Origin of the sequence: Brooklawnia sp. (genome assembly GCF_032229645.1) — a bacterium.
Lineage (GTDB): Bacteria > Actinomycetota > Actinomycetes > Propionibacteriales > Propionibacteriaceae > Brooklawnia.
On sequence record NZ_JAVTWX010000046.1, the window covers coordinates 9293 to 66963 of the forward strand.

A 57671-nucleotide genomic window follows, 5' to 3' on the forward strand; every position below is an offset into this window, starting at 1 on the left:
ACAGTCCGGGCTGTTGAAGCGGACGCTGCACGCGGTCTGGCCGGCCGGCGCCCAGCTGCTCGGGTCCGCCGCCGATCTGCTGGCGATGATTAGGATCGGTTAGGGTCTGACAAAGAATTAACGCGTCGAGTGGGAGCCAACGATGCCCGCGCCTGCTGGATCGCCTTGCGGATGCGCTTGGGCGAGACCGTCACCGCGGTGCCCAGCGCCTGCGCCCAGGTCTGAACCCGCAACTCCTCGACGAGGAAGCCGATGTCGTCGACCATGTCGGGCAGTCGTCCGGGCGGCAGCTCGTCGCAGAGATCGTCGTAGTCGGCCAGTAGTTCATCGATCGGCTCGGCGAGCCGGGCGTCCCTGGCGGGATCGGCTGCGGCGCTGGTCAGGCGCGCGATCATCGCCTGGCAGTAGACAGGCAGCCGGTCGTACCACGGGTCGCGGACGAAACCGATGAAGCCATCGAAGACCAGGTTGTCGAGTTGCTCGATGATCTGGTCGCCGATCTTCGAGACCGCCGCCTGCTGACGGATCCGGCGGGCGAGTTCGCAGACCTCGGCTGCGACCTGCACCACGTGACGCATCTGATCGGCCTGCTCCTGGCGCACCTGCAGCGCCAATGCCTGATAGCTACGCTCGTCGCGCACCGTGGCGCTGTCGAGATGCCGGGCGGCGCACTGATCGACGGCCTTCAGCCGGGCGTCGGCGAGCAACGCGGGCACGTTGGGGTACGGGCTGGCCGGCAGTGCCAGCTTCTCCGGGTTCGTCAGATGCGAGACCGTCCAGCGCGTGGGATCCGGATTGGTCAAGGCCAGCAACCGGCGGATGCCGCGCCGGTGGCTGGACGCCTGCTGTTCGGGGGTCTCGGTGATGATCACGCCGACCGCCGTGCCGAGGTCCTTCAAGGCGGGATAACCGATCGCGGTGATGCCTGAGCGTTTGATGCTCACCTTGGGCTGCAGCGTACCGAACGTCCACGAGGTCGACTCCGCGACCTTGGGAGCAGCCCGGGTAAGCGTCTGGGAGACCTGGGCCGACAACTCCTGGCGCAGCTCGCCGAGATCGCGGCTGAAGCGGTCGGGTTTGCCAGCAGTCGCGATCACGAAGCCGACCCGCAGATGGCCGGGCACCTGGTCGGGATGCCAGTCGCCCGGATCGACGACGACACCGGTGAGCGCGCGCAGGGCGCGCCCCAGCTCGTCGCAGAATCGGCGGGCGTGATCGGGCTGATGGGCCTCCAGCCAGGCGAGCGCCTCGCGGGCCCGGTCGGGCGCGGGCACCAAGCTCGTCCGCACCTGCTTGGGCAGATGCCGGATGAGCTCGGTGGCGAGTTCGGTACGCAAGCCCGGTACCTGCCAGCTGAACGGTTCGGGACGAAGCTGGTTGAGCTGGGCCAGCCGGACGCTGACGCTCGCGCCATCTCGTCCATCGCCCGGCTCGAAGACGTAGCTGACCGGCAGCTCAAGGCCTTCGAGCCGCCAATGATCGGGGAAGTCGGTGCGCGCCGTGTCGCGGTCATCGGCGTCGGTGAGCAGGTCGAGATCGAACTCCAAGAACCGCTTGTTTGCGTATCCGCGCCACCAGGCGTCGAAACTGGACCCTGAGGTGACCTCGGAGGGCAGCCTGGCGTCGTAGAAGTCGAAGATCGCCTGGTCATCAACGACCATGCCGCGCCGCCGGGTGCGGTCGGCGACCTCCTCGGCCTCGCGCAGCACGGCCCTGTTGTGATGCAGGAAGTCATGCCTGGCGTGAGTGTCACCCGGATTCCATTGCTCCTCGACCAGCCCGGAGCGGATGAAGATCTGCCTGGCGGTGAACGCGTCGACGCGGGCGTAGTCGACCGGCCGGTCGGCGATGATCGGCACACCGAGCAGCATCACCTTCTCGTAGGCGACGATGCTGGCCGAGTTGGACGACCAGTGCGGCTCCGAATAGCTGCGCTTCAGCAGGTGGCCTGCGACCTGCTCGAGCCATTCGGGTTCGATGGCGGCCACCGTGCGCGCCCACAGCCTGCTGGTTTCGACCAGTTCGACGGCCATCACCAGCTGCGGCGGCTTCTTGGCCAGCGCCGAACCCGGCTGAATCGCAAACCGCGAATTGCGGGTGCCCATGAACTCGACGATCGGACGCCCCCGACGGGCCTTCGGGTCGCGCTTCGGGGGCGGCAGCTGCAGGCCGATGTGGCTGACCAGCCCGGACAGCACGCTGGTGAGGATCGCTTCCGGCTCGGCGGGGTTGTCGTTGCGTCCCATGCCGAGGTCTTTGCTGGCGGTCTTCAGCTGGGTGTGCAGGTCCTGCCATTCGCGAACCCGCAGATAGTTGCGATCCTCGTCGCGGCCGCGACGGCGGAACTGGTTGCCCGACAGCTCGCGGCGCTCGGCCTTGAGGTACTGCCAGAGCCGGACGATCGCGATGATGTCTCCGCCGGGATCGGCGGGGGCCGCCTGCGGGCTGGTTGCAGCCTCGCTTCGTAGGCCCTTGGCGCGGGCGGTCTTCGAGGTGTGTGGGGTGAACCGCGCCGGCTGGGTTCCGGCTGCTGGTTGGAGCTGGCGTTGGCGTCCGCCGCGAGCCGGGTCCTGCCCGATCGGGGCTCCCGCTGCCTGGTCCTGCCAGGCCGCCAATGCGTCGTCGGCGAAGAAGCGCGCATGCAGCCGGTCGGCTTCGTCCCGCTTCTCATTCGGACGTTCCCTGGGGTCCTGGATGGCCAGGAAGGCGACGATCACCAGCACCTCGCGAAGGCAGCCGCGCTCCCCCGCCTCGATCAGCATCCTGCCAAGCCTGGGGTCGATGGGCAGTTGAGCGAGCTGGTGGCCGATGCCGGTCAGCCGCACCGGTTTCGCGGTCTCCAGGGCACCAAGTTCAGTGAGCAGCCGCAGTCCATCGCTGATCTGGGCGGCGTCCGGTGCCTCGACGAACGGGAATCTCGAGATGTCGCCCAGATTGGCCTTGGCCATCTGCAAGATGACCGACGCCAGGTTGGTGCGCAGGATCTCGGGTTCGGTGAACGGCGGACGGGTCAGATAGTCGTCCTCGCTGAACAGCCGGATGGCGATGCCCGGCGCGACGCGGCCGCAGCGGCCGGCCCGTTGGTTGGCCGAGGCCTGCGAGATCGGTTCGATGGGCAGCCGCTGCACCTTGGTGCGCGCCGAATACCGCGAGATGCGGGCGGTGCCGGCGTCCACCACGTAGCGGATGCCGGGCACAGTCAGCGACGTCTCGGCGATATTGGTGGCCAGCACGATCCGCCGTCCGCGGTGCGCGGTGAAGATGCGATGCTGCTCGGACGCCGACAAGCGGGCATGCAGCGCGACCAGTTCGGTGCCCGGCCAGTCCTCGGCCGCCAACGCCGTCAGGCCGTCGCGGATCTCGCGTTCGCCCGAACAGAAGACCAGGATGTCGCCGGGGCCTTCCGCGCGCAGCTCATCACACGCCTGGACGATGCCATCGGCCTGGTCGATACCATCGTCTGCCGGATCATCCGGGTCTGACAACGGACGATACCGGACCTCGACGGGATAGCTGCGTCCGGATACCTCGACCACCGGAGCGTTGCCGAAGTGCTCGGCGAACCGAGCGGTGTCGATGGTGGCCGAGGTGATGATGACTCGCAGCTCGGGCCGCGCCGGCAGCAACTGCCTGAGGTAGCCGAGCAGGAAGTCGATATTCAGGCTGCGTTCGTGGGCCTCGTCGATGATGATCGTGTCGTAGCGGCGGAGCTGACGATCGTGCCCGATCTCGGCGAGCAGGATGCCGTCGGTCATCAGCTTGATGCGGGTCGCTCGTCCGGTCTGCCGGGTGAATCTGACCTGGTAACCGACCAGTTCGCCGAGCTGTACGTCCATCTCGGAGGCGATCCGCTCGGCGACGCTGCGGGCAGCAATCCGGCGGGGCTGGGTATGGCCGATCCGCTTGCGGCCGGCCAGCAGACAGATCTTGGGCAGCTGGGTGGTCTTGCCCGAGCCGGTCTCCCCGGCCACCACGACGACCTGATGATCGCGGATCAGCTGCGCGATCTGCTCGGCGTGCGCGCTGATCGGCAGGTCGGATGGGAATTCGAGGCGCGGCGGCTCGGGCACGGTGGTGGTCATCTCGCGGGCAAGTCTATGCGGAGGGCCTCAACGCGCTTGAGTGGTCGCCAGATCGCGATTTCGTTCGCAAACTGGCCGGTTTGGGCCAACTGGGGAGCAACCAAGCGCGTTGGGCGCCTGGCACGCAGCAGCCCCGGCCTTCGAGCAAGAAGACCGGGCACGCAGCAATCGGCGTCGCTTCAACTACCGGGGTGGACGCGTCTGTTACTTCAGGCCGAGGGCCTGCTGCTTGGCGGCATGGCCGTCGGCGAAGGCCGCACGGCGGCGGGCTTCCTTGGCGCGCTGCTGGTCGTCCGCCTCGATGAGGGCGTCCTGCTCGGCGAACTTGCCGAGTTCCCAGCCCCGAACCTCGGGGATGTCCTCCAGATATTCCACGATGTACTCCTCGTGGCGGGCCAGTTGAGCCTCGCACCACTGGTAGAGCTCGTGGCTGCCCTCGGGCTTCACCTTGGCGTTGTTGATGCAATCCATCACCAGGTGATAGCGGTCGACCCCGTTGCGCACCACCATGTCGAACGGCGTGGTGGTGGTGCCGAGCTCACGGAAGCCACGGGCGCGGAAACGGTCGGCGTCCGGGCGGCCGTGCACCAGCTGGTGAATCGCCCCTGCATAGCCGTGGAACGCGAAGACCACATCGATGTCACCGGTGAACGTCTCGGAGAACTCCTTGGCGCTCATGCCGTGCGGGTGATCTTTCTGGCGGTAGAGCGTCATCAGGTCGACCACGTTCACGAACCGTACCTTGAGTTTGGGGAGCCGGGCTTTGAGGATCTCCGCGGCGGCAACAGCCTCCAGGGTCACCACATCGCCTGCCGAGGCAAGCACGATGTCAGGTTGGGAATGCCCGAGTCCTTCGGTGCCGGCCCACTCCCAGATGCCGTAGCCACGAGTGCAATGCTCGACCGCCTCGTCGATAGACAACCACTGCGGCTGCGGCTGCTTGTCCTGGACGATCAGGTTCACATAGTTGCGCGACTTGAAGCAGTGGTCGGCCACCTCGACAAGGCAGTTGGCATCCGGCGGCAAGTAGATCCGCGCGACATCACCGCGCAGGTTGAGCACCACCTGCAGCAGTTCGGGCGATTGATGCGAGAAACCGTTGTGATCGTTTCGCCAGCAGGTCGAACTCAGCAAGATGTTGGTGCTGGGTACCTTGGCCCGCCACTCCAGATGGTTGGCCTCCTGCAGCCACTTGGCCTGCTGCATCGTCATGGACGCCGACACCATGCCGAATGCCTCATACGACGCGAACATGCCGTGCCGTCCGGTCAGGGTGTAGCCGTCCAGCCAGCCGTGGCAGTTGTGCTCCGAGAGAACCTCCATCACGCGGCCCTGGTTGCCGATCTTCACGTCGAAGACGTTCGTCTCTTCGGCGAATCCACGGTCGGAAACCTCGAAGACGGCACCGAGCCGGTTCGAGTTCGTTTCATCGGGGCAGAACAGCCGGAAGTTCGTCGGGTTCTTCGTGTAGATATCGCGCATGAACTTGCCGAGCTTGCCGGTCGACTCCAGGCGCTCGGTGGCGCGCGTTTGAGGCGTGACATCGACCGCGTAGTCGTGGAAGTCCGGCAGGTCGAGATCGACGGTCAACCGGCCGCCGTTGGCATGCGGATTTGCGCTCATCCGATGATCGCCGTCGGGATTGTTCGACCTCACCAGATCGGTGAGCGAACCATCCGGGTTGAACAGCTCATCGAGCTTGTAGGAGCGCAGCCACGTCTCGAGCAGCCGCAGGTGCGCCGGGTTCTCGCGAACACCCGACAGCGGCACCTGATGGGCCCGCCAGGTGCCCTCGACCACAATGCCATCGACCTCGTGCGGGCCCGTCCATCCCTTGGGCGAACGCAGGATGATCATCGGCCAGACCGGACGCTGACCTTCCCAATGGCCGCTGCGGGCGTCGTCCTGAATCTGCTTGATGCGCTCGTAGCAGTAGTTCAGTGCCTCGGCGAAACGCACGTGCATCCACGGCAGGTCGTCGCCTTCGACCCAGACCGGCTCATAGCCGTGTCCGGTGAACAGCGCGGTGACCTCGTCCGGATCTTTGCGGGCAAGCACCGTGGGGCCGGCGATCTTGGCGCCATTGAGATGCAGGATCGGCAGCACAGCGCCGTCGTGCACCGGGTTGAGGAAGCTGATGCCCTTCCAACCACCCTCGAGCGGGCCGGTCTCTGCTTCGCCGTCGCCGACGACCGCAGCCACCAGCAGATCCGGGTTGTCGAATGCCGCGCCGAAGGCATGTGAGAGGGCGTAACCCAGCTCGCCACCCTCATGGATCGATCCGGGGGTGGTCACCGATGCGTGGCTGGGGATGCCGCCGGGGGCGCTGAACTGCCGGAACAGCGAACGCACACCATCGCTGTCCTGGGTGATCTTCGGGAAGACCTCGGTGTAGTAGCCCTCGAGATAGGCGGCGGCGACCAGGGCCGGGCCGCCGTGTCCGGGGCCGGCGATGTAGACCACGTCTTGGCCGGTGTGCCGGATCAGCCGGTTGAGGTGAGAGTAGATGAAGCTCAATCCGGCACTGGTTCCCCAATGGCCGAGTAGCCGAGGTTTGATGTCTTCGGCGCTCAGTGAGCGCTTCAACAGCGCATTCTCCTGCAAATAGATCTGGCCGACGGTCAGATAGTTAGCGGCGCGCCACCAGGCGTCCACGCGCTCAACGTCATCAAGAGTGACAGCTGGAACCAAGGTCATGAGGTCGAGGCTAACCGACGATGGGCCGGACGATCCGTGCTCTCATTTCGCTCCTGGTGGCCGCCGCAGTGCCAATGCCCAAACGGTAAAGCTGCATGACTAGCGGTTATTCATGCAGCGCAGCCCGGGATGCCGGGTCATCGAAACTTCCGGTGAATTCGGGGTGCCGTTTGTTGCGGAACGCCGAGACTCCCTCGACGAAGTCGTCGGTGGCCGAACTGGCGGCCGAGCCGAGAGCTTCGAGCGTGAGCCGCAGGCCCTGCCCGGACTGGCCGTCAATGATCTGCTTGCTCATTTGCAGGGCGATCGGGGCCCTGGTGGCGATCTGATCGGCGATTTCACGGGCCTTCGCGACGACCTCACTACGTTCGGTCACGTCGGTGACCAGGCCCCAGTCGAGGGCTGTCGGGGCGTCCACCATCAGCGAAGTGAAGATCATCCGCTTGGCCCTGGCCACCCCGACCGTGCGCTGCAGCCTGTCGGTGCCACCCCAGCCAGGAAGAGTTCCGATGCCCAGCTCCGACAGACCGACCTTCGCGTCCGCGGCCATCACCCGAATGTCGCAGGCGAGCGCGAGTTCGAGGCCGCCGCCGAACGCGTTGCCATCGATCGCAGCGATGGACGGCTGCCGCAGCCCGGCGAGCTTGTCGAATAGCGCGTGTCCGCGACGGATCCAGGTGGACCACATCCGGGTGGCCGAGAGCCGGCTGAAGGCCTCGATGTCGGCGCCCGCCGAGAACGCGCGATCCCCGGCGCTGGTCACAATGACCACGCGTACGTCTTCGGAGTCGTCGATCACAGCCAGATGCGATTCGAGCTCCTCGACCATAGGGATGGTGAACGAGTTCAACTTCTTCTCACGTGCGATGTTGATGATGGCGATCTGGCCGTCGACCGTCAGCGTGATCTCGCCGTCGGGTTGGACGACGGCGGCAGTGGCTGGCGTCTGGGTCATCAGTGGTCCTTTCCGGGCAGCGTCAGCGGTCGGCGGCGCGCGCCGAGGCCAAGGCCCATGGGTTCGTCGGTGAAGATGCGGGAGTCCATCAGTTTCAGGTCGTCGGCAACGGCGAGCGGGATACCGGCGCGGGCCAAGACATCGCGCTCCAGATCGACACCGGGAGCGATTTCGACGACCGTGACGACCCCATCGCGCAGTTCGAGCACGGCCCGCTCGGTGACATAGAGCACCTGCTGGCCCCGCTCGGCACCCACCGAGCCCGACCAGGTGATTTGAGCGACCTCGGGCAAGAACTTGGCGATGGTGCCGTCGGAGATGATCTCCAAACGCCCGTCGCCCAACTTGACCTCCTTGCGGCCTGCAGTGAACTGGCCGGAGAAGACGATCCGCTTGGCGTGCGCGGTGATGTCGGCGAAGCCGCCGACGCCCGCGGTGACGTGGGTTGCCGCGCGCATCAGGGAGACGTTGACATCGCCGCGCTGCGAGACCTCCATGAAACTGAGCAGCGCGATGTCGATGCCGCCGCCTTGCAGCAGGATGAACTGGTCGGACGACGCAACGATCGCGTCCGGGTTATATGCGGCACCGAAGGCCTTGCCGGTGACCGGGAAGCCGCCGACCGCGCCCTGCTCGATGACCCAGCTGACCTCGCCGCCCAGCCCCTCGTCCATCAGGATGCGCGGCACGTTCGCGGAGATCCCGAAGCCGAGGTTGGCCAGGTCATGGTGGTGCAGCTCCATCGCGGCCCGGCGGGCGATCACCTTGGTGATGTCGAAGCCGATGCCCTCGATCTCGTCCAGCGATTTCACCTGCGTGCCCGAGATGGCCGGATCAAAGAAGATTCCGCCGGCCTGCTGCTGGGTGGGCGCGACCACGATCGCGTCCACCAGCGCGCCCGGCACATGCACCTCGCGGGGCGGATGCTTCTGGTCGGTGGTTCGTTTGACCTGCGCGATCACGATGCCGCCGTTGTTGTGGGCCGCCATCGCGGTGTCCAGAGTGCCGAGCACCGCTGCTTCGTCCTCGAAGGTGAGGTTACCGAAGGGGTCAGCGGTTGTGGCGCGGATGATCGCCACGTCGACCGGAATGGCCGGCAGGTAGATCCATTCGCGGCCGTCGAGGCTCTCGATGCGCGCCAGATCGGGGGTGACGTCGTTCATCTTGCCGCCCTCGATCCGAGGATCGAAGTAGGTGCCCAGGCCCACGTCGGTGAAGACCCCGGGCTGCTTGGCAGCGGCGGCACGCAGCATCTCGAAGACGACGCCGGAGGGGAACATATAGGCCTGGCAACCACCGGATTCCAGGAGTTCGCGCAGCTCGGGTTTGGCCATCTTGGACGGCCCGGCAGGGTAGGAGCCACCGATGATCCGCGCCAGCAGGCCGGGCTTGGCGATGTGGTTGCTGCCGGCGATACCCGCCGACATGTCGCCGCTGTTGATGGCATGGATCGAGGTGATCCGTTTAGGAGATCCGGTCTGCTCAAATCGCTCGCCGATGGCCGCCAGGATGTCGTCGGGACAGCCGATGGCCGACGAGGACGAGACCGCGACGGTGGCACCATCGGGAATGAACGTGGCGGCTTCGGCGGCACTCAGAATCGGTGGGCGACGCATGGATGAACTCCTAGTCTCTGCTGAGTGATGCGCTCTTCAGTCATTGGTCGGCACAGCGCGGTATGTGTGGTCTGGCGCGGTGGACGAGCATCCGCACGATGCTCGGGTGACCAGCGTTGTCGGTACCAGGATCTGTTCGTGCGTCGCGTCCCGATCGGCCAGGCGCCGCAGCAGCAGCCGGGCGGCTTCGCTGCCGGCAAGCTCTCCGGACGAGGCGACCGAGGTCAGGCTCGGGGTCGAATAGCGGGCCTCGGTGACATCGTCGAAGGCGGTCACCAGCAGCTCCCCGGGCACGGCTCTGCCCGCCTCGCGGGCTGCTTCCAGGGCACCGAAGGCGACCTCGTCGGAGTAGCAGACCAGCGCGTCCGCGCCATCGGCGATGGCTTGCGCGGCAGCCTCGCGAGCGTCGTCGCGACTGGGCCGGCTGGGGTGCTGGACGGGCGCTGGTCGTCCGGCCTCGGCCAGCGCGCGGGTGAAGCCGTCGAGGCGCGGCGCATACGATGAGAAGCTCGGCAGTCCACCGACGAAGTCGATGCGGACAGCGCCATGACGCAGCAGATGGCGTGCTGCCTGGTAGCCGCCGGACGCATTGTCGGCCGCCACGAAATCGGTCTGGGTGCCGGCGACCCGGCGCACCAACTGGACGAGCGGCATCGTGCCATCGCCCAGATCGCGGGGGGACGACCCGTTCGCCGGAACCACCACCACGCCGTCGATCTTGCGCTCGGCCAGCGCCGTGAGCAGGCGCAGCTGCTGGGCGGGATCGTCGTGGGTGACCCCGGCCAGCACCAGCACACCCTCAGCTTCGAGGATGTTCTGAGCACCGGTGACGAACTGGGTCAGATAGGGGTGGTTCAGGGCGGGAGCTATCAGCCCGACCACTCCGGTGCGTGAATTGCGCAGCGCCGCTGCGGAGCGGTCGTAGACGTAGCCAAGGGTCTGCATGGATTCGCGGACGCGCTTCCTGGTGGCGTCGGCGACCAGCGGCGAGTCACGGAGCACCAATGAGGCGGTCGCTCGGGAGACTCCGGCATGTTCGGCAACATCGATCAGCCGGATGCGCGCCATCGTGCCTCCTCAACGTCGTCGTCTGTGGTGGATCGGTGTCTTAGATCGATCCAAGACGATGTTAGATCGATCTAAAAGTGGATGTCAAGAGGGTTGCCGGGGCCGAGATCCGCGGCAGCTGCCGAAAACAACAGCGGCCAGCGAATAACCGGCAGTCGTTGCCACTACCGGCAGTCGCTGTGATTCAGCGTGAGCATTCCGGCAGCCGTTGCTGGTTTCGGCAGCCGCTGTGATCCAGCGTGAGCATTCCGGCAGCCGTTGCTGGTTTCGGCAGCCGATCTCTAGAGCAGGTGCACCAACGCGGCCAACCCGGTCACCGCGGGAATGGAAGCAAACGATGTGACGAAGATCGCATCGCGCGCCAGTTGCACGGACTCTTCGCCGCGCATGGCGAAGATGAACACGTTCTGCGCGGTCGGCAGGCCCGCCATCACCGTCACGGCCAGCGTCGTCGCCGGATCCAGGTTGAAAACGAAGCGGGCCAGTACGAACGCCAGCACGGGTTGGACGAGCACCTTGAGCACGCTGATGACGGCGGTTTCCCCCAGGTTGCCATGCCCAGGCAGCGGACCGGTGCGCAGCGAGACGCCGAAGGCGATCAGCATGGCGGGCACCGCGATGCCACCCACCAGGTCGAGGGTGGAGGTCAACAACCCGGGCAGCCCGATACCGGTCAGGTTCACCAGCAGGCCTGCGATGACTCCGATGGTCATCGGGTTGCGCAGCGGCAAAGTGATATTGCGCATCGCGCTGGTCTTGTTGCCGTTCTTCCTCGCGCTCAGCGCATCGAGGATGCTCAGCCCGACCGGCTGCAGGAAGACCACCTGAATCAGCAGGATCGGCGCCACCCAGCTGGTGTCGTGCAGCACATAGGCCGCGATCGGCAGGCCCATGTTATTGGCGTTGACATAGCAGGACGCGAAACCGCCGATTACCTTGTGACCGGCGCTGCGCCGCCACAGCGTCGAGGCCAGCAGCAGATAGCTGCCGAGCGTGGCGAAGATCGCCAGCAGCGAGACCACCACATTAAGCGAGAAGATGCGCGCCAACTCCGCCTGGCGCAAGCTTCCGAACAGCAGCGCAGGCAAACCGACCCAGAACGAGACTTGGGAAAGCACGCGCTGAGCATTGGCGTCCAGCACCCTGAATTGGGCCAACAGCCAACCGATGCCTATGACAAACCAGATGGTGAAGAAGCCCGACAGCACATCTCCCACGAGGACCAACCCTACGACCTGGCTACCTGCCAATGTGGTCCACCCTCGGGCGCGGACGATACGCAGTCAGCCTGCGCTGCCGGGTAGGGTGATGATCGAAGCGACTGCAGGCGAGGCAACCGTAGGAGCGAGCGTGAATCCACTCGAGTGGGAGATGCCCAAGCTGCTGGTCTATGCGCTCTTGTTCTGCATCGTCTTTTCGCGAGCCAGCGCCACGTACGCGCTAGGGCGCGGTCTGATTGCCGGGGCGTCCCGGGTCAAGACCACCGCCAAGATGCAGGGCCAGCGCTACCAGCAGGCCTGCCGACTGCTAGCACGGTATGGCGCGCCGGTCGTGTCGGTGTGCTTCTTGACGGTCGGCTTCCAGACGATGGTGCTGCTGGCCTCGGGTGGCCTGCGGATGCCGCTGCGAAAGTTCTTGCCGGCGCTCGGCGTCGGCAGCGTCTTGTGGGCGCTGCTCTACGGCACGGTCGGGTTCGTCGGTTTTCACGCTCTCCGGGTAGTTTGGGAATTCTCTCCGGTGCTCTGCTCGGTCGCGATCTGCGTCGCGGTTGCCGCGTTGACAGGCTTCATCCTGAGTCGGCGCATCCGCAACCGCGAGACCGCCACCGTCCCCGACGATGAGTCAGTGAGCGAGCCCATAGGGTCCATAGCCAAGTGAGACCTCTGTTGAGCAGCCCCGCCGTGAGGATGGGGCTGTCGGTTTCGATCGCCACCGGGCTGTACGGGATCTCGTTCGGTGCACTGGCCGTAGCTGCCGGGCTGAACCGCTGGCAGACCCAGGCTTTGAGCGCGTTGATGTTCACCGGCGGCAGTCAATTCGCCTTCGTCGGCACACTGGCCGGCGGTGGGATGTCCGCACTGGTCGCTGCGAGCCTGCTCGGAATCCGCAATGCCGTCTACGGGGCGCAGTTGAACGCCACCTTGACGCCCCGCGGACCACTCAGGGTGCTGATGGCCCACCTCACCATCGACGAGTCCTTCGCCACCACGATGGCCGCCGACGGAGAACCGGAGCGGCGGCGCGGGTTCTGGACGGCGGGCGCCGGTGTCTGGCTGACGTGGAATCTCTTCACCTTCCTGGGTGCGTGGGCCGGGGACTCGATGGGCGATCCGAAGGCCTGGGGCCTGGACGGGGCCGCTGTCGCCGCTTTCCTCGGCCTGCTCTGGCCGAGGCTGCGCAGCAAGAACGCGGCCGGATTGGCCGTGCTCTGCGCCTTGGTGACCGTGCTGGTCGTTCCGTTCACACCCCCGGGCATTCCGCTCCTGGTGGCCGGCGTCATCGCGGTGCTGATGCATCTGATCAGCCGAGGGCAGTCCAGCAAGTCGACGGGGACCGACCACCAGTCGTCCGCGATCTCAGGGAGTATCGAATGAGCGTGTGGGGGTGGATTCTGATGGCCGCGGCCGTGGCCTTCGCGACCAAGCTGACCGGCTATCTGCTGCCGTCGACCTGGCTGGGTTCGGCCGGATTCCGTCGGGCGAGCAACGCTTTGACGATCGCTCTGCTTTCTGCCCTGGTAGCGACGAATGCGTTCGCTTCCGGACAGGCCCTCGCGCTCGATTCTCGCGCGCTCGCCCTGGTCGCGGCGGGCGTGGCTCTGTGGCGCAGGCTTCCGTTTCTCGCCGTGGTGATCATCGGTGCTGCAGCGGCTGCGCTCGGACGACTCGCCGGGCTGCCCTGAGCTGCGTGACTCGCGGAACCCCTGCTAATGATCTGCCGACGGCGAATCATCAGAAATTGACCGCGCCGGTCTCTGGATTATGACTGGCGGATGTGCAACTCTTAATTCAGAGCCGAGCAGTTGCCGGCACTCTCCGGGAGAAAGGAGATCGCATGGGGCTATTGGACGACATCAAGTCCGCCGCCGATCAACATGAGGATCAGGTGGAAGCTGTCATCGACAAGGCTGGCGATGCAGTCGACCAAGCCACCGACAACAAGTATGTCGGGCAAGTCGATCAAGCCCAGGATTTCCTCAAGGACAAGATCGGTAACTAGAACGCTCAGTGAGACGCAGTTCTCGCTCCGAGTCGTCGGTTAAGCCTTATTCAGGCAGAGGCGGTAGTCGCCGTCAAGCCAAACACATGACCAATTGAACAGCTGGGGGTCAGTCGGGAGACTGGCCCCCAGCTCTCTTTTGTCTATGCAGTGGCCGGTTTCTTCGTGAAGTAGCCGGCCTTCTTGTTTATGAAGTGGCCGGCCTTGTGATGGGCGGTTTGTCTACAGCACCTTCGCGAAGAAGTCCTTGGTGCGCTGTTCGGTCGGATCGCCGATGACCTGGGCCGGAGTACCGCGTTCGACGATCACGCCGTCGTCCATGAAGACGACCTGGTCTGCCACTTCACGCGCGAAGCCAACCTCATGAGTCACGACGATCATCGTCATGCCCGTCTCGGCAAGCTCTTTCATCACGGCCAGTACCTCGCCTACCAACTCGGGGTCCAGCGCGGAGGTTGGTTCGTCGAAGAGCATCAGCTCCGGATCCATGGCCAGCGCCCGAGCGATCGCAACCCGCTGCTGTTGGCCGCCGGACAGCTGCGACGGATAGTGATCGGAGCGGTCGGTCAGCCCCACCCGCGCCAGCTGCTCGCGAGCCAGCTTCTCGGCACCGTGGGCGGAGATCTTCTTGACCTGGCGCGGCGCCTCCATCACATTCTGCAGCGCGGTCATGTGCGGGAAGAGGTTGAACCGTTGAAAGACCATCCCGATACGGGAACGCTGCCGCGCTATCTCTGCGTCCGAAAGCCGGTGCAGCACGGTCTGACCGTTCTTGGTGATCTCGCGAAGACCCATCAGTTCGCCATCGACGAGCAGCCGGCCGGCACTGATCTGCTCCATCTCGTTGATGCAGCGCAGCAGCGTCGACTTGCCCGACCCTGAGGGCCCAAGCAGCACGCAGACCTCGCCGCGCTGAACCACCAGGTCGACGCCTTTGAGCACGTGGAGCTCACCGAAGAACTTGTGGACGCCCTGCACGTCCACCATCGGCTGGGCCGTCGAATCGCTCATGGCGTCACATCCAGATTCGTCGCGGTGTTCACAGTGCCTGCGGACAGGATCGCCTGCTGACGTTTGGAGATGCCCTTCACTTTGCGCGGCTGAGACAGTTCGCCGTCGAAGCCACGTCCGTAGTAGGTCTCCAGCCGGTGCTGACCGACCATCAGCACGGAGGTGATGAACAGGTACCACATCGCCGCCACGATCAGCAGCGGCACCGGCAGAAAGTTCTTGTTGCCGATGGCATTGGTGACGAAGGTGAGTTCGAGCATGAACGGCACCGCCAGCACCAGCGAGGTGGTCTTCAGCATCGAGATCGTTTCGTTGCCGGTCGGGGGCACGATGACGCGCATCGCCTGCGGGATGATGATCCTTCGCAGAACGGTTGACCGTTTCATGCCGAGCGCCGTAGCGGCCTCCCATTGTCCCTTGTCAACCGAGTTCAGGCCGGAACGCACGATCTCGGACAAGTAGGCGCCTTCGTTCAGGCCGAGTCCCAGGATCGCGGCCACCATGGCGTTGACGATGTCCTTGGTGGACAGCGAGAAGAACTCCGGCCCGAACGGTATCCCGACACTGATCCGCGGGTAGAGCACCGCCAGCAGGCCCCAGAAAACCAGCTGGGTGTAAACCGGAGTACCCCGGAAGAACCAGATGTAGGCCCAGGAGACGCCGCGCAGAATCGGGTTGGTCCCCATCCGCATGATCGCGGTCGCCACAGCGAGGACGATGCCGAGCAGCATCGCCGCCACGGTCAGCAACAGCGTCCAGCCGACACCAGCCACGACCCTCGGATCGAAGAGGTACTGCGCTACCACGTCCCAGCGGAAGTTCTTGTTCTCGATGAGGCTGGAGACCAAGCCGAGCGCAAGAAAGATGACGATCGCGGCCCAGACCCACACTCCGGGCCTGGGCACCGGTTTCGCCTCGATCAGATTCGGAGCCTTGTCGGCCACGCGAGGGTCGGATGACTGGCTCATGGGGCTCACGCGGTCGGATTGACTTCCGCCGTCATCACTGCGGCGCTCTCGTCGACCCCCCAGCTCGCCAGGATGGCCGACCAGGTGCCGTCGTCCATCAACTGCTGGACAGCCGCCTGAATGGCCGCGGTCAGCTGCTCATCGTCCTTGGATATCACGATGCCCTGCGGTGCCGCGTCGCGCACGCCGCCGATGACCTCGAGTTGTTCGTTGGTCAGTGCCACCGAGTAGTCGGCGACCGTCGAGTCGGCGTAGAAGGCGACGACCTTGCCACCGGTCAGGTTGGTCGTGACATCGGACTGGACGCCGTAGCTGAGCACCTCGATCGCCTCTTTGCCTGCGGCAACGCAATCCTCGGAAGACTTCGCCAGCTCTTCTTCCTGGTACGTGCCGGTCTGCACACCGATCGTCGTGCCGCAGATGCTGTCGGGGTCGAAGCCTTCGGGATTGCCCTTCTGAACGGCGAACGAAGACCCCACCTTGATGTAGGAGACCATGTTGTAACTGGCGGTCCGCTCCGGCGTGATGGTGAACGACGAGATGCCGATGTCGGTGGTGGAGCCGATGCTGGGCAGCAGGCTGGCGAACTCCGCTGCCTGTACCTCGGGCTCCAGGCCGAGCACCTTGCCGAGTGCCTTGCCGAGGTCGACATCGTAGCCGATCGCGGTTTTCAGATCGTCGGCGCGGAACTCGGCCGGTGCATAGTCGGGAGCCTCCGCGATCACCAGTTTGCCCGTGCTGGCGACGTCGGCCGGCAGCAGCGCTGCGATCTCGTCCACCTTCTGAACCTTCGAGACGTCATAGCTCCGATCGGTGGTACTCGATCCGCCGGACTCCTGGGTGGTCGACGAGCCCCCGCCACAGGCGGTAAGGGCAAGTGTGGCCAACAGGCCGGCGGCGACGATTCGGCGCATGGTGTTTCCTCTCACAGGTAGGTGCAAGCAATGATTGTAGTGATGCTCCCGGCTGCTGATCGGCCGGTCCGGTGTCAATTTGATGACAATGGCCTATCGACGGAGGTCTTTGTGCCCTCGGTCACCAAAGGCGGACGCGGATCAGCGAACCACCTTGACGGCCTTGTCGATGACGTCCTGCGGGACGACCACGCCCATCCGCTCGGCTGCTTGGAGGTTCAGTGAGATCTCGAGATCGCTCGCCACCGCGACCGGGATATCGCCCGGTTTGCCGCCCTCGGCGAGGTATTGAGCGGCCATCTCACCGGTCTGGACGCCCTGGGCGTGGTAGTCGACTGCCAGTGCCGCCATGGCTCCCCGGTCGACGGAGTCGGGGTCGGAGACGTAGAGCGGAACCTTGCGCTCCTCGGCAACCGCAACCAGCGCCTCGACCCCCGAAATGATGGTGTTGTCGGTACCCACGAAGAAGCTGTCCGCGCCCGACAGCGACTCGGCGCCTTGGCGCACCTCGGATGAAGCGGTGACGGTGGCCTCTTGGACGGCAAGGCCGAGCGCCGGTGCAGCGTCTTTGACCATCTGGGCCTGAATCTGGGAATTGACCTCGCCGGAGGTGTACAAGAGACCGACTGTCGAGACATCGGGAGTGATCTGTTTGATCAACTCGAGCTGGTCGGCGATCGGCGGCATGTCAGAGGTGCCGGTGATCATTCCGCCCGGAGCATCGACGGAATTCACCAGTCCGGCACCGACCGGATCGGTCACACCGGCGAAGAAGAGCGGGGTATTGGGCAGTGCCTGGGCCAAGGTGATCGCGGTCGGGGTTGCGATGGCCACCACGAGATCCTTGTCGGTGAAGCTGCTCGCGATGTTGGACAGCGTGACCTGATCGCCGGCGGCATTCTTGAGGTCGTAGACGACATCGGTGCCCTCAACATAGCCGGCGTCGGTCATCGCCTCCATGAACCCGTCACGCAAGGCATTGAGCGACGGGTGATCGACGATCTGAGCGATGCCAATCTGTAGCGGCTTGTCAGCGGATCCCTGGGACGAAGCGGAATCCGGTGAACACGCGGTCACAGCCAGCAACAACGACAGCACCAACCCGAATAGACGCTTCATGGAGTTCCTTCCCAACGACCTCTTCTTAGGACCCTCCGATGAACTATCGCGTCAGGGCCTTACGCCACCACGCCTGTGTCAGACCTGGAGCCACCCGCAGCTTACAGACCAGGATTTCCCGGCGACAGGCCGGGCTGTCACCGGGGAATCCTCGATCACGGCATGTGGTCCTAGCTGCAGCCGCTGGTCGCGCCGCAGCCCTCGCAGACGTAGCAGCTCCCGGATGGGCGCATCTTGGTTCCGCAGATCAAGCAGAGCGGTGCGTCAACGGCCAGACCGGTGAGAGCCTCCATCAGTTCGCTGGTGGTGTGCGGATGCGCCTCGATCAGGCTCGGCTGCAGCGGTCCGCCCGCGTCAACCCGGACGTTGTCGCCGGCGTCATTCTTCAACTGCTCCGACTCGGGAAGTTCGCTCTCCTCCTCCTCACTCAGGTAGCTGCCGGTCTCGACATAGTGAGCCCGCTCGGCCGCAGTGTAGATGCCGAGTTCGGAGCGTTCGTCGAAGGAGAGGTAGTCGAGGGCCAGCCGACGGAAGATGTAGTCCATGATCGACTGCGCGATCCGGATGTCGGGATCGTCGGTCATGCCGGCGGGTTCGAACTTCAGGTTGGTGAACTTCTGCACGAAGCTCTCCAGCGGCACGCCGTACTGCAGGCCGATCGAGACCGCAATCGAGAAGGCGTCCATCACACCCGACAAGGTCGAGCCCTGCTTGCCGAGTTTGAGGAAGACCTCACCGAGTCGTCCGTCGTCATAGGCACCCGAGGTCATATATCCTTCGGCGCCGGCCACGGCGAAGCTGGTGGTGCGCCCGAAACGCGATTTCGGCAGTCGCTTGCGACGCGGCCGGTACTCGATCCGCACCTCCGGCGCCGGAGCCTTCTCCTCCGCGATGCTGTTCTTGTCGTTGCTGAGCGGCTGGCCGACCTTGCAGTTGTCGCGGTAGACGGCGACCGCCTTCAGGCCGAGCCGCCAGCCCTCCATGTAGACATCGGCAATGTCGCGAACGGTGGACGACTCGGGCAGGTTGACGGTCTTGCTGATGGCACCCGACAAGAACGGCTGCACAGCTGCCATCATCCGGACGTGGCCCATCGGCTTGATCGCGCGCACACCCATGGCTGTGTCGAAGACCTCGTAGTGCGCAGGCTTCAGCCCAGGCGCGTCGACGACGTTGCCGTTGTCGCTGATAAAGGCCACGACGGCCTCGATCTGAGGATCGGAGTAGCCGAGATTGCGCAGCGCCCGGGGAACTGTGTTGTTGACGATCTGCATCGAGCCGCCGCCGACGAGCTTCTTGAACTTCACCAAGGAGAAGTCAGGCTCGATACCGGTGGTGTCGCAGTCCATCATGAAGCCGATGGTGCCGGTCGGTGCCAGCAACGATGCCTGCGCGTTGCGGAAGCCGTTCCGCTCCCCGATCTCGATGACCTGATCCCACTGCTTGGCCGCAGCCTGCTGCAGCCCCGCATCGATCTGGTTGATCGTGCGCAGCTCATCGTTGGCGCTACGATGCTTGCGCATCACCCGCTTATGCCCGTCCACATTGCGCGCGTACCCGGCGTAGGGTCCCACGACGCCTGCCAGTTCGGCGCTGCGCCGGTAGGCGGCGGCGGTCATCAGGGAGGTGATCGCTGCGGCGAGCGAGCGACCGCCCTCGGAGTCGTAGCCCTTGCCTAGCGCCATCAGCAACGCGCCGAGGTTGGCATAGCCGATGCCCAGCTGGCGGTAGTCGCGGGTCGTCTGGGTGGTGGCCTCGGTCGGGAAATCGGCGAAGACGATCGAGATGTCCATCGCGGTGATGATCAGCTCGACTGCCTTGACGAACTTCTCGACGTCGAAGCTGTCATCGTCGCGCAAGAACTTCATCAGGTTCAGGCTGGCCAGGTTGCACGACGAGTTGTCGAGGCTCATGTATTCCGAGCACGGGTTTGACGCCGTGATCCGCCCGGATTCCGGGGTGGTGTGCCAATCGTTGATGGTGTCGTCGTATTGCAGGCCCGGATCGGCGCACTCCCAGGCCGCCTGGGCGATCTTGCCGAAGAGCGCCTTGGCGTCCACCTCATCGATGACCTCTCCGGTCGTCCGGGCACGCAGACCGAACTTCGTGCCGTTGTTGACGGCCTGCATGAATTCGTCGCTGACGCGAACCGAGTTGTTGGCGTTCTGGTATTGCACGGATGTGATGTCCCTGCCGCCCAGATCCATGTCGAATCCGGCATCGCGCAGCGCGCGGATCTTGTCTTCTTCGCGAGCCTTGGTCTCGACAAACTCCTCGATGTCAGGATGATCGATGTCGAGGACGACCATCTTCGCCGCACGCCGGGTGGCGCCGCCCGACTTGATGGTTCCCGCCGACGCGTCGGCACCCCGCATGAAGCTGACCGGTCCGGACGCGGTACCGCCCGACGAGCGCAGCAATTCCTTGGACGAACGGATCCGGGAGAGGTTCAGGCCGGCACCCGACCCGCCCTTGAAGATCATGCCCTCCTCGCGGTACCAGTTCAGGATCGACTCCATGGAATCGTCGACCGACAGGATGAAACAGGCGCTGACCTGCTGAGGAGCGTCGGTGCCGACGTTGAACCAGACCGGCGAGTTGAAGCTGAAATACTGGTTCAGCAGCAGCCACGTCAGTTCCTGGCCGAAGACCTGGGCATCGTGCTCGGTCGCGAAGTAGTCGGCCTCCAGGCCGGTTTGCTGGTACTTGCCGACGACGCGGTCGATCAAGGTCTTGAGGCTGGCCTCGCGCGCCGGGGTGCCCAGGGCACCGCGGAAGTACTTCGTGGTGACGATGGTGGACGCGTTCAGGCTCCACGAGGTGGGAAACTCGACACCGCGCTGCTCGAAGACGACCTCGCCGGTCTTCCAGTTCGTCTGGACGACATCGCGCTTCTCCCAGGTCACCTCGTCGTAGGGATGGACGCCCTCGGTGGTGAACACTCGTCCGATCGTCAGCCCGCGAGCGTTCGGTGTCTCGGGCTTGTCGTCATACAAGGTGTCGGTCACGGCTGTCTCCTAGTGATTCGGACGTTTGGGTAGGACGTGTTTGGGTAGGACCTGTTTTGGGTAGGACGTAAAGATCAGTGTGCATCGACGGTCTGACAATTCTCTTCATCAGCCAGCGGAGTGGGCTGCTCACCCGGATCGGCGTCGGATCCGGCGCTCTCGCGCATCCGATCGATCTCGACGATGAAGTCGTCCACGCTTTCGTAGTGCTGATAGACGGAGGCGAATCTCAGGTAGGCGACCGCATCGAGTTCGCTGAGTGGACCGAGAATGGCCACCCCGACGTCTTCGGTCGGCACCTCGGCTTGTCCCGATGCCCGAATGGCCTCTTCGACTCGCTGACCAAGTTTGGCGAGCTGAGCCTCGGTGACCGGTCGTCCCTTGCAGGCTTTCCGGACGCCTGCGATCACTTTGTCGCGGTTGAATGGCTCGATCACGCCGGACTTCTTGACCACTACCAGTTGGGTCTGCTCAATGGTGGTGAAGCGTCGTTCGCAGGCAGGGCACTGACGGCGACGACGAATGCTCGCGCCATCCTCCGAAACTCGAGAATCGAGCACTCTCGAGTCGCAATGACGGCAGTATGGGCAGTGCATCGTTGCTCCTCAGCGCTGGGATGTGGATGGCATTGTGGACAGCTTGTGGACAACAACCACAATCTGTGGACAAACCACACTCGTGTAACTACTAGATGTAGAGAGTACGACCGAATCGTCCAGAGATCAAGCAGTTCGGCGAGCCTCAGACGAGGTTACGCACCACCACGAAAATCGCGCAGACCACTCCCGCGGCCCAGTACACCTTGGTCTGAGTGAGTGGACGCCAAGCCTCCGGCGGACGCAACGCCGGTCCCCCGGCGGATTCCACGATCCACGCCACCGCGCAACCCGCGATCAGCGGAATGACGATAACGAGCAGCGCGTTGAAGTGCCAGGCCGCAGCGAGGTTGCCGGTGAGCAACGCACCCGCCGCTCGAGTCGATCCGCACAACGGGCATTGAATGCCCGTCAGGGCCAGCAGCGGACAGGGCAGGCCGATACCGAAGACGAAATTGGTGCCTGCTATCGCGGCGCCCACAGCAGCGAAGCCGCCGAGGCGTGCTAGCGCGCGCACGGGCGAGAACGTCTCAGGATCGCTCTCGGCGGACTGCTGCATATGACCATTATCCGCACGGTCAGCCCTGCTGAACCCAACTGCCGAATAGGATCGGTGACGTAATGCAATCGTGATTGGAGGCAGCTGTGAGTAACGACTACTGGGGTCGCCCATCTGACGACCCTGGCCAGAACGCTGCAAATAGCGAAGAAAACGGCCAGACCGACCCGCAGGCCGCTGACCGGCCGAGCGACGAGCAACCCGGCAGCGACCAGCCCACCTACGGCGCACCCGCTTACGGACAGCCCACCGCCGATCAGCCCGGCACCGACCAGCCAGCATCTTCTGCATATGGTCAGCCCACCACCCCACCAACTCAACCGTCGACTCCCGGCTACGAACAGGCCGGAGGCTACGGCCAACCGTCGACTCCCAGCTACGGTCAGCCCAGCACCGGCTACGGCCAGCCCAGCACCGGCTACGGCCAGCCCAGCAGCGAATCGAGCACTCCGAGCTACGGCCAAGACTCGAGCTATGGCCAATCGGCCTCCTATGGGCAGCCGAGTTCCGACTCGCCCACTCCCGACTACGGTTCGTCATCGGCCTACGGCCAGACTGGTTCCGAGCAGACCACACCGGGTTACGGGCAGTCCGCATCGTACGGGCAGCCCAGCAACGAACCGCCCGCTGCGCCGTACGGGCAGCCGGGCGGATCGTCCTATGGGGGCTATGAGCAACAGCCCGGCGGACAGTCCTTCTATGGCCAAGACGCGCAGCCGAGCTACGGCCAGGACGCGCAGCCGAGCTACGGCCAGGACACCAACTCCGGGTCGACCAACCCCTACGGACAGCCCGCCGACCCATACGGTCAGCAGCAGGCGAGCTACGGCCAGCCGAACACCCCGTACGCCCAGCAGAACCCCGGCTACGGCCAGCCGACCGATTCGTACGCCCAGCAGAACCCCGGCTACGGCCAGCCGACGTACGCAGGCAATCTCTACGGTCCGGTCGGCGCAGCGGCGGCACCGTTGGCCTCCTGGGGCAAGCGGGCCGTTGGCGGACTCATCGACTACGTGCTACCGAGCATCGTCATCGGCACCATCACGGGCTTGTTCACCAATGCGTCCGGCGACACGTCGGCCATCGGCTCGATCATCCAGCTGGTTCTGGTCATCGGATGGCTCGTCTACAACTTCGGCTACGTCGGAGGCAAGACCGGAGTGACTCTTGGCCGCAAGATCGGAAAGACTCGTTTGGTCTCGGCTACCACCGGTCAGCCGATCGGGCCAGGTTTGACGGTGCTGCGCACCCTGGCACACGTCGTCGACTCGATCATCTGCTACATCGGATGGCTCTTCCCGCTCTGGGATTCCAAACGCCAGACGCTCGCCGACAAGATCATGAGCACCGTGGTGCTCGACGAGTCCGTGAGTGCCCCGCAGGATCCCTACGGTCAGCCTCAGCAGCCCTACGGCTACTGAGATCGGCGATCACCAGCGGCTGAACAGTTGGCGGGGCGGTTCCTTCAAAGGGACCGCCCCGCTTCACGTTTTCGCGGAGTCAAGGACCCTCAGGCCAAAAGGACTCCCCGCCGCCGGCCAAAACTTAGCGCCCTCCGGAGAATTAGGTGAGACCCGGCACCAACGCGAGATACTGCGACACGATCATCCAAGACCCCAGAACCACCGCCAGCGCGAAGCCTGCCATCATCACTGCCAGGCCACGATCGGTCAGCCTCAACTCTCCGCCCGCTGCGGTCGGCCGGACGACGGCACGACCAGACGCGGCCGATCGCACCACCGAGTAGGAGGCGCCTGCGAGCGGGCGCTTCGGCTGCCGGGGAAGACCGGCCCTCGTGGGCACGTAGCGCACCTGCGCGCAGGGCCGCTGGCCATCGTCCACCAGTCTGAGATGCCTTGAGCGGACGGGCGAGCCCGCGGCACGCCGAACATTGATCTGGCCATCAACCAAGATGCTCATCTTGCCTCCTCCATCTGCCCGGCCATCCGCCGTAGCAACAGGATCGAACGTTTGTTCGATGTTGAGCCTAGCCCCAAAGTCTCGATCGTTCAAGTGTTCGATTCAACACGGTCCTCGTCGCACCCTCATCCAAACAGGCAGCACTGACAAAAACTGAGGACCGCGTCCCCGACAAGCCGATCGCACAACACGACACGCTCGAACAAGTGTTTGAATCAGTGCGCCAAGTGCCTTATCATTGACGCATGATCACAGTGAGGCGTCCACCCACCGCCCCTCGGCGCGCCGGCCGACCATCGAAGGCAGACATTGCCCGGGATTTGGGCATCGACGATGTGGCCGAACTGCCCGACAGCTCCCAAGACGACCTGGGGTTGACCGCGCGTCAGCGTCGCATCCTCGAATTCATCCAGCAGACCGTCAGTGCCCGCGGTTACCCGCCCAGCATCCGCGAAGTGGGCGATGCCGTTGGGCTGACCAGCTCGTCCAGCGTCTCGCACCAGCTCAAGGCACTGGAGGCCAAGGGATTTCTGCGACGGGACCCCAATCGTCCTCGCGCGCTGGAAGTGACTCTTCCCTCATCCGCAGCCCCGGCACGAACCGCCACCGAGACCGACTCGAACGATCCCACCGGCTCCGCCGATCAGACTCCTCGTGCGGTCTCCGTGCCGGTGGTGGGCAGCATCGCGGCCGGCACACCGATCCTCGCCGAGGAGCGGATTGAGCAGGTACTTCCCCTGCCTCGCGAACTCGTCGGGCAAGGCACGCTCTTCTCGCTCAAGGTGCGCGGCGATTCGATGGTGGACGCAGCCATCTGCGACGGCGACTTCGTGGTCGTCCGACAGCAGCCCACGGCGGACAATGGCGACATCGTTGCCGCGCTGCTCGATGGCGAGGCCACCATCAAGACGCTGCGCAGACTGCCCGGGCAAGTCTGGTTGATGCCACACAATCCGGCCTATCAGCCAATCGACGGAAACAGCGCCTCCATTCTCGGAAAGGTCGTCGCCGTCTTGCGCCGCATCTGACCTTGGCCGTGCGGCGCCTCAGGACGCCGCGAGCCGTTGCAGTGCCTGGATGGCCGCCTCAGAATCGGTGGTCGTCCAAAACGGTGGCAGTGATGCCCTCAGGAAGCTCCCGTAACGTGCCTTGACCAGCCTCGGGTCCAGCACCGCGACTACGCCCTTGTCGCTGGACGAACGGATGAGTCGCCCGGCCCCTTGGGCGAGCAGCAGCGCGGCATGACTGGCGGCGACCTGCATGAAGCCATTGCCACCGGCCTGCGTAGCGGCCAACTGCCGGGCCTGCATCAGCGGGTCGTCCGGACGAGGGAACGGGATCTTGTCGATCACGACCAGCCGGCAGGTGTCCCCCGGTACGTCGATGCCCTGCCACAGCGACATCGTGCCGAGCAGCACCGACCGCTCATCCGCGATGAAGGTGCGGGTGAGTTCACTGAGATTCGCCTCACCCTGGCACATGACATTCATCCCGGGCAGCGCTCCTCGCAGGTGCTCGGCCGCTGCCTCCGCGGATCGCTGAGAGGCGAACAGACCGAGGGTTCGGCCGTCGGCGGCCCAGATCAGCTCGGCGAGTTCGGTCAGCGCATCGGGTCCGATACCGTCGCGACCCGGATTCGGCAACCCGGTCGCCACGTACAAGATGCCTTGTCTGCCGTAGTCGAACGGCGAACCGACATCGATCGCACGCCACTGTCCGGCGTCCCCCGCCTCGTCATCGGCAGCAATGCGATCGACTCGGCGGAGTCCCACGCTGCCCGCCAGCGGTTCGAATGCTCCGCCGATGGTCAAGGTTGCCGAGGTCAGGATCGTCGGATGATCCTCCAGCACCTTGTCGCGCATCAGCCCGGCAACCGACAGTGGAGCAATGTTGAGCTGGCGACCGAACCGTTCGCCGGCGCTCAGCCAGACGACATCGTGTTCGTCCAGCTTGGCCATCCGTTCGGCAATTTCGAAGATCTCCTTCATTGCCGAAGACGCCTGCTGCTGCTCTGGCTCGGCGGTCTGACCGGATGAGGGCGCCAGCCCGGAGACGGCCCGTCGGGTCACTTCGCGTACCAGTTCCGCGGCTTGCACGGCAAGGGAGCCGGGCTCGGTGATGCGGCCCGGGGCCACCTCGGCCAATGCCTGTGAAACGGTGTCGGCGGCTTCCAGGAGTTCGGCCGCCAGATCATCGTCCAGCCAGCTACTCGCACGTTTGGCGACCCGCTCGATCTGCTGCGGCGAGAGTTCACTGCTGGCCGCGCCCGTGACACGGTTGACCAGCTCGTGCGCCTCGTCCACGATGACCGGTCCGTGTTCGGGTAGGGCCGTACCCCCATGCATCGCATTGATGGCCAGCAGCGCATGGTTGGTGACTACCAGATCGGCCTGCCGGGCCCTGGCGCGGGACGCTTCGACGAAGCACTCCGCGCCGTAGGGGCAGGAGTTGGCACCCAGGCATTCGCGTACCGGCACCGAAACCTGCGCCCACGCCCGGGGAGAGTGACTCGGCGCATCGTCTCGGTCGGCCAGCCCGCCGTCGCTCGCCTGCTGGTCGGCCCATTCGCGCAACGCCAGCACTTCGGCTCCCAGTGCCGAGGTGGCATCGACCGCCGAGTCCCGGACGACATCGACCAACTCTGCCCCGCCCAGCAACGAATCCTGGCCGGGGCCTGCCTGATCGCGAACTCGCAGCAGGCAGACATAGTTCGAGCGTCCCTTGAGAACCTGCGTGCGGGGCTCACGGCCCAGCACCGAAGCCACCGCCCGCGCAGCGACGGGAATGTCCTTGTGCGCGAGTTGTGCCTGCAAGGCGAGGGTCGCCGTTGCAACCAAGGCGGTCTGTTTGGACTGCATAGCCCAGATCATGGCCGGGATGAGGTAGCCGAGCGATTTGCCGGTGCCGGTGCCGGCCTGCACGAGAAGGTGCACCTGGTCGTCAAGGCTCGCCGCGACCTGGTCACTCATCGTCTGCTGGCCGGGGCGCGATGTCCCACCGAGCGCAGCGACGGCAGCCGCCAGCGCCTGAGAGGCCTGCTGGGAGAGATCGCTCACCGCGGCTGCCCGGCGGTCTGAGCGTAGGGCGCCAACTGCGCGGCGAGATCGGCATGGACGCGTGCGGTGATCAGCGTGCCGCCGGCCTGATGCTCGAGGCTGACCATCTCTGACTCCCGGTGCAGCCGGTCGACCAGATCTCCGCGGTCCCAGGGCAGCAGCGCGCTGATCTCGGTCTGCGGTATCGGCAGCCGCTGCTCGACCTTGGCCTGCAGGGCATCGATGCCCGCACCGGTGCGCGCGGAGACCGCCAGCGCATCCGGGTACTGGTGCATCAAGACGGCGAGCACGTCGGGATCGGCCTGGTCGATCTTGTTGATCACCAATTGTTCGGGACGATCAGCGGCACCGATCTCGGTAAGCACCCGATGGACGGCGTCGATCTGACCGATCGGGTCCGCATCTGAACCGTCCACCACATGCAGCAGCAGATCGGCGTCCATCGTCTCTTCCAGAGTGGAGCGGAACGCCTCGACCAGGTCGGTCGGCAGATGCCGGACGAAGCCGACGGTGTCGGTCAGCGTGAAGACGCGACCGTCTGCGGTCGTGGAGCGCCGGGTGGTCGGATCAAGCGTCGCGAACAAGGCGTCCTCGACCAGCACGCCGGCATGCGTGAGTCGGTTCAGCAGCGACGACTTACCGGCGTTGGTGTAGCCGACGATGGCCACCGAAGGGACGCGATGCCGTTGCCTGTCGGCACGCTTGATCGCGCGGGTGCCCTCCATCTCACGCAGCTTGCTGCGCAGCACCGAGATGCGGTGGTTGATGCGTCGCCGGTCGGTCTCGATCTTGGTCTCGCCGGGGCCTCGGCCGCCGATCCCCGCACCACCGGACGCCCGGCCACCGACCTGGCGGCTCAGGTTGCCGCCCCAGCCACGCAGGCGCTGCTTCAGGTAGTTCAATTGGGCCAATTCGACCTGCGCCTTGCCCTCCACGCTCTTCGCATGCTGCGCAAAGATATCGAGGATCAGGGCCGTGCGGTCGACGACCTTGACTCCAACGCGGTCCTCCAACGTGCGCAGCTGAGCCGGACTCAGTTCGCCATCGCAGATCACCGTGTCTGCACCGGTCGCCAGCACGACCTCGCGGACCTCATCGACCTTGCCGCGGCCAACATAGGTTGCCGGATCGGGCTTCTGGCGCCGTTGCACCAACCCTTCCAGCACCTGCGAACCCGCGGTCTGGGCCAGCGCCTTCAGCTCGAACATGGCGTTGTCAGCATCCTGCTGGGTACCGGTCGTCCAAACGCTCACGAGTACGACGCGCTCCAACCGGAGCTGGCGGTACTCGACCTCGCTGACATCGTCGAGTTCGGTCGACAACCCGGCCACTCGTCGCAGCGTGCGGCGCTGAGCCAGATCAAGTTCTCCGTCGTCGACCTCGTCGTCCAACTCGTCGTCGTCGAGAATCTCGTCCAGATCGCCGAAATCCTCGTCGGTGTCCCAGTTATCGTCGTTGTGGTTCACAGCATCGTTGATCATCGTCAAACAAGCTTATAGCCGGTCGATTCAAAGCGCTCATCCCAGCTTCGGCAGGTTCACCCGGCCATGCGCAACCACCACTGCCGGACCGGTCAGGTAGGCCTGCTCTGCGTCGAAGTCCACCTTCAAGGTGCCGCCCGGCACGGTGACCGCCATGCCTGTGGCCTGTGCGCCCAATCGATCCAGCTGGGCAGCCGCCGATGCGACCACACCGGTGCCGCACGACTGGGTCTCCCCCACGCCCCGCTCGAAGACACGCATCGCCAACTCGTTCTCGCTGGTCGGCACAATGAACTCCACATTCACCCCAGCCGGATAGTCGGCCGGATCGTAGATCGGGGCGATCGTCAGATCCAACGTCTTCAGCGCCTCGATATCGTCCAACCGAACCACTGCGTGCGGGTTTCCGACATCGACCATCGTGGCGGTATAACGATGCCCGTCAGCCTCGACCCAGGTCGGCTGCTCGGCGACCACCGCCTGCCCCATGCTGACCTTGATGCGTCCATCGGGATACGGCCAGGCCTCGCGAAGGCCGGCTCGGGTGGCGACTTGAACCGGCTCGGTGTCAACAAGACCCTGATCGATCAGATAGCGAACGAACAATCGCAGCCCGTTGCCGCACATCTCGGCGATAGAGCCGTCGGCGTTCCGGTAGTCCATAAACCACAAGGACGGATCGCCGTGCCATTCGGGTATCAACTCGCTACGCACGGCCCGCAGCAGGCCGTCACCGCCGATTCCGGCGCGCCGATCGCACAGCCAGCGTACGGTCTGAGCGGACACCGAGGTCATGGCCTCACGATCGAGGAGAATGACGAAGTCGTTGTGGGTGGCGTGGCCCTTCGCAAAGCCCAAGGTCTGCATCTGCTCAGTCTTTCACTCATCAAGGCAAAAACCGAGGACATCCGCGATGGTCTCAGCAGCCGCAGGACCTGCGGCATCCAACCAGCTGATGCGTGGGTCCCGGGCGAACCAGCCAAGCTGTTTGCGGGCAAATCGGCGGGTGCCGTCGATGGTTGCCTGCTTGGCTTGGTCCTCGGTCAGTTCTCCGGTGAGATATGCCAGTACTTGCTGGTACCCGAGCCCGCGCGACGCGGTCAACCCTTCGCGCAGTCCCTGAGCAACGAGGCCGCGTACCTCGTCCACCAAGCCATCGGCCCACATCTGAGCGACTCTGGCGGCGATTCGAGCGTCCATCTCGGCCCGTTCCAGATGACAACCGAACTGGTGGACATCTGCCAGCTCGTAAACCGGCCCGGGCAGCCGGGGACTGAAATCACCGGTGAGTTCGATCACTTCGAGCGCGCGCACGATGCGCCGACCGTTGCCCGGAAGGATGCTCGCGGCCGCATCCGGATGCTTCTCGGCGAGCACGGCGTGTAGCGCGGCAGCGCCGATGCGGTCAAGCTCGTCCTGCCACTTCCGGCGAATCTCGGGATCGGTGCCGGGAAACTCGAAGCGGTCGATGATCGCCCTGATATACAGACTGCTGCCACCGACAAGGATCGGTATGACGCCCTGGTCGCGCAGCTGACCGACAACGGTGCGGGCCATCGACTGAAACTGCGCAACCGATGCCGTTTGGGTGATCTCCATGATGTTGACCAGATGATGATGCACGCTCGCCAGCTCGGCTGCCGACGGTTTGGCCGTCCCGATGTTCATGCCGCGATAGACCAACATCGAATCGGCGTTGACGATCTCGGCGGGCCGGCCCCGAGCAGCCAGCAGCCGGGCCAGGTGAATAGCCAGGGACGACTTCCCGCTGGCCGTCGGCCCGATGAGTACGATCAGCGGCAGTCGATCCGCCATCTCAGGGAACCTGAATCGCGGGAAGCCCGAGCCCGATTCCGGTTGGACGCGGTTGGTGGGCCGCCTGCCAGGCATCGCCGCCGCGAGTACGGCGCAGGCTGCGGATCGGCGCATCGGCTACCAGATGGTGCGGAGCCGCATGGGTGATCTGCACCTCGGCGATGTCTCCCGGGCGCGGCTGAAGAGCCGTATCGTCGGGTATCGCGACATGGATCAGTCTGTTGTCGCGGGCGCGTCCGCTGACTCGCGCGGTGCGGTGGTCCTTGCGTCCCTCGCCCGCAGCGAAAAGGACCTCCACGGTGCTGCCGACCAGCGCCTTGTTTTCGTCCCAGGCGATCTGCTCGATCTCGGCCACCAACCGCTCGTAGCGTTCCTGGACGACCTCAGCGGGCACCTGGTCGGGCATGGTGGCCGCCGGTGTGCCCGGCCGGATGGAGTACTGGAAGGTGAACGCCGCACTGAACCGTGCCCGGCGGACCACATCGAGTGTCTCTTCGAAGTCCTCGTCGGTCTCACCTGGAAAGCCGACGATGATGTCCGTGGTGATCGCCGCGTGCGGCATCGCGGAGCGCACATCGTCCAGGATGCGCAGGAAGCGGTCGTGGCGGTAGCTACGGCGCATTGCACGAAGAACCTTGTCGGATCCCGATTGCAGGGGCATGTGCAGGCTCGGCATGATGTTGTGCGTCTCGGCCATGGCCTCGATGACATCGTTGGTGAACGAGGCCGGATGGGGGCTGGTGAACCGTACTCGCTCCAAGCCATCGATTTCGCCGCAGGAGCGCAACAGCTGGGCGAAGGCCGTGCGATCGCCGAACTCCACACCATAGGTGTTCACGTTCTGTCCGAGCAGCGTGATCTCCTGGACGCCGTCGCCGACCAGCATCTCGATCTCGCGCAGTATCTCGCCGGGCCTGCGATCAGTCTCTTTGCCGCGCAGGCTCGGCACGATGCAGAAGGTGCAGGTGTTGTTGCAGCCGACGCTGACCGACACCCAGGCCGCATACGCCGAGTCACGCCGGGTGGGCAGGTTGGACGGAAAGGTCTGTAGGGCCTCCTTGATCTCCACCTGCGCCTGCTCGGTGATTCGAGCTCGCTCCAACAGCACCGGCAACGAACCAAGATTGTTCGTGCCGAAGACGACGTCGACCCAAGGAGCCTTGGCCGTGATCAGATCACGGTCCTTTTGAGCCATGCAGCCGCCCACGGCGATCTGCATGCCGGGACGCTCGCGCTTGATGCGCGCCATATGGCCAAGGTTGCCGTAGAGCCTGTTGTCGGCGTTCTCACGTACGGCGCAGGTATTGAAGACGACCACGTCGGCATCGGCGACCTCGCCGGACGACGGGGGTGCAGCGACCAGCCCCGCCTCCTCGAGAAGTCCTGCGATGCGTTCGGAATCGTGCACGTTCATCTGGCACCCATAGGTGATGACCTGGTAGGTGCGCGATGCGGACGGTGTGATCTGCGTGGTCATGGCCCATCCACTGTAATGGTTGAGTCGCCCGGATCGAGATTCGTCGATGCCGGATCCGGTTCTCGGTTCGGCGCATGCACCGATCTGGACGTCGTGCTGGCCAAGACGCTGCGGCTCGACACGATCGAGCGCTGACCGCAAACGCGATCGTTCTACGGCTCGGCAAGCTCCTCAAGGGCTTGCCGAGCGGACGACCACGCCAGCTCCCCACTGAATCCGCGCCTGCCCAGTGCCCCGGCTATCCGGCGCAATGCCACCTCGCGGTCCAGGCCAGCTGCGCTACGCGCCTTACGACGAGCGAACTCCAGCGCTGAGTCGGCCTCGACCTCGTGGTCGACGGGTGCCACCGCCTCGGCGATGGTCTCCTCGTCGATCCCCTTGCGGCGTAACTCGACGGTCAACGCGCGACGCGGTAGCAGTCGTCCGCGTTGTCGGGTGTCCACCCACTGCTGCGCGAAAGCGGTGTCGTTGATCAGCCCGACCTCTTCGAACCGGCGGAGCACCTGCTCTATGGGATCGTGCTCCGCACCCTTGCGGGCCAGGTACTGAGCGAGCTCTACCCGGCCGTAGGCACGTCGATCGAGAGCTCGCAGGGCGATTTCACGGGTCACCGAGTACGCGTCGGCCGCTGGTTCGGCCGCGATGCCATCGGCCGGGGGTTCCTCGGCGATCAGAAGTCGACCTCTCCGGTAACCGGATCGACGCCCTCGGGCACTTCTGCCTCACCCATACCCATCGCTTGGCGAATCTTGGTGTCCAACTCGTTGGCCATGTCCGGATTCGCCAGCAGATAGTTGCGGGCATTCTCCTTGCCTTGGCCCAGCTGATCGTCGCCGTAGGTGAACCACGAACCCGCCTTGCGCACGAGCCCGACATCCACACCCATGTCGATCAGACTGCCCTCGCGAGAGATGCCTCGTCCGTACATGATGTCGAACTCCGCCTGCTTGAACGGCGGCGCGACCTTGTTCTTGGCGACCTTCACGCGTGTACGGTTGCCTACGACCTCAGTGCCGTCCTTGAGCGACTCAATGCGTCGCACATCGAGACGGACCGACGAATAGAACTTCAATGCACGGCCACCGGTGGTGGTCTCGGGGCTGCCGAACATGACGCCGATCTTCTCGCGCAGCTGGTTGATGAAGATCGCCGTGGTGTTGGCAGATTTCAGGGCGCCGGTGATCTTGCGCAATGCCTGGCTCATCAGCCGGGCCTGCAGGCCGACATGGGAGTCGCCCATCTCGCCCTCGATCTCGGCCTTCGGGGTGAGCGCGGCCACGGAGTCGATGACGATCAGTGCCAGTGCACCCGAGCGAATCAGGGTATCGGCGATCTCAAGTGCCTGCTCGCCGTTGTCGGGCTGGCTCACCAGCAGCGCATCGGTATCGACACCGAGCGCTGCGGCATAGGTCGGGTCAAGAGCATGCTCGGCGTCGATGAAGGCGCAGATGCCGCCTTCGGCTTGCGCATTGGCGATCGCATGCAATGCGACGGTGGTCTTGCCGCTCGATTCGGGACCGTAAACCTCAACGATGCGGCCTCGGGGAAGTCCACCGATACCAAGAGCGACATCGAGCGCAATCGAACCGGTGGGGATGACTTCGATCTGGGCGTGGCTCTGATCTCCCAGCCGCATGATCGCGCCTTTGCCGTGCTGCTTCTCAATTTGGGCGAGTGCTGCCTGGAGGGCCTTCTCGCGATCTGCAACAGCCATCTTGCCTTGTCCTCTCTGTGCCAGGGATGCCCTGGAAGTATGGGTGGTTGACGTTGACAGCAATCTAGACCGGCCTGCCGACATTTTTTACCGCCCGCCTTGGACTGTGGATAACTCCGTCACGTTCTCAACCTCCAACAAGGATAACCGAACACGTGTTCGAAGTGCATCTTTGCGCGCGTGTCGCGCTGACATTTCGTATGCCTCAACGATCGCTTGCGGGCAGCTCAAGCTGCGTCCAAGCAGCGCGCCAGATCGTCTTGCACGGCACGCCGGCGGAGAGCGCTTCGGCTACCGTGCGTCCGGCGAGATCACTCAGCACGACCTGCTCCGCCCACACGCGGGCATAGCCTGACCCTAGGTGGGCGACGAGTCGCTGCCATAGTTCGGCTTCACGCATGGCCTCTACGCTACGGGTACCGGCAAGGGTCCTGAACCCGGATCCACCGATTTCCGCCTACTGCGCGACCCCGCAGGCACGCCGGATTCAGGCTGAAACCGTGGTCCGCCCGGTGCCTTTGCCTGCCGTGTGCGGTCATCACCCGCCCGATCTGCTGCGAGGATCGGTTTTTGTCAGTGGCCATGGTCACAATGACTGCATGGACGACACGGTTTCCCCCGACGCGCTGGCTCGGTTCAGCGAGCCCACCCGCGTCTGGTTCGAGGAAGCCTTCGAGCGTCCGACCACCGCGCAATGCGCAGCATGGCAGGCCATCGGTGCCGGCGAGCACGCGCTGGTGGTCGCCCCCACCGGGTCCGGCAAGACACTCGCCGCCTTCCTGCACAGTCTGGACAGACTTGCGACCACTCCCGCTAGCGGCAAGGTGCGGGTGCTCTATATCTCGCCGTTGAAGGCACTGGCGGTCGATGTGGAGCGCAACCTTCGTGTCCCGCTACGCGGCATGCAAGCCGCCGCACGCCGGCTCGGGCTGCCACCCCCCGAGGTGCGGGTGGCAGTGCGGTCGGGAGACACGCCGGCCAGCCAGCGCCGCGGCCTGGTGCGTCATCCTCCCGACATCTTGATAACGACTCCCGAGTCGCTGTTCCTGATGCTCTCCGGCGGCGCGGCCGAGACACTCACCCAGGTCGAAACCGTCATCGTCGATGAGGTTCATGCACTGGCCGCGACGAAACGCGGCGCGCACCTGGCCGTCAGCCTGGAACGGTTGTCGTCCGCCGGTGTCGATCCGCAGCGCATCGGACTATCGGCGACCGTCAATCCGGTTCAGCAGGTGGCCGGCTTCTTGGGCGGGGATCGCCGGGTCAGCGTCATCGAGCCGCCCTCGAACAAGAAGTGGCAGCTGAGCATTGAGGTGCCGGTCGACGACATGACCGAGTTGCATGCCAGCGTTGGCACCGACGGCGAGGCCGTCACCAACTCGATCTGGACCTGGGTCACGCCCCGCATTCTCGACCTCATCGAGCAGCACCGATCGACGATCTGCTTCGTGAATTCACGGCGCAGCGCCGAGCGGCTGACCGCCCAGCTCAACGAACTGAACGCGATGCGCCACGGCGAGCCCTATGTCCAGTTCGATCCACCGAACGTAGCCACCGCGCGGTCCGGTTCGAGTCCCGGCTATGACGAATCGTCTGGGGTACCCATCGTCGCCCGGGCCCACCACGGCTCGGTCAGCAAGCACCGCCGGCTCGAGATCGAGTCCGAGCTCAAGGCCGGACGGCTGCCCTGCGTGGTCGCCACCTCTTCGCTCGAACTCGGCATCGACATGGGTGCGGTCGATCTGGTGATTCAAGCTCAGGCACCCGGATCGGTGGCCAGCGCCCTGCAACGCATCGGACGAGCGGGGCACGGCGTGGGCGCGGTCAGCCGTGGCGTCTTCTTTCCGACCTCACGTGGCGATCTGCTGGAATGCACCGTGGTCGTCGACCGTATGAAGCAGGCGTTGATCGAGGCGCTGCCGCGGTTGCGCAACCCACTGGACGTCTTGGCGCAGCAACTCGTCTCGATCTGCCTGATCCGTCCGCAACGGCCGGCCGAGATCTTCGATCTGGTCCGTAGATCCGATCCGTTCCGTGAGTTGCCGCGTTCGGGATTCGACGCGGTCGTCGATATGTTGTGCGGTCGCTATCCCAGTGAGCAGTTCGCGGAGCTTCGCCCCCGCCTCGCGCTCGACGCCACGACCGGAGTGCTGTCGGCCAGGCCGGGGGCCCGGCAGCTGGTCACCATCAGCGGAGGGACGATCCCCGATCGCGGCAACTACCCGGTATATCTGGCAGGCAGCGCCAGCGGCACCGGCGAACGGGCCAATGCCGGACGCCGGGTCGGCGAGCTGGACGAAGAGATGGTCTACGAATCCAGAGTGGGCGATGTCTTCACCCTCGGCACGACCAGTTGGCGCATCGAAGAGATCACAGTCAACCACCTGGTCGTCAGTCCGGCGCCCGGGGCTCCCGGACGGTTGCCGTTCTGGCACGGCGACTCGGCTTCCCGCCCGATCGAGCTCGGCGAGGCTATCGGGGAGCTGACCGGCCGGCTCGCCACCGACCCGGACGGCTGCGTGGCACAGCTACCGGCCCGCGCTGGCCTGGACGCGTCTGCCACCAGCAATCTGGTGCGCTATGTCCGCGATGAGCTGGCCGCCACCGGCGCGGTGCCCGACAGCGGCACGATCGTCGTCGAGCGGTTTCGCGACGAACTCGGCGACTGGCGAGTCTGCGTACTGACGAGCGTCGGTAGCGCGGTGCTCACGCCGCTGTCGATGCTGCTCCGCAGCCAGCTGCGCGAACGCTACGAAGCCGACCCGCAGGTGATGTGCACCAACGACGGCATCGTGCTGCGGGTGCCCGACACCGACGCCGAACCTCCCGGTGCTGAGATCCTCACCGGAATCGATCTGACCAGCGTTCAGCAGCTCGTCGAGCGCGAGGTGGGCGCGTCCGCGCTGTTCTCGGCACGGTTCCGGGAATGCGCGGCACGCGCGCTGCTGCTCCCCAAACGCAATCCGGGTAAGCGTTCGCCGCTGTGGCAGCAGCGTCAACGGGCGGCCCAACTGCTTCAGGTAGCCCGCGAATACCCCGACTTTCCGATCACTCTGGAAGCCATCCGCGAGTGTCTCGACGACGTCTTCGACATGCCCGGCCTGCTGGACCTGCTCGGCGCGATCCAAGCGCGGCGAATCCGGGTGGTCGGGATCGAGACCGAACAGGCATCCCCGTTCGCTCAGCAGTTGGTCTTCGGACTCGTCGGGACGTTCATCTACGACGGCGATCAGCCGGTGGCCGAGCGGCGGCTGGCTGCGCTGAGTCTCGACCCGACGATGCTGGACGAGTTGCTGGGCCGCGGCGGCGAAGGCGATCTCTTCGATCCGGCGATCGCGGACGAGCTCAATGACGAGCTGCAACGACTGGCCCCGGGCTGGCAGGCCGGCGATGCCGAACAACTGTGGGATCTGCTCCGCAGGATCGGCCCATTGACCGCTGTCGAGCTCGCCGAACGTTGCTCCCCCGCCACCGGCGTCACCGATTGGCTGACCGGGCTGGCCGAGCAAGGACGAGTCAGCCGGCTGAGCTTCGACGTTCCTTCGCGCGAATCGAACCGGACCGGTCCCGGCGACGGGTGCATGTGGGTGGTCACCGATGACCTGGATTGGCTCGCGCCCACGCACGGCGACGATCGGTGTCCACGGGCCGAGCTGACGCCCAGCGCGGTCGAGCGGCTCTGCGAACGTTGGTCGAGGCATCACGTGCTGGTCTGGCCGACTCAACTCAGCGAGCGCTTCGGTATCGGCGAACGGGTCATCCGTGCGGGCCTCGATGTGCTCTGCGCGACCGGGGAGCTCACCAGATACGGGCAGGCCGAACCCGGTGCAGCGCCTCGCTTCATTCACCGGCGCGTTCTGGACGCCCTGAAACACCGGACGCTGGCTCGGCTGCGGCGCAGTGTGCAACCGGTGGGCCAGCAGGCATTCGCGGGTTTTCTGACCAGTTGGCAGGAGCTGGATGTCGCTGGAACAGGCGTGGGAACGCTCAGCGCGGCCATCGATCAGCTGGCCGGGGTACCGATCCCGGCGTCAATTCTCGAATCGGTGGTACTGCCCGCCCGGGTGGCCGACTACCGCCCGGAGATGCTCGACGAGTTGCTGTCAGATGGCGCCGTCCGCTGGAGCGGGCGTGGGCAGATCTCAGACACGGACGGCTGGGTGCAGCTATGGCCCGGTGACGTCGGGCTGCCTGCGATCGACGAACTGCCCAGCGCCACCGCGGTGGCGCTACTGGAGCGGTTGAGCAGCGGCGGCGCATGGCGGGCCGCCGACCTGGCCGACGACGACCTCACCGAAGCCGACGCGCAGCGGTTGATCTGGGAGCTCGCCTGGGCCGGCTGGATCGCCACGGACTCGTTCGCTGTCGTCCGCCAGTGGTGCGGCCAGAAAGTGCAACGACGAATGCGGGCGCCCAGTCCCCGCCGCCGGATGCTTCCGCGCACGATCGTCATTCCCACGCGCCCGGGTGCCAGCACGCGGTGGGCCGCGCTTCCCAGAGGTGAACTCAGCCCCACCGATCAGCTCGTGCAAGACGTCGGTCTGCTGCTCGGACGCCACGGCGTGCTCACCAAACCCGCTGTGGCCAGCGAAGCCCTGGTGCCGAGTTTCGCGCAGGCATACCAGGTGCTGTCGGCACTGGAGGAGCGCGGCGCCATCCGCCGCGGCTATTTCGTTGACGGACTGGGTGGGGCGCAGTTCGCTCTTCCCGGGGCGGTCGAGCGACTGCGGGAGCAAGGATCGGCGACCGGGGGCAGAGCGACAGCGCGTAGTTCGGTACTGGTCTTGGCTTCCTGCGATCCGGCAAATCCCTATGGCGCCGCATTGGGCTGGCCGCAGCTCGAGGGACACCGTCCCAATCGTGGGGCCGGATCGATGGTCTTGCTTGCCGAAGGAGAACTGATCGGCTATCTGGAACGCGGCGCGCACACGTTGATGGTCGCCAAACCCCCGGGTGACCCGCTGCTCGGCGAGGCGTTGCGATGCCTCGCCGACACGATCGACGACGGCCGCATCGACGACATCACCATCGAACGGATCAACGGCCGCCCCGCGCTGGAGGTCCGCGAGTTGCGCGCGGACCTCACCGACGCCGGTTTCGCGATGGTTCCGCAGGGATTCCGCAAACGGCGCCGCGTACCAGGACCCTGACCGGCCGACCGGTCATAGTGCGATCGAGCATGACCGCGCGAGATGCTGATGCGGGCGCGGCCGGTGTTCGTCCATCTTCAGCAGACACTGATAACGGCGCCGCGTCCTCGAAGGACACGACGCCGTCAACAACTATCGAGCGGGGTTCAGGCCGCCAATGCAGCCTGGCGCAGATCGGCCTCACTGAAACGTTCGGCCACTGCGGCGTAGACCTGCGAGAGCGGTACGCCCAAGGCCTGACTGATCGACTGCAGCAGCTCGCTGGAGGCCTCTTTCTGGCCCCGTTCAACCTCAGACAGGTATCCCAGACTTACCCGAGCGGCCAAGGAGACCTCACGCAGCGTGCGTCCTTGACGGATCCGCTCCGAGCGCAACACCTCACCAAGCAATTCACGAGCCAACACAGCCATCGCGTAGCCTCCCAGACAGGCGCCCTAAGTCGAGCGCAGACGAACACTCAACGCGAAGCGCCCGCCCGTTTATTCCGTCCAGAATTCAACTAGTTTCCATCAACCGTGCGCGGGCTCGCGCAAGCACTCGTTCAGCCAGGTCAATGCGGACGCGATGGTCTGCGCGCGGATCTGCCCGCGATCACCCTCCAGGCTCAAGAGCCGCGCCCTGATCGGGTCGTCCCATCGTGGCGGCAGTGCCAGCCCCAGCCAGACGGTCCCGGGCGCCTCACCGTCTTCATCGTCGGGACCGGCGACTCCTGTGCATGACACACCGACATCGGCCCGGCAGTTCCAGGCCGCACCGACCGCCATCTGTTTAGCGGTGTGCTCGTTGATCACCCCATGTTCGGCAATGAACTCGGCGTCCACACCTGCCAGGCTCGCTTTCAGGTCGGACGCATAGGTGATCAGTCCGCCTCGGAAGACCGCCGAGGCGCCTGCCACCGAAGTCAACGCGACACCGATACCGCCGCCGGTGAGCGATTCGCAGGTGGCCACCGTGCAATCGCGGTTCAGCAGCAGTTGAATGGTCTGAGCTGCCGTCGGCGTCAGCTGCTCTACTGCCGCGTCCGGCGGACCAGCGGACGGGCTCGTGTTCGGCCGAGTCATCCCAGATGCTCGCCGTCGTCGGGGAGTGCTTCTGGAGCCTCTGGCAGCTCGACCTCGTCGGCGACACCCTTGCTGATATCGACCGGTCCGCCGGCCTCGAGCGACGCCTTGCGCAGTTTGCTCGCCTCGAAGAGATAGTCGATACCGGTGACCACCGTCAGCACGAACGCGATCCACATCAGCGCCCACTTGATGACCTCGAACCACACGCCGAGGCCGGGCAGCCAGAGCACGAATGCGATCAACGCGAACGATTGCACCAAAGTCTTGAGTTTGCCGCCGCGGTTCGCCGCCATCACGCCGTACTTGAGGATCGCGAAGCGCAGCGCGGTTATCCCCCACTCCCGCAACAAGATGATGATGGTCATCCACCACGGCAGCTCACCGACGACCGACAGCACAACGAATGCCATCCCGGTCAGCGCCTTGTCGGCGATCGAATCCCAGATCTTGCCGAAGTTGGTGACCAGGTCATATTTGCGGGCGATATGACCGTCCAGACTGTCGGTGAGGATCGCGACCACGAAGATGACCGTCGCCCAAAGCCTCCAGCCCTGGTCGTGCGGGTGCATCAGGAAGACGACCACGAAGACCGGCACCAGTACCATCCGCAAAATGGTCAGTGCATTCGGCACATTCCAGGTGAATCCCAGTAACTTCTCGGGCTTGCCACCATCAGCCTGGCTCATGCCTGCTCCTCCCCGGCCCCGCCGTCGGTGCCGCCGTTGAAACTCTACTGGTCGCGGCCGGGTTCTTAGGCCACCTCGGCCATCAGATCGACACCCTCGCTGCCGACCACCACCGCGTCCACGAGGTCACCGATCGCGGGCCGATCCACAGCTATCAGCGAGGTCGTGCCGTCGACCTCCGGCCCCTGATGGGCAGCGCGTCCGCTGATCTCGCCGTCATCGGTGTTCTCGACCAGCACCTGCACGCGTTCACCGATCCGGTCCGCGGCCCGCTGATTGCAGACCTCATCGATCAGCGAGCTGATCGCCTCGTGACGCTCGTCGATCTCGTCCGGATCGAGCCCGCCGTCCATGGTGGCGCCTTCGGTGCCGTCCTCAGGTGAGTAGGAGAAGACTCCGGCAACATCCAGCTGCGCTTCGTCGAGGAAATCGGCCAGGATCTGCACATCGTCGTCGGTCTCACCGGGGAAGCCCACGATGAAGTTGCTGCGGATACCCGCCTGTGGCGCCAGCGCACGCACCCGCGAAATGAGGTTCAAGAACTGCTCGGCGTCGCCGAAGCGCCGCATCCGGCGTAGCAGCGGCCCGGATGCGTGCTGGAAGGAGAGATCGAAGTAGGGCACGACCTTCGGCACGCAGGCCATCGCCTTCAAGATCTCCGGGGTGATTTCGGCCGGCTGCAGGTAGCTGACCCGGATCCACTCCAAACCGTCCACCTCGGTCAACCGCTCCAGCAGATCGGGCAATGCCCGCGGTCTGCCCAAATCCTTGCCGTAGGACGACGAGTTCTCGCTCACCAGCATGATCTCTTTGACGCCTTCGCCGGCCAGCCAATGGGCCTCGGCGATGATCTCATCGGCCGGGCGCGACAGATACGAGCCGCGGAATGACGGAATCGCGCAGAAGGCGCACCTGCGGTCACAGCCCGAGGCGATCTTCAGCGGAGCGAACGGTCCGCCGTGCAGCCTGCGGCGCAGCACCGGCGGTCCCAGCAGCGGACGATGGTCCGCGTCACGATCTGCGGTATCCAACGCCAGCCGCGATGCGCCATGACCGGGCACGGCCAACGGCGCCCGCATGTCATGGGCAGCCGCCTGGCGGGCAGCGGGCATCAACGGCAGCAGCGTGCGACGGTCCTTGGGTTCATGCGAAGCGACGTGCCCACCGGCAAGAATCGTCCGCAGCTTCGCGGCGATCTGGGGATAGGAGTCGAAGCCCAGCACCGCGTCCGCCTCGGGCAATGCCGCTGCCAACTCGTTGCCATAGCGTTCGGCCATGCACCCGACAGCGACAACGGCCCGGGCCTGCCCGGAGGCCTTGTGGTCGGCCGCGGACAGCAGGGTGTCGATGGAGTCCTTCTTGGCCTGTTCGATGAATCCGCAGGTGTTGACCATGATGACCTCTGCCTGGTCGGGGTCATCGACCAGGCAGAAGCCTTCGGCGTCCAGCCGGGCAGCAAGTTCCTCGGAGTCAACGTCGTTTCGTGAGCAACCGAGGCTCACCAGGTGGACTGCAGTCGTCATGATCCGTTCGCCAGATTGGCGAGCACCTCATCCAAATCGTCGGGCTTGACGAGAACCTCTCGCGGCTTGCTGCCTTCGGACGGGCCGACGACACCACGGTTCTCCAAGATGTCCATGATACGTCCGGCCTTGGCGAAGCCCACTCTCAGCTTGCGTTGCAGCATCGAGGTGGAACCCAGCTGCAACTCGATGATGTGCCTGGCAGCGTCCAGCACCAGTTCCAGATCGTCACCGATGTCCTCAGCCACCTTCGGGGCCGCCTCCGCAGCGGCGGCCACGTCCGGGCGATACTGCGGGGTCAGCTGGGTCTTCAGGTATTCGGCAACCTCGCGGATCTCCGCCTCTGTCACCCAGGCCCCTTGCACGCGCATCGGCTTGGACGCACCCATCGGCAAGAAGAGCCCATCGCCTTGGCCGACCAGTTTCTCGGCACCGGGCTGATCGAGGATGACCCGCGAGTCGGTCATCGAACTGGTTGCGAACGCCAGACGGCTGGGCACGTTCGCCTTGATCAAACCGGTCACCACATCGATCGATGGACGCTGAGTCGCCAGCACCAGGTGAATACCTGCGGCGCGGGCCAGCTGGGTGATGCGCACGATCGAGTCCTCGACGTCGCGTGGAGCCACCATCATCAGGTCCGCGAGTTCGTCGACCACTACCAGCAGATACGGGTAGGCAGCCAGCACCCGCTCGCTGCCCGGAGGCAGCTGCACTTGGCCGCCGCGGACGGCCTTGTTGAAGTCATCGATATGCCGGAAGCCGAATGCCGCCAGGTCGTCGTAGCGCTGATCCATCTCGCGCACCACCCATTGCAGCGCGTCCGCTGCCTTCTTCGGGTTGGTGATGATCGGGGTGACCAGGTGCGGGATGCCCTCGTACTGGTTGAGTTCGACCCGCTTGGGGTCGACCAGCATCATGCGCACCTCGTCGGGCGTGGAGCGGATCATGATCGAGGTGATCAGCGAGTTCACGAAGCTCGACTTGCCTGAACCGGTGGCGCCGGCGACCAGCAGATGCGGCATCTTGGCGATGTTGGCGATGACGTAGCCGCCCTCGACATCCTTGCCCAGGCCGACGGTCAGCGGATGATGATCGTTGCGGGCCTTCTGGCTGCGCAGTACATCGCCGAGGGACACGACCTCCTTGTCCCGGTTGGGAATCTCGATGCCGATGGCCGAGCGCCCCGGGATCGGGCTGAGGATGCGCACATCTGCCGAGCCGACGGCGTAGGCGATGTTCTTCGACAGACCGGTGACTTTCTCGACCTTGACTCCGTTGCCGACCTCGACCTGGTAGCGCGTGACCGTCGGCCCGCGGGTGTAGCCGGTGACTCGTGCGTCGATATCGAATTCGGTGAAGACATCGCTCAGTCGTCCGACGACTGCATCGGACGCCTCGGTACGCGCCTTCGGGATCGTGCCGGCCTTCAGCATGGCAGGATCCGGCAACGTGTAGACGACATCGCCCGACAGCGCGAGTTGCTCCGAACGCTGCGGTGCCGCCGTATGTGGTGGGGCCTCCAGCTCGACGGGGGGCTCGGGTTCGGCGGTCGCCAATCCGGCAGTGACCTTGGTCTTGGACCGGCCGGGCCGTACCGGCGGTGGCTCCGGGGCCAGGAACTCGCTCGTCTCGTGCTCCGCCAAAACACCTTCGGCGCTGCCGGGTTCGATCGCGGCCGGCTCGTCGATCCTGGTCGAAGGTTCCCGGTGCCCCACCAGGGGCGTGTCATAGGCCTCGTCCACACCGTAGTGCAGCTTCTCGGCAGCGGCATCGCGACCGGCGGCGAATCGGCTTGCGAACCAGCCTGCCACGCGCTGCGCGAGCGCCGCCCACTCGTAGAGCGGACGCCCGACGACGATGACCAGCCCGAACAAGCCGATCAGCGAGAGCACGAAGGCGGCCAGCCACAGCGGCATCAGCTGGGTCATCATCGAGGACGCGACGTAGCCGACGATACCCCCGAAGCCGCGCAGCAGTTCCATGTCCGAAGGCGCAGGCAGCGGCGAGTGAGCCAGATTGACCACGCCCTGCACACCGAAGCCGAGAATCGTCCAGCCGACGAACTGGCGTCCGGCCGGTCCGTTGGCCTCCGGGTTGCGCAGCGTGCGCCAGCTCATCAAGGCCAGCAGCACGGGCAGTGCGTAGCCGCTCAGGCCGACGACGGTGGATACGCCGATGCGAACCCACTCCCCCAGCAGTCCGGGAATGGCCAGCCAGAAGGATGCGGCCACGATCACGGCCAGGCAGAACAGTCCCAGGCCGACGCCATCGCGACGCAGCGCGGAATCGGCCTGATGCGTGTCTCCGACGCCGCGGGCAAGCCTGCCCAAGCCACGCGCGGTGCCATTCCAGATCCCCGACAGCACCCGCCCAACCGGGTTCGGAGGGGTCGCCGGAGTCTGCGTCCGGCTGGTTCTTCTGGACGCTGGTTTCTTTGAGCTTCCGGACGCGCGCGAACTCGGTTTCGACGTCCTGCTGCTGGAGCTGGACGATGAACCGCGAGACCGCGCCGGGGAAGACGCGCTGGTCACCATGTCGGCAGATTACCGCAGGCTCAATGCACACCCGGGGATTCCCACGCCGGTCAACTCCGCACGGCAGTCACGATCCCCGTGTTCACGAGCGGAAATGCGTCCAGCCTTTGTCGCCTTCCCATTGCGCGCCGTCCACCAACACGACCGGACCAGTCTCCTCATCGGCGTGGCCCACCAGCCCGACGACATCCCAGCCGTCAGGTACCTTGCCGGGTGCGAAGGTGGCGGCCATGGCGTGATCCTCGCCGCCGCCGAGCACGAACCCGAGCGGGTCGGCATTCAGCGCGGAGGCGACAGCGTGCACCGGATCGGCCACGGTGAACCGCGCCGAATCCAGGTCGATCGAGACCTCGCTGGCCTCGGCAATATGCCCGAGATCGGCGAGCAGGCCGTCCGAGACGTCGATCATCGCGGACGCGCCGGCCTCGGCGGCCTGACGTCCGGCGCCGTAGGGCACCTGAGGAGCACGTTGGGAATCCACTGCCGCTCGAGGCGACCGGAAGCCGCGCAGCAGCGCTGCCAGGCCTGCGGCCGCCCAGCCGAGCCGTCCGCGCACGGCGACAACATCGTCCGGCCGGGCACCTGATCGCAGCACCGGCCCACGGCCACCGGTCTCGCCGATCACTGTGACCGAGATGGTGATGTCGCGCGCCGATGTCATATCGCCTCCGACCAGCGCGACTCCGCCCAGTTCGGCCTCCTCGCGGACCCCGGTCATGAACTCCTTGACCCAGGTGACCGGCAGATCTGAAGGCAGCCCCAGACTGATCACCATCGCCACCGGTGTGCCGCCCATGGCCTCCACGTCGGCCAGGTTCACCGCGACGCACTTGTGACCGATCTCGGCAGGGCTCGACCAGCTGCGTCGGAAATGGACGCCCTCGATCAGCATGTCAGTGGTCGTCAGCGCCGAGCCGTTGATCAGATAGACGGCGCAGTCATCGCCCGGACCAACCGAAACCGCGGGCGGCAGGGCGAGATTGCGGGTGATCAAGCTGATGAGGGGAAACTCGCCGAGATCCCCGACAGTCTCGTTTTGGGCGCTGCCAGAAGTCATGACGACAAACTACCGAATGACCGAGTTCGGGCGGGTCAAAGCCTGCTCGATCAGGTCGGTGATGAGGTCGCGATAGTCGAGACCGGTGACCTGCCACAGGCTCGGGAACATCGAAAGCTCGGTGAATCCGGGCATCGTGTTGATCTCATTGATGATGACCTCGCCGTCCGAGGTCACGAAGGTGTCGACCCGAGCGAGGCCTTCGACCTCCAAGCAGGTGAAGCACTCGGCGGCCACCCGCCGGACCTGCTGCTCGATCTCGGCCGGCAGCTCTGCCGGGATCTTCAAGTCGACCTGCCCCTCGGGCAGGTACTTGGCATCGAAATCGTAGAACGCCGATTCGGTGTGGACGACGATCTCACCTGGACGCGAGGTCCGCACGTCGCCACCTGCTGTCAGCGGGCCCAGCACCGCACACTCGACCTCGCGCGCGTTGAGGAAGCCCTCCTCGACGATCACCTTGGGATCGAAGCCGCGGGCCTGCTCGATGGCCTCGGCCAGCCCGGACGGATCGCTCACCCGCGAGATGCCCACCGATGAACCGCCACGGGCAGGCTTCACATAGACGGGGAACTGCACAGAGCCGGTGATGCGCGCGCAGCAGGCCTGCGGATCGGTATCCCACTGGCGTGCCGTGATCAGTTCGTAGGGTCCGACCGGTAATCCGGCGCTGACCAGGGAGACCTTCATGAGATGCTTGTCCATGCCGATGGCGCTGGCGGCGACACCAGAGCCGACATAGGGCAAACCGAGCATCTCGAGCTGACCCTGAATGGTGCCGTCCTCGCCGTATGCCCCGTGCAGCACGGCCAGCGCCACGTCGATATCGACCGGCTGACCCGAACCATCGCAGTTGATCAATCGGACGCCGTCGGCCTCGCGGATCAGGCTCGCCGAGGGCAGGTGATCGTCCAACTCGGGAAGTTTACGGCCCTCGGCTCGCAGCGCCGAGATCTCATCGATGCTCATCCGGTGCCAGATGCCCGACGGCGAGATCCCGATGCCGTAGACCTCGAAACGGTCGGTGTTGATGGCCTTCGCGACCCCTGCCGCTGTCAAACAGGAGATCTGATGTTCTGTGCTCTGACCACCGAAGATCAGGGCTACACGGGTACGGGCTGCTGGCATCGTCTTCCTTCCGCGGAAACTGCGTTCACACTACATCGGAGCATTTCGGCCTCGGCGGGCAGATCAACTCACTGCCTCGATCCTGGGCACCCGCCGCTTCAGCCTCGGCTGCCAGCGGCCGGTCGGGGCCTTCGCGCCGCGGGCCAGCTCCACCTGTGCGGTGATGGCGTCCATGATGCGAACTGACGCGGCGCGCACAGCGTGCCGGTCGTCCGCCCCGCCCGCGAACTCGCTGAGGTCCACCGGCGCCCCGCAGTCGATCGTGACGGCGGCACGCCGCAACGTGAACGGCCTGATCTTGCGGGGTGGCAGAGCAAAGCTCGCCCCCCACTGGCCGATCGGGATGACGGGGGCACCGCTCGCCAGTGCCAGCCGGGCAGCGCCGGTGTGCGCTGCCATCGGCCACTCGTCCGGGTCGAAGGTGATGGTGCCCTCGGGGTAGATCACGATCACCTGGCCTGCCTGCAAACTCCTGGCCGCCTCGCCGAGTGCATCGCCGGCCTGCCTGCCGTCCCGTTGTACCGGGATCTGCTCCGCATCCCTCAGCAGGGCACCGAGCACCGGTAGATCGAAGAGGTTCGCCCTGGCCAGAAAGTGCGGCCAACGCCCGTTGTAGGCCAGGAATTCGCCGACCAGCACCGGATCGAGTGAGCTGATGTGGTTCGGGACGATGATCGCCGGGCCGGTCGCGGGCAGCCGCTCGCCGCCTCGCCAGGTAGGGGTTTGGGTGAGTATCCGGGCGAGCCGGTGGACGCCGGGGACCAGCGTGCGAAAGGTGCGATTCGTCGGCTCGACGTTGACCCGGCCGAGCTCACCACGATAAAGCCGCTTGACCGGTACCGAAGAACTCACGGTCCCATCATGCCCGGCCGTGGCCGAGGCAAACACGTCGCCGCCCGCGTGGCAAGACGGGCGGCGATGTGGCGTGACTGGTGCGGCATCGGATCCCGATCAGCCGGCGACCTTCGCGGGCAGGGTCTTCGGCTTGAAACTCGGACGCTTGGCCTCATAGGCGGCAATATCGTCCTCGTGCTGCAGGGTTGCCGCGATGTCGTCCAGGCCTTCGAGCAGCCGCTGCGCAGTGTAGTCGTCGATCGTGAAGGCGTAGACGTCATCGCCGGCGGTGATGGTACGGCTCGGCAGATCGACGGTCACCTCGGCGCCCGGGTTGGCGTCGGCGTAGGCCCACAGCTTCTCGACGATCGACTGGTCGACGGTGGCGATCAGCAGGCCGGCCTTGCCGGAGTTGCCGCGGAAGATGTCGCCGAAGCGGGAGCCGATGACGACCTTGAAGCCGTAGTTCTGCAACGCCCAGACCGCGTGCTCGCGCGAGGAGCCGGTGCCGAAGTCGGGACCCGCAACCAGCACCGAGGCCTTCTGGAAGGCCGGCTGGTTGAGCAAGAATTCGGGGTCCTTGCGCCATGCGGCGAACAGACCGTCCTCGAAGCCGGTGCGCGTGATGCGCTTCAGGTAGACCGCCGGAATGATCTGGTCGGTGTCGACATTGCTGCGCCGCAGCGGCGCCACGATCCCGGTGTGACTGTTGAACTTGTCCATGTGATTCGTCCTTCTCACAGATCCGACGGGGCGGCCAGATGACCGGTCACCGCGGTGGCCGCGGCAACGGCCGGGCTCACCAGATGAGTGCGCCCGCCCTTGCCCTGTCGTCCCTCGAAGTTGCGGTTGCTGGTGGAGGCGGAACGTTCACCCGGAGCCAACTGGTCGGGGTTCATGCCCAGGCACATCGAGCACCCGGCCTCCCGCCATTCGGCTCCGGCCTGGGTGAAGATCTGATCGAGGCCCTCGGCCATCGCCTGCTCCCGCACTCGGGCCGATCCCGGCACGACCAGCATCCGGACGCCATCGGCTACCTTGCGGCCTTTGATGACACCTGCGGCCAACCGGAGATCCTCGATACGACCGTTGGTGCAGCTGCCCAGGAAGACCGTATCCACATAGATGCCGCGCATCGGAGTGCCGGCCGCCAGCCCCATGTACTCCAGCGCGCGCTGCGCCGATGCCTTGGCCACCTCGTCGTCGAATTCTTCGGGGTTCGGGACGCTGGCCCCCAGACCGACGCCCTGGCCGGGGTTGGTGCCCCAGGTGACGAAGGGGGTGAGCTTGCTCGCATCGATGACGACCTCGGTGTCGAAGACTGCATCATCGTCGGTGCGCAGCGTCTTCCAGTACTCCACTGCAGCGTCCCAATCGGCGCCTTCGGGAGCATGCGGGCGACTCTTGAGGTAGGCGAATGTCGTCTCGTCCGGAGCGATCATGCCTGCCTTGGCGCCCCATTCGATCGACATATTGCAGATCGTCATGCGGCCCTCCATCGACAGACCTCGGATGGTGGAGCCGCGATACTCGGCGATGTAGCCCTGGCCGCCGCCGGTGCTGACCTTGGCGATGAGCGCCAGCACGATGTCCTTGGCGGTTACGTCTTGGGGCAGTTCGCCTTCGACGGTGACGGCCATCGTCTTCGGCCTGGCCTGCATCAGCGTCTGGGTGGCGAGCACATGCTCGACCTCTGAGGTACCGATGCCGAACGCCAGTGCGCCGAAAGCGCCGTGGGTGGAGGTGTGAGAGTCGCCACAAACGATCGTCATACCCGGCTGAGTGATGCCCAGCTGCGGGCCGATGATGTGGACGACGCCCTGATCGCGATCGCCCAGGGAGTGAATGCGAATGCCAAATTCCTTGGCGTTCTTGCGCAGCGTGTCGACCTGGGTCCGGCTCACGAGGTCAGCGATCGGCTTCCTGATGTCGACCGTGGGAGTGTTGTGATCCTCCGTGGCAATCGTAAGCTCAGGACGACGCACTTGGCGTCCTGCCAGCCGAAGGCCCTCGAACGCCTGCGGACTAGTGACTTCGTGACACAATTGCAGATCGATGAAGAGCAGGTCAGGCTCGCCGGCAGCAGAGCGTACGACGTGATCGTCCCAGACCTTTTCGCTCAGAGTTCTTCCCATGCGTCCATGATGACATTGCTGTTCAAATAATGAGATGTTAGTCTCAGAGTATGGACGAATCCTCTGGGGTCGGGGTACTCGACAAGGCAGCGATGGTCTTGGCCGCACTCGAGTCAGGCCCGATGACACTGGCCGGGCTGGTGCAGTCGACCGGATTGGCCCGGCCGACCGCGCACCGGCTGGCGGTCGCGCTGGAACACCACCGCCTGGTCGGCCGCGACCTGCAGGGCCGCTTCGTGCTCGGCCCCAGGCTGGCCGAACTGGCTGCTTCGGCCGGCGAGGACCGGCTGTTGGCGACCGCCGGCCCGATCCTGGCCCGGCTGCGCGATATCACCGGCGAATCCGCACAGCTATATCGCAGGCAAGGTGACATCCGGGTCTGCGTGGCCGCGGCCGACCGGCCCTCGGGTCTGCGGGACTCGATTCCGGTCGGCAGCCAGCTCTCGATGAGCGCGGGATCGGCGGCACAGGTGCTGCTGGCCTGGGAGGAGCCGGACCGCCTGCAGCGCGGCCTGGTGAACGCGACCTTCTCTGCGGTCGGACTCACCGGAGTACGGCGCCGCGGTTGGGCGCAGTCGGTGGCCGAACGCGAGTCCGGAGTGGCTTCGGTGAGCGCTCCGGTGCGCTCCCCCGGCGGCAAGGTGATCGCCGCAGTGTCGGTCTCGGGCCCAATCGAACGGTTGAGCCGCCAGCCCGGACGCTTGCACGCACCGGCCGTGATGGCCGCCGCCGATCGGCTGAGCGAAGTGCTGCGGCGCTCCGGCTCCGACGAATAGCCAGCGAACGTGCACATCGTGTAGGTCTGGCGCCCGTCCCGGGCTGTGGGACTACACACTCCGGGGACGAGAAGCTGGCAGCGCCCTCGGCCTCAGGATTGTGTAGGTCCCGGTCCCGTCCCGGGCTGTGGGGCTACACAATCCGGGACGGAGACCGGTCAGGCCTGCTGATCCTGCTCCTCGATGTACTTCTGGACGATGGCGGTGTCGTCCCAACCCCAGCCCGCGTCGACGACGCCCTGGAAGGCATCGAGCAACCGATCGCCCTGAACGGTCGCAGTACCCGTACGACCGGCCTCGTCGAGGTAGGCCTTGAGATCCTTGATCCAGAAGACCGCTGCACCCGAAACCGAGTAGTCCTTGGCGATGAATCGTGGCGCCTTGTCATCCATGATCTTGCTGCCGGCATAGCCGCCCCGCATCAGATCGAAGAGCTTCTGCACATCCAGGCCGGCTCGCTCGGCCACCACGGCAGCCTCGGCGTTGGCGACGATGTTCGCGGCGCAGACCAGCTGGTTGCAGGCCTTCGCCACCTCACCGGCACCGGTTGGACCAAGATGCACCGGGCTGCCTGCGAGCTTCAGGTAAGGCATCGCCTTGGCGACCAGTTCATCGGAGCCGCCGACCATGATCGACAGCTTGCCTGCCTCGGCTCCGACCTGACCTCCCGAAACCGGGGCATCGATGACCCGCACCAGCCCGTTGGTCGAGGCGGAGACCTCCTCGTCCAGTCGACGCACCGCGTCCGGGGAGACGGTCGAGCAGACGACCAACAGTAGTTCCTGGTCGACACCGGCCAGCAGGCCGTTCTCGCCTTCCAGCACCGCCTGCACCTGAGGCACATCGGGCACCATGAAGAAGACGACACTGGCCTTGCTCGCCAGTTCCTTCGCGGTCTCGGCCCAAACAGCGCCGCCATCCAGCAGATCCTTGATGCGGTCGGAGCTGATGTCATTCAGCACCAGGGTGTCGCCAGCGGGCAGACCACCCAGCATGTGACGAGCGATGGGATGACCCATGGTTCCCAAGCCGATGAATCCGACAGTCGTCATCAATTCCTCCTTGAACGTATGCGGTTGGCCCAATCGTAGGGCACGAGTGCGCCCGTGGCAGGGGCCATTGCCATCAGTTGTCATGCACACAATGCACATGCCATGACAAATGACCCCTGCTCATCTCATCCGGCCGCACTATTCAATTAGGCATCTCGACCTAGTCATCTCGACCTAGTCATCTCGATCCCGGGCCATCATTTCGTTGACGCGGCTGTTGGCATCGGTCAGCGAAGCCGGGTCGGCCTGGAAGGCAAGCACCGCGGACATCGCCGGATCCATGATCGAGTCAACCTGCGCCCATCGGTCGACCACCGGCGAGGTCACTGCGGTTCCGTCTGTGATGTGCACGCTGAAAGCGTCCGCGTTGTATCCCAACTTCTTGAAGGCCTCGGCCGCTCGGTCACTGGACGAGGCGATCGCCGGGAAGACCACTGCCTGATCGGCGATGATGTTCTGGCATGCAGACGTGCCCATATAGGAGACCCAGGCCCAAGCCTCATCGGGATGCTCGGTGCCGATCCAGATGGAGTCGGCCAGGCCGTTCTGCACCGACGCACGGTTTCCATCGGGTCCGATCGGTGTCGGGATCACGTTGAACTGACCGACCCCGGTCGTCGTCGCCACCCCTGCCATATTCCACGATCCCTCGATCAAGGTCGCATAAGCGCCCGATTTCAAGGACTCGAGCGAGCCGACGCCAGACGAAGCGATCGCCAGGCTGGGCATATAGCCCTTGTCGATCAGCGAGCGCCACCAGCCTATGGACGTCTGGAAATTCGGATCGTCGTAGTTGAATACCGTGCCCCACGGGTTGGTGTCGGTCCACCGCCACTCGCCATTCGACAATGCATAAGGCGACCACTGCACCTGCCCGTAGCCGGACCCGGCTTCGTTGTAGCCGGTGCCGTAGACCGCGATCCGGGTCTTGTCGAAACCAGGCTCGTCGCCGCGCACGCCGTTCTTGTCGATTGTCATATGAGCGAGGAACTTCTCATATGTCCCGCCGTCGTCCGGATTCCATTCAAGACTCCAGACATCGTCGGCCGTGTAGCCGGCCTCGGCGAGCATCTCGGTGTTGTAGAACAGCGCCTCGGTATCCCAGTCTTTCGGCAGTCCATAGCGTTGTTCGCCACCTTGAGATACCCATTGACCGGCCAGCCCGTCTTCGAACTGCGTTAGGTCATAGCCGTCGGATTCGGCGTACGGATCCATATCGAGCAACTGGCCGAGCGAGGCATATGTGCCGAATCGCGAGGTGTGATTGACGAAGACATCCGGCGCGTTCTCGGCGACCATGGAGGCGGTCAGCTGCGTCCAATAGTCGGCCCAGCCGTACTGATCCAGTTGAATATGGACGCCAGGGTTCTGCGCCTCGAAATCGGTAGCGCACTGACGGTATCCGGGCATCTGCGCCGAGTCCCACATCCAGTAGCGTAACGTCACGCCATCCGCAGACGAGTCGCTGCCGCACGCGGTGAGCCCGGTCGTCGCCAATGCGGCGGAGAGCAGGACTGCCGCCAGGCGAACTCTGATTGGTTTCATCACTGACCTCACTTGATTCCGGTAAAGCCGATGGAGTTGACGATCCGCTTGCCGAGCACGCCGAACAGCACCATGATCGGCAGCGCCGCGACAAGCGTGGCCGCCATCAAGGCCGACCAGTCGGGTGAGCCCTGCGGCGTCTGCGAGCGGAAGATGCCGAGGGCGACGGTCAGCACGCGCACATCGTCGGCCTGGCCGACCAACAGCGGCCAGAAGTACTCATTCCACGACGTGATGAAGGTGAGTACTGCGAGCGTGGTGAGCGGAGCCGATGACATCGGGACGATCACCCTGAAGAAGACTCGGAACGGGCCGGCACCATCGATCAGCGCCGCCTCGTCGATCTCCTTCGGGATCCCGAGGAAGAACTGGCGCAAGAAGAAGATCGCGAACGGTGTCATGAAGAAGGTCGGCAGAATCAGCCCTGGGAACGTGTTCAGCAGACCGAGGTCCTTGATCAGCACGAAGTTCGGGATGGCCGTGAAGATTCCTGGCACCATCAGTGCCGACAAGAAGATGGTGAAGACCAGATTGCGGCGTCGCCAGGTGAGCCGTGAGAACGCGTAGGCGGCCATCGCCGAGAAGAGCACCTGGCCGATGGTTACGAAGAATGCCACGATGAACGAATTGCGCAGGTACAGCCAGAAGTTGATGGACGCGCCCGCACCGCCTTGGGCGATGGATTCCTCAGGGGTTGTGAGCCCGAAGACGCGACGATATCCGTCCAGGGTCGGCTCACTCGGCCAAAGCGCGCCGGGCTCCGCGAACAGTGCCCCGTTCGAGGTGAATGAAGTCCGTAGCATCCAATAGAACGGGAAGACCGTGACCAGCAGGATCAGGATGAAGACGGCCCATGCGACGTAGAAACCGGGCCCGTGCTTGCGTCCGGAGTGCTTGATCTCGGCCGGCTGAGTCCGGGTGGTGGGATTGTGGGTATCGGTGGTCATGATTGCTCCTTCCTCACAGCTCGTCCGACTCGTCCGCACGGGTCAGTCTCAACTGGATCAGCGAGACTCCGAGCAGGATGAGGAAGAGCACAACGGCCAACGCGGACGCGTAGCCGAAGTCCAGTTGCCCGAAGGCCAGGTCCCAGATGTAGTAGTTCATAACCCGGGTGGCGTTGATCGGGCCGCCCTGAGTGGTGACCGAGATCGTGTCGAAGATCTGGAACGAGCCGGTGACCGTCACCACCAGTACCATCGCCAGCACCGGACGCAGCAGCGGCAACGTAATGTTGAAGAACTTGCGCCCTTCGCCGGCACCATCGATATCCGCAGCTTCATAGACTGACGCATTGATCGTCTGCAGGCCTGCGAATACCAACAGTGCGGTGTATCCCATGTGGCGCCAGACATTGATGAATGCGACCGTGGGAATGGCCCAAGCGGATTCACCGAAGAATGCGATCTTGTCGATGCCGATTGCCTCGAAGAAGACGTTTACGATGCCGACCTGATAGTCCATCATGAAATACCAGACCAGTGCGACGACAACATTCGCCACGAAGTATGGCAGCAACGCCACACCGCGCAGGAAGGTCGAATTGGTCAAGCGCTGCATCAATACCGCCAGTCCGACAGCGATGATGGTCTGGAACCCGATGTTCAGCAGCACATAATAGAGAGTCACTCCAAGCGCGTTCCAGAACAGCGGATCCTGGACCAACCGCACATAGTTGTCCACACCCGTCCACTCGGGCGGAGTGAGGACGGAATAGTCGGTGAATGAATAGTAGAGGCCGCGCAACGCGGGCATCAGATAAAAGAAGAAGAAACCAATCGACGCCGGCAACAGAAAAGCTGCCGCCAATCGAGTCTGATCGTCCCTCTTGTTAGTACGCGACCGTGGCTTCTTCGCCACGGCCGGTGGGGCCGCAGTTGTCATGATTTTCCTTAGGTGAAAGGTGGGATTACATAGCGGTGAGGTCCAGCAGAATGGTTCGCTCCGGATCCAGGTCGGGGAATCGAATACCGGCTTGTCCAAGGACGGTTCCGGGCAGGGTCAAATCCCGTCCCCACCACGGCACCTGGAAGTCGTCGCGGCAACGAACCGACGATTCGACTCCCTCGGGTAACAGTTCGGCCACCCGATAGGTGGCCTGTGGATCGAGGCCCGGCAAGCACAGCGGCGGGGTGGGCCGCTGTGCCGATGTGGTCGTACGGGTGATCGCAAAGATCGCCCGGTTCTGGTCGGCGGCCACGACCCCATGCACCCGGTAGCCGCGATCGGGGTGATCGGCGTGCACCACCCGTCCGCCATGCAGCAGGGGCCGCAGCTGCTTATGCAGTTCGACCCACGCCTTCAATTCGGCTCGTTCATCGGGACCGGCGGTCGTGATGTCCCATTCGATGCCCATGTGCGAGAACATCGCGGTGGACGCACGCAGGCTCAGACTCGTGGTTCGGCCAGTGGTGTGCGAGACCGTTGCGCCGATATGACTGCCCACCATCTCGGGCGGCAGCAGCAGAGCAGTGCCCGGGTCGATCAGCTGGCGTTCAATCGGGTCGATGCAGTCCGACCCCCAGACACGCACGGCGCGGCTCATCATCCCCAGATCGATGCGTCCTCCCCCACCGGCGCAGGACTCGATCTCAAGTCCCGGGTGGAAGGCCAGCAAGGCGTCCATCAGCGCATAGGTCGCCCGCACCTGGTCGTGGTAGACGGGCCGGCGCGACCTGGGCGAGATCGCCTCATAGAGATCTCGATTGAAGTCCCACTTGATGTAGTCGATGCTCGTGTCGGCGAGCACCCGCTGCATCTGGCCGAGCACGTGCTCGTAGGCGCCGGGATTGGTCAGATCGATGACCTGCTGATGGCGGGCCTCGATCGGCAGATGGCTGCGCGGACGCAGAATCCAATCGGGATGGGCCCGGGCTGCGTCGGAGTCGAGGTTGATCATTTCGGGCTCGAACCACAGGCCGAACTGCATGCCTTTCTCATGCACTGCGTCGGCCAGCGGCGCCAGTCCATTCGGCCAGACCTCGTCGGAGACGACCCAGTCGCCGAGCCCGGAGCGATCGTCCCGGCGCGAGCCGAACCAGCCGTCGTCCAGGACGAACCGCTCGACGCCGATCTGTGCCGCCTGATCCACCAGTGTGAGCAGTCGCGGCAGCGAATGATCGAAATAGACGGCCTCCCATGCGTTCAGTGTCACCGGGCGTGGGGTGGTCGGGTGGGATGGGCGGGCGCGCAGCCAATCGTGGATGCGTCCGGCGGCCTGGTCGAGACCGTTTCCCCAGGTCGCCACAAGCCAGGGAGTCTCGTAAGACTGCCCCGCATCGAGGACGATCTCGCCCGGCATGAGCAGCTCGCCGCCCATCAGGGTCTGAAAACCGAGAGTGTTGCGCTCGGCGAGGGTCTGAACGTTGCCCGACCATGCGACATGCACGTAGTGAGTCAGACCCGTGCGCCACCCGGTGGACGGCTGACAGGTCCCGTGGATACTCGACAGCGCATGCCCACGAGCCACCCGCAGCGTCCGCAGGTGGGTGCCGATGGTGAACTCGTGGGTCTGGATATCCCGCTCTCGCAGATGGTGACCGGTCTGATCGATAATCCGGGACTCCATCGCAGGGGTCGGCAGCGCTAATAGCAGCGAATCGAGCGCGTAACCGTCGACACCGGTGTTGGTCAGCGTGCCGCGCAGCCGCAGCAGTCCGGAATCGGCCAGCTCAAGGTGGAGAGTCAACTCGACGCCCGATTCTGCGTCGTAGGCACGACAGTCGGCCTGGCCGGCCGAACCGTCGGCGCTTTCGTCCCCAGTGGCGACCGATCGGACGACGAACTGCGGGAAGAGCATGCTGCCGTTCCGGGCACCGACGAGCCCTGGGGTACCGTCCCAGCCCTCACTTTGTTGCGGAACCAAAGATAGTGACGCTGGTGCGTCCAATACGGACCCCGCGGTGAACGGTACCTGCGAGGCGGCGAAGTCGGCCACCTGGTCGGGTCCGATCGGCCCAAGGTCCGGCCCCCAATAAATGACCGCTGGCAGGCCTACTTCCGGAACGGTGAGAGCCACTGAGGTGCCGCCTCTGCGAAGGTGCAGGAGCGCTGGCATATCGGTCATGCGGGGCCGTCCTCATCATCGATCGGCAGCGGTAGCTAGGCGCCGTTGCCATAGTTTCTTATGTCAAGAAAGATACAACGCGCACGGGCCGCTCCGCAAGCCCGGCAAAGACAATTCCCGGCTTTCGGTCGGCAGCTAGCAGCCACGTTCTTGGGCCGCAGATCAAGCTGTCGAAGTGGCTGGACGCCGGAGCGGCGGCGCATGATCGGCCGCAAGCCGAGACGACCGGTTAGAGTGTCAGCAGGAGACCTGTCCCGGGTGTGGCCAGCATCTCTGGCCCGTGCTCATGAGGAGGTTTGGTGCTCCGCTTCTACGATGACTCCGCGCTGGCGGTCGCCGCTCATGTTCTGATCGAGGGACCGGTCTCGCGCGCCGATCTGGCGCGCGAGCTCGGCTTATCCGGCGCCACTCTCACCCGTTTGGTGCGTCCACTCATCAACGGCGGACTGATCGACGATGGTGGCATCGGGGTTCCCCAGACGGGAGTGGGTCGCCCGACCCAACTACTCGAGATTCCACCCGCCGAGCATCATTTCGTCGGTATCAATCTCACCTCGACGACCGTGCATGCCGCGCTGACCGATGCGCGCAGTCAAGGACTCGCCGGTCAGGCCACCAAGTTGCGCAGCACCGATCCACACAGCGTCGCCGAACAGATCCGCGAGACCATCGCGACCCTCGTCGAACAGCAGCAGTCGGGCTGGCAACACCTGCGCGGCATCGGGATCTCGCTGGGCGGGCAGGTCTCGGGTGGCGTGGTTGAGCACAGCCGCTTTTTCGGCTGGGACGATGTCGATCTGCTGTCAATGGTCGGACCGGTGCGGGATCTGCCTGTGCTGCTGC

At 64.9% G+C, this 57671-nt stretch carries 46 protein-coding genes (1 of these 46 cut by a window edge); 9 read left to right on the forward strand and 37 right to left on the reverse strand.

Annotation, left to right across the window (positions count from 1 at the left end):
• Nucleotides 1-89 precede the first annotated feature (89 nt).
• The 6 genes from hrpA to AAFP05_RS03075 all read right to left on the reverse strand — a co-directional run bounded on the left by hrpA (nucleotide 90) and on the right by AAFP05_RS03075 (nucleotide 11635).
• Nucleotides 90-4082 (reverse strand): ATP-dependent RNA helicase HrpA, encoded by a 3993-nt coding sequence (gene hrpA / locus AAFP05_RS03050; RefSeq protein WP_341728385.1) that lies wholly within the window; start codon nucleotides 4080-4082, stop codon nucleotides 90-92.
• Nucleotides 4083-4286: 204 nt separating this feature from the next.
• Nucleotides 4287-6779 (reverse strand): phosphoketolase family protein, encoded by a 2493-nt coding sequence (locus AAFP05_RS03055; RefSeq protein WP_341728386.1) that lies wholly within the window; start codon nucleotides 6777-6779, stop codon nucleotides 4287-4289.
• A gap of 106 nt (nucleotides 6780-6885) precedes the next feature.
• A complete protein-coding gene (locus AAFP05_RS03060) occupies nucleotides 6886-7734 on the reverse strand; it encodes an enoyl-CoA hydratase/isomerase family protein (RefSeq protein WP_341728387.1) in 849 nt (282 codons plus the stop codon).
• Entirely contained in the window at nucleotides 7734-9350 is a 1617-nt protein-coding gene (locus AAFP05_RS03065) for a CoA-transferase (RefSeq protein WP_341728388.1), read from the reverse strand. Before AAFP05_RS03065 ends, AAFP05_RS03060 begins: the two co-directional genes overlap by 1 nt.
• A 36-nt stretch (nucleotides 9351-9386) precedes the next feature.
• Nucleotides 9387-10418 carry a LacI family DNA-binding transcriptional regulator gene (locus AAFP05_RS03070; protein WP_341728389.1) on the reverse strand — a complete coding sequence of 344 codons (1032 nt, stop codon included), beginning with the start codon at nucleotides 10416-10418 and terminating at the stop codon, nucleotides 9387-9389.
• A 281-nt stretch (nucleotides 10419-10699) separates the two neighbouring features.
• Complete coding sequence (locus tag AAFP05_RS03075; protein WP_341728390.1) at nucleotides 10700-11635, reverse strand: AEC family transporter; 936 nt, start codon at nucleotides 11633-11635, stop codon at nucleotides 10700-10702.
• Between the two features lie 133 nt (nucleotides 11636-11768).
• On the opposite strand from AAFP05_RS03075, the gene AAFP05_RS03080 reads away from it, so the two are divergent.
• The 4 genes from AAFP05_RS03080 to AAFP05_RS03095 all read left to right on the forward strand — a co-directional run bounded on the left by AAFP05_RS03080 (nucleotide 11769) and on the right by AAFP05_RS03095 (nucleotide 13637).
• Nucleotides 11769-12296, forward strand: coding sequence for a VTT domain-containing protein (locus AAFP05_RS03080; protein WP_341728391.1), 528 nt, complete (start codon nucleotides 11769-11771; stop codon nucleotides 12294-12296).
• 8 nt (nucleotides 12297-12304) lie between these two features.
• On the forward strand, nucleotides 12305-13012 hold the full coding sequence (locus AAFP05_RS03085) for an AzlC family ABC transporter permease (protein ID WP_341728392.1): 708 nt from the start codon (nucleotides 12305-12307) through the stop codon (nucleotides 13010-13012).
• Nucleotides 13009-13320: an AzlD domain-containing protein gene (locus AAFP05_RS03090; RefSeq protein WP_341728393.1), complete on the forward strand. Its 312-nt coding sequence runs from the start codon at nucleotides 13009-13011 to the stop codon at nucleotides 13318-13320. Before AAFP05_RS03085 ends, AAFP05_RS03090 begins: the two co-directional genes overlap by 4 nt.
• 152 nt (nucleotides 13321-13472) lie before the next feature.
• Nucleotides 13473-13637: an antitoxin gene (locus AAFP05_RS03095; protein ID WP_341728394.1), complete on the forward strand. Its 165-nt coding sequence runs from the start codon at nucleotides 13473-13475 to the stop codon at nucleotides 13635-13637.
• 222 nt (nucleotides 13638-13859) lie between these two features.
• Here AAFP05_RS03095 and AAFP05_RS03100 read toward each other — a convergent pair whose 3' ends face one another.
• From AAFP05_RS03100 to AAFP05_RS03130, 7 genes are all read right to left on the reverse strand, one after another.
• Nucleotides 13860-14624, reverse strand: a complete 765-nt coding sequence (locus AAFP05_RS03100; RefSeq protein ID WP_341728436.1) for an amino acid ABC transporter ATP-binding protein — start codon at nucleotides 14622-14624, stop codon at nucleotides 13860-13862.
• A gap of 20 nt (nucleotides 14625-14644) precedes the next feature.
• On the reverse strand, nucleotides 14645-15616 hold the full coding sequence (locus AAFP05_RS03105; protein ID WP_341728395.1) for an amino acid ABC transporter permease: 972 nt from the start codon (nucleotides 15614-15616) through the stop codon (nucleotides 14645-14647).
• Nucleotides 15617-15621: 5 nt separating this feature from the next.
• Nucleotides 15622-16530, reverse strand: coding sequence for an ABC transporter substrate-binding protein (locus AAFP05_RS03110; RefSeq protein ID WP_341728396.1), 909 nt, complete (start codon nucleotides 16528-16530; stop codon nucleotides 15622-15624).
• 141 nt (nucleotides 16531-16671) lie between these two features.
• The gene (locus AAFP05_RS03115; protein WP_341728397.1) at nucleotides 16672-17649 is read right to left on the reverse strand and encodes an ABC transporter substrate-binding protein; all 978 of its coding nucleotides are present in this window, start codon (nucleotides 17647-17649) and stop codon (nucleotides 16672-16674) included.
• A 170-nt stretch (nucleotides 17650-17819) separates the two neighbouring features.
• On the reverse strand, nucleotides 17820-20645 hold the full coding sequence (locus AAFP05_RS03120; RefSeq protein WP_341728437.1) for a vitamin B12-dependent ribonucleotide reductase: 2826 nt from the start codon (nucleotides 20643-20645) through the stop codon (nucleotides 17820-17822).
• An 86-nt stretch (nucleotides 20646-20731) separates the two neighbouring features.
• On the reverse strand, nucleotides 20732-21253 hold the full coding sequence (nrdR, locus tag AAFP05_RS03125) for a transcriptional regulator NrdR (protein WP_341728398.1): 522 nt from the start codon (nucleotides 21251-21253) through the stop codon (nucleotides 20732-20734).
• A gap of 145 nt (nucleotides 21254-21398) precedes the next feature.
• Nucleotides 21399-21812 carry a DUF2752 domain-containing protein gene (locus AAFP05_RS03130; RefSeq protein ID WP_341728399.1) on the reverse strand — a complete coding sequence of 138 codons (414 nt, stop codon included), beginning with the start codon at nucleotides 21810-21812 and terminating at the stop codon, nucleotides 21399-21401.
• A gap of 86 nt (nucleotides 21813-21898) precedes the next feature.
• Between AAFP05_RS03130 and AAFP05_RS03135 the strand changes: the two genes are divergently transcribed.
• Complete coding sequence (locus tag AAFP05_RS03135; protein WP_341728400.1) at nucleotides 21899-23233, forward strand: RDD family protein; 1335 nt, start codon at nucleotides 21899-21901, stop codon at nucleotides 23231-23233.
• Between the two features lie 142 nt (nucleotides 23234-23375).
• Here AAFP05_RS03135 and AAFP05_RS03140 read toward each other — a convergent pair whose 3' ends face one another.
• Nucleotides 23376-23732 (reverse strand): hypothetical protein, encoded by a 357-nt coding sequence (locus AAFP05_RS03140; protein WP_341728401.1) that lies wholly within the window; start codon nucleotides 23730-23732, stop codon nucleotides 23376-23378.
• Nucleotides 23733-23977: 245 nt separating this feature from the next.
• Between AAFP05_RS03140 and lexA the strand changes: the two genes are divergently transcribed.
• Complete coding sequence (lexA, locus tag AAFP05_RS03145; protein WP_341728402.1) at nucleotides 23978-24760, forward strand: transcriptional repressor LexA; 783 nt, start codon at nucleotides 23978-23980, stop codon at nucleotides 24758-24760.
• An 18-nt stretch (nucleotides 24761-24778) separates the two neighbouring features.
• On the opposite strand, the gene AAFP05_RS03150 is transcribed toward lexA, so the two are convergent.
• The 8 genes from AAFP05_RS03150 to AAFP05_RS03185 form a co-directional block, all read right to left on the reverse strand.
• Entirely contained in the window at nucleotides 24779-26701 is a 1923-nt protein-coding gene (locus AAFP05_RS03150) for an ATP-dependent DNA helicase (RefSeq protein WP_341728438.1), read from the reverse strand.
• Between the two features lie 83 nt (nucleotides 26702-26784).
• Entirely contained in the window at nucleotides 26785-28269 is a 1485-nt protein-coding gene (gene hflX / locus AAFP05_RS03155) for a GTPase HflX (RefSeq protein WP_341728403.1), read from the reverse strand.
• A gap of 36 nt (nucleotides 28270-28305) precedes the next feature.
• Nucleotides 28306-29136, reverse strand: a complete 831-nt coding sequence (gene dapF, locus AAFP05_RS03160) for a diaminopimelate epimerase (RefSeq protein ID WP_341728404.1) — start codon at nucleotides 29134-29136, stop codon at nucleotides 28306-28308.
• A 12-nt stretch (nucleotides 29137-29148) separates the two neighbouring features.
• A complete protein-coding gene (gene miaA, locus AAFP05_RS03165; protein WP_341728405.1) occupies nucleotides 29149-30084 on the reverse strand; it encodes a tRNA (adenosine(37)-N6)-dimethylallyltransferase MiaA in 936 nt (311 codons plus the stop codon).
• 1 nt (nucleotide 30085) lies between these two features.
• Nucleotides 30086-31561, reverse strand: a complete 1476-nt coding sequence (gene miaB, locus AAFP05_RS03170; RefSeq protein ID WP_341728406.1) for a tRNA (N6-isopentenyl adenosine(37)-C2)-methylthiotransferase MiaB — start codon at nucleotides 31559-31561, stop codon at nucleotides 30086-30088.
• A gap of 152 nt (nucleotides 31562-31713) precedes the next feature.
• Nucleotides 31714-32172 carry a regulatory protein RecX gene (locus tag AAFP05_RS03175; protein ID WP_341728407.1) on the reverse strand — a complete coding sequence of 153 codons (459 nt, stop codon included), beginning with the start codon at nucleotides 32170-32172 and terminating at the stop codon, nucleotides 31714-31716.
• A gap of 59 nt (nucleotides 32173-32231) precedes the next feature.
• Nucleotides 32232-33275, reverse strand: a complete 1044-nt coding sequence (recA, locus tag AAFP05_RS03180; protein ID WP_341728408.1) for a recombinase RecA — start codon at nucleotides 33273-33275, stop codon at nucleotides 32232-32234.
• A 205-nt stretch (nucleotides 33276-33480) separates the two neighbouring features.
• Nucleotides 33481-33675 carry a DUF3046 domain-containing protein gene (locus AAFP05_RS03185; RefSeq protein ID WP_341728409.1) on the reverse strand — a complete coding sequence of 65 codons (195 nt, stop codon included), beginning with the start codon at nucleotides 33673-33675 and terminating at the stop codon, nucleotides 33481-33483.
• A 199-nt stretch (nucleotides 33676-33874) separates the two neighbouring features.
• Here AAFP05_RS03185 and AAFP05_RS03190 point away from each other — a divergent pair, with 199 nt between their 5' ends.
• Nucleotides 33875-38425 (forward strand): DEAD/DEAH box helicase, encoded by a 4551-nt coding sequence (locus tag AAFP05_RS03190; protein WP_341728410.1) that lies wholly within the window; start codon nucleotides 33875-33877, stop codon nucleotides 38423-38425.
• A 146-nt stretch (nucleotides 38426-38571) separates the two neighbouring features.
• On the opposite strand, the gene AAFP05_RS03195 is transcribed toward AAFP05_RS03190, so the two are convergent.
• The 10 genes from AAFP05_RS03195 to leuC form a co-directional block, all read right to left on the reverse strand.
• Nucleotides 38572-38835: a helix-turn-helix transcriptional regulator gene (locus tag AAFP05_RS03195; protein ID WP_341728411.1), complete on the reverse strand. Its 264-nt coding sequence runs from the start codon at nucleotides 38833-38835 to the stop codon at nucleotides 38572-38574.
• 99 nt (nucleotides 38836-38934) lie between these two features.
• Nucleotides 38935-39486: a CinA family protein gene (locus AAFP05_RS03200; protein WP_341728412.1), complete on the reverse strand. Its 552-nt coding sequence runs from the start codon at nucleotides 39484-39486 to the stop codon at nucleotides 38935-38937.
• A complete protein-coding gene (gene pgsA / locus AAFP05_RS03205) occupies nucleotides 39483-40175 on the reverse strand; it encodes a CDP-diacylglycerol--glycerol-3-phosphate 3-phosphatidyltransferase (protein ID WP_341728413.1) in 693 nt (230 codons plus the stop codon). The genes AAFP05_RS03200 and pgsA overlap by 4 nt, the downstream gene beginning before the upstream one ends.
• A gap of 65 nt (nucleotides 40176-40240) precedes the next feature.
• A complete protein-coding gene (rimO, locus tag AAFP05_RS03210) occupies nucleotides 40241-41698 on the reverse strand; it encodes a 30S ribosomal protein S12 methylthiotransferase RimO (protein ID WP_341728414.1) in 1458 nt (485 codons plus the stop codon).
• Nucleotides 41695-44235: a DNA translocase FtsK gene (locus AAFP05_RS03215; protein ID WP_341728415.1), complete on the reverse strand. Its 2541-nt coding sequence runs from the start codon at nucleotides 44233-44235 to the stop codon at nucleotides 41695-41697. The genes rimO and AAFP05_RS03215 overlap by 4 nt, the downstream gene beginning before the upstream one ends.
• Nucleotides 44236-44317: 82 nt before the next feature.
• A complete protein-coding gene (locus AAFP05_RS03220; RefSeq protein ID WP_341728416.1) occupies nucleotides 44318-45292 on the reverse strand; it encodes a thiamine-phosphate kinase in 975 nt (324 codons plus the stop codon).
• Nucleotides 45293-45301: 9 nt separating this feature from the next.
• Entirely contained in the window at nucleotides 45302-46420 is a 1119-nt protein-coding gene (locus AAFP05_RS03225; protein ID WP_341728417.1) for a D-alanine--D-alanine ligase family protein, read from the reverse strand.
• A gap of 63 nt (nucleotides 46421-46483) precedes the next feature.
• A complete protein-coding gene (locus AAFP05_RS03230; protein ID WP_341728418.1) occupies nucleotides 46484-47272 on the reverse strand; it encodes a lysophospholipid acyltransferase family protein in 789 nt (262 codons plus the stop codon).
• A gap of 99 nt (nucleotides 47273-47371) precedes the next feature.
• On the reverse strand, nucleotides 47372-47977 hold the full coding sequence (leuD, locus tag AAFP05_RS03235; protein WP_341728419.1) for a 3-isopropylmalate dehydratase small subunit: 606 nt from the start codon (nucleotides 47975-47977) through the stop codon (nucleotides 47372-47374).
• Between the two features lie 14 nt (nucleotides 47978-47991).
• On the reverse strand, nucleotides 47992-49389 hold the full coding sequence (gene leuC / locus AAFP05_RS03240; protein WP_341728420.1) for a 3-isopropylmalate dehydratase large subunit: 1398 nt from the start codon (nucleotides 49387-49389) through the stop codon (nucleotides 47992-47994).
• Nucleotides 49390-49439: 50 nt separating this feature from the next.
• Between leuC and AAFP05_RS03245 the strand changes: the two genes are divergently transcribed.
• Nucleotides 49440-50165, forward strand: coding sequence for an IclR family transcriptional regulator (locus tag AAFP05_RS03245; RefSeq protein WP_341728421.1), 726 nt, complete (start codon nucleotides 49440-49442; stop codon nucleotides 50163-50165).
• Between the two features lie 158 nt (nucleotides 50166-50323).
• Here AAFP05_RS03245 and AAFP05_RS03250 read toward each other — a convergent pair whose 3' ends face one another.
• From AAFP05_RS03250 to AAFP05_RS03270, 5 genes are all read right to left on the reverse strand, one after another.
• Nucleotides 50324-51217, reverse strand: coding sequence for an NAD(P)-dependent oxidoreductase (locus tag AAFP05_RS03250; RefSeq protein WP_341728422.1), 894 nt, complete (start codon nucleotides 51215-51217; stop codon nucleotides 50324-50326).
• Nucleotides 51218-51391: 174 nt separating this feature from the next.
• Nucleotides 51392-52762 (reverse strand): sugar ABC transporter substrate-binding protein, encoded by a 1371-nt coding sequence (locus AAFP05_RS03255; protein WP_341728423.1) that lies wholly within the window; start codon nucleotides 52760-52762, stop codon nucleotides 51392-51394.
• A gap of 8 nt (nucleotides 52763-52770) precedes the next feature.
• Nucleotides 52771-53709 carry a carbohydrate ABC transporter permease gene (locus AAFP05_RS03260; protein WP_341728424.1) on the reverse strand — a complete coding sequence of 313 codons (939 nt, stop codon included), beginning with the start codon at nucleotides 53707-53709 and terminating at the stop codon, nucleotides 52771-52773.
• A gap of 13 nt (nucleotides 53710-53722) precedes the next feature.
• A complete protein-coding gene (locus AAFP05_RS03265) occupies nucleotides 53723-54646 on the reverse strand; it encodes a sugar ABC transporter permease (protein ID WP_341728425.1) in 924 nt (307 codons plus the stop codon).
• A 25-nt stretch (nucleotides 54647-54671) separates the two neighbouring features.
• Nucleotides 54672-56828 (reverse strand): alpha-galactosidase, encoded by a 2157-nt coding sequence (locus AAFP05_RS03270; RefSeq protein WP_341728426.1) that lies wholly within the window; start codon nucleotides 56826-56828, stop codon nucleotides 54672-54674.
• A 299-nt stretch (nucleotides 56829-57127) separates the two neighbouring features.
• Here AAFP05_RS03270 and AAFP05_RS03275 point away from each other — a divergent pair, with 299 nt between their 5' ends.
• On the forward strand, nucleotides 57128-57671 hold the 5' portion of the coding sequence (locus AAFP05_RS03275; RefSeq protein WP_341728427.1) for an ROK family protein. 629 nt of this gene lie beyond the right edge of the window; only the first 544 of its 1173 coding nucleotides appear in the window; the start codon lies at nucleotides 57128-57130; its stop codon lies beyond the right edge, outside the window.

What these genes read in the sequence shown, in the direction of transcription:
- pgsA (WP_341728413.1), bottom strand. Translation starts at nt 40,175, where the DNA reads ATGAGCCAGGCTGATGGTGGCAAGCCCGAGAAGTTACTGGGATTCACC.
- miaA (WP_341728405.1), bottom strand. Translation starts at nt 30,084, where the DNA reads ATGGCGGATCGACTGCCGCTGATCGTACTCATCGGGCCGACGGCCAGC.
- AAFP05_RS03060 (WP_341728387.1), bottom strand. Translation starts at nt 7,734, where the DNA reads ATGACCCAGACGCCAGCCACTGCCGCCGTCGTCCAACCCGACGGCGAG.
- AAFP05_RS03270 (WP_341728426.1), bottom strand. Translation starts at nt 56,828, where the DNA reads ATGACCGATATGCCAGCGCTCCTGCACCTTCGCAGAGGCGGCACCTCA.
- hflX (WP_341728403.1), bottom strand. Translation starts at nt 28,269, where the DNA reads ATGATCAACGATGCTGTGAACCACAACGACGATAACTGGGACACCGAC.
- AAFP05_RS03090 (WP_341728393.1), top strand. Translation starts at nt 13,009, where the DNA reads ATGAGCGTGTGGGGGTGGATTCTGATGGCCGCGGCCGTGGCCTTCGCG.
- AAFP05_RS03150 (WP_341728438.1), bottom strand. Translation starts at nt 26,701, where the DNA reads ATGAGTGACCAGGTCGCGGCGAGCCTTGACGACCAGGTGCACCTTCTC.
- AAFP05_RS03225 (WP_341728417.1), bottom strand. Translation starts at nt 46,420, where the DNA reads ATGCCAGCAGCCCGTACCCGTGTAGCCCTGATCTTCGGTGGTCAGAGC.
- AAFP05_RS03100 (WP_341728436.1), bottom strand. Translation starts at nt 14,624, where the DNA reads ATGGTGGACGTGCAGGGCGTCCACAAGTTCTTCGGTGAGCTCCACGTG.
- AAFP05_RS03070 (WP_341728389.1), bottom strand. Translation starts at nt 10,418, where the DNA reads ATGGCGCGCATCCGGCTGATCGATGTTGCCGAACATGCCGGAGTCTCC.
- AAFP05_RS03220 (WP_341728416.1), bottom strand. Translation starts at nt 45,292, where the DNA reads ATGACTTCTGGCAGCGCCCAAAACGAGACTGTCGGGGATCTCGGCGAG.
- AAFP05_RS03185 (WP_341728409.1), bottom strand. Translation starts at nt 33,675, where the DNA reads ATGCGTGAAGCCGAACTATGGCAGCGACTCGTCGCCCACCTAGGGTCA.
- AAFP05_RS03255 (WP_341728423.1), bottom strand. Translation starts at nt 52,762, where the DNA reads ATGAAACCAATCAGAGTTCGCCTGGCGGCAGTCCTGCTCTCCGCCGCA.
- AAFP05_RS03065 (WP_341728388.1), bottom strand. Translation starts at nt 9,350, where the DNA reads ATGCGTCGCCCACCGATTCTGAGTGCCGCCGAAGCCGCCACGTTCATT.
- dapF (WP_341728404.1), bottom strand. Translation starts at nt 29,136, where the DNA reads ATGCAGACCTTGGGCTTTGCGAAGGGCCACGCCACCCACAACGACTTC.
- AAFP05_RS03130 (WP_341728399.1), bottom strand. Translation starts at nt 21,812, where the DNA reads ATGCAGCAGTCCGCCGAGAGCGATCCTGAGACGTTCTCGCCCGTGCGC.
- hrpA (WP_341728385.1), bottom strand. Translation starts at nt 4,082, where the DNA reads ATGACCACCACCGTGCCCGAGCCGCCGCGCCTCGAATTCCCATCCGAC.
- leuD (WP_341728419.1), bottom strand. Translation starts at nt 47,977, where the DNA reads ATGGACAAGTTCAACAGTCACACCGGGATCGTGGCGCCGCTGCGGCGC.
- AAFP05_RS03260 (WP_341728424.1), bottom strand. Translation starts at nt 53,709, where the DNA reads ATGACCACCGATACCCACAATCCCACCACCCGGACTCAGCCGGCCGAG.
- AAFP05_RS03250 (WP_341728422.1), bottom strand. Translation starts at nt 51,217, where the DNA reads ATGACGACTGTCGGATTCATCGGCTTGGGAACCATGGGTCATCCCATC.
- AAFP05_RS03245 (WP_341728421.1), top strand. Translation starts at nt 49,440, where the DNA reads ATGGACGAATCCTCTGGGGTCGGGGTACTCGACAAGGCAGCGATGGTC.
- AAFP05_RS03105 (WP_341728395.1), bottom strand. Translation starts at nt 15,616, where the DNA reads ATGAGCCAGTCATCCGACCCTCGCGTGGCCGACAAGGCTCCGAATCTG.
- lexA (WP_341728402.1), top strand. Translation starts at nt 23,978, where the DNA reads ATGATCACAGTGAGGCGTCCACCCACCGCCCCTCGGCGCGCCGGCCGA.
- recA (WP_341728408.1), bottom strand. Translation starts at nt 33,275, where the DNA reads ATGGCTGTTGCAGATCGCGAGAAGGCCCTCCAGGCAGCACTCGCCCAA.
- AAFP05_RS03110 (WP_341728396.1), bottom strand. Translation starts at nt 16,530, where the DNA reads ATGCGCCGAATCGTCGCCGCCGGCCTGTTGGCCACACTTGCCCTTACC.
- AAFP05_RS03140 (WP_341728401.1), bottom strand. Translation starts at nt 23,732, where the DNA reads ATGAGCATCTTGGTTGATGGCCAGATCAATGTTCGGCGTGCCGCGGGC.
- AAFP05_RS03095 (WP_341728394.1), top strand. Translation starts at nt 13,473, where the DNA reads ATGGGGCTATTGGACGACATCAAGTCCGCCGCCGATCAACATGAGGAT.
- miaB (WP_341728406.1), bottom strand. Translation starts at nt 31,561, where the DNA reads ATGACCACGCAGATCACACCGTCCGCATCGCGCACCTACCAGGTCATC.
- leuC (WP_341728420.1), bottom strand. Translation starts at nt 49,389, where the DNA reads ATGGGAAGAACTCTGAGCGAAAAGGTCTGGGACGATCACGTCGTACGC.
- AAFP05_RS03115 (WP_341728397.1), bottom strand. Translation starts at nt 17,649, where the DNA reads ATGAAGCGTCTATTCGGGTTGGTGCTGTCGTTGTTGCTGGCTGTGACC.
- AAFP05_RS03055 (WP_341728386.1), bottom strand. Translation starts at nt 6,779, where the DNA reads ATGACCTTGGTTCCAGCTGTCACTCTTGATGACGTTGAGCGCGTGGAC.
- AAFP05_RS03215 (WP_341728415.1), bottom strand. Translation starts at nt 44,235, where the DNA reads ATGGTGACCAGCGCGTCTTCCCCGGCGCGGTCTCGCGGTTCATCGTCC.
- AAFP05_RS03190 (WP_341728410.1), top strand. Translation starts at nt 33,875, where the DNA reads ATGGACGACACGGTTTCCCCCGACGCGCTGGCTCGGTTCAGCGAGCCC.
- AAFP05_RS03200 (WP_341728412.1), bottom strand. Translation starts at nt 39,486, where the DNA reads ATGACTCGGCCGAACACGAGCCCGTCCGCTGGTCCGCCGGACGCGGCA.
- AAFP05_RS03195 (WP_341728411.1), bottom strand. Translation starts at nt 38,835, where the DNA reads ATGGCTGTGTTGGCTCGTGAATTGCTTGGTGAGGTGTTGCGCTCGGAG.
- AAFP05_RS03265 (WP_341728425.1), bottom strand. Translation starts at nt 54,646, where the DNA reads ATGACAACTGCGGCCCCACCGGCCGTGGCGAAGAAGCCACGGTCGCGT.
- nrdR (WP_341728398.1), bottom strand. Translation starts at nt 21,253, where the DNA reads ATGCACTGCCCATACTGCCGTCATTGCGACTCGAGAGTGCTCGATTCT.
- rimO (WP_341728414.1), bottom strand. Translation starts at nt 41,698, where the DNA reads ATGACGACTGCAGTCCACCTGGTGAGCCTCGGTTGCTCACGAAACGAC.